The sequence below is a fragment of the Burkholderia sp. NRF60-BP8 genome, assembly GCF_001522585.2.
Classification (GTDB): domain Bacteria; phylum Pseudomonadota; class Gammaproteobacteria; order Burkholderiales; family Burkholderiaceae; genus Burkholderia.
Genome location: NZ_CP013373.1, coordinates 1817986 through 1875656, shown reverse-complemented (window position 1 = coordinate 1875656; position 57671 = coordinate 1817986). Strand labels below are relative to the sequence as shown.

The window sequence follows — 57671 nt, the reverse complement described above, 5'->3', positions numbered from 1 at the left end:
TCGGACGGACGTGGCGGGGCGTCGCACGCCCGTCCGATCGAAGGAATGCGCTACTGGGTCGAGGATGCACCGTCGGGCGTGGCGGCGGCGCGCGCGTCCCTGCCGGCTGCGCCGGCGGTTTTACGGGACCCGTCGCCGTTGCCCGCCGGCGGCGTGCCCATCGCCTGGTAGAGCCGCGCGGTATCCGCGAACCGTGCGCCGGTCGCGCGAATCTCGTCGAGCCGCGCATTGCGGTACTGCAACTCGCTCGCGCGCGCGGCCGATGGCGGCAGCGCGCCGAGCCGCACGCGGGCGGCCGCGTCGTCGTAGGCGCCCCGCGCGGACAGCGCGGCGCGCGACGACGCATCGAGCGCCTGCGCGTCGTGCTCGAGCGCCGCGAGCGAATCGGCGACGTTCTGGAACGCGCCGAGCACCGCCTGCTTGTACTGGTCGACCGCGGCCTCGTAGGTCGCCTTCGCTGCGCGACGCTGGGCGAGCAGCGCGCCGCCGTGGAAGATCGGCTGGCTCAGCGATGCGCCGACGTTCCAGATCGCGCCGGCGCCCGACAGCATCGTCGGCCAGCTGAAGCCGCCTTTGCCCATCGCCGCCGACAGCGACAGTTGCGGAAACATCTGCGCGGTCGCGAGGCCCACTTCGGCGGCGGCGGCCTTCAGCCCCGCGTCCGCGGCCTGGATGTCCGGGCGGCTTTGCAGCAGGTCCGACGGCACGACGACGGGCACCTGCTCGGGCAGGTGCAGATCGGCGAGCGCGAGATCGGCCGGCGGCCGGTCGGGCGTGCGGCCGACCAGCACCGCGAGCGCATGGCGCGCCGAGTCGCGCTGCTGGCGCAGCGCGGGCAGGCTCGCCGCGAACGTGTCGGCGCTTTGCCGGGCCGTCAGCGCGTCGCTGCGCGATGCCGAACCGAGCGCATGGCGGCGCTCGGCGTCGTGCGCCTGGTCGTTCGCGAGCGCGACGAGCCGTTCGGTCGTCTCGATCTGTGCATCGAGCACCGCCACGGTGATCGACGCGGTCACGATGTTCGCGGCCAGCGCGCGCCGCGCGGATTCGAGCTGGAACGCGCTGACGTCGACGCGTTTCGCGAGCGCGCGGTTCGCGAAGCGCGACACGCCGAACAGGTCGACCGTATAGCTCGCCTGCAGTTGCCCGACGAACGTGTCGTACAACAGCGTCGGCGCGCCGAGCGCGGGAATCGGTACGCCGAGCGCGCGCTGGCGCGCGGCCTGGCCGACCGCGTCGATCGACGGCAGCATCGAACTGCCGATCTGCCCGCGCAACTGTTCGCGCGCGGCATCCAGCGAATGCGACGCCGCACTCAGCGTCGGGTTGTTGCGCAGCCCTTCGTCGACGAGCGCGTTCAGCGCATCGGAACGGTACTGCTTCCACCAGTCCGGCACCGGCCGCGCGCCGACCTCGAACTGCTGCGCGACACCGTGCGCGGACACGGTCTGCTCGACTTGCGGCGCCGCGCCGTAGTGCGCGGGCGACGGCATCGCGGGCGGCTCGCCGCTCGGCGCGAACCACGCGCAGCCCGCGAGCGGGCCGGCGACGCTCGCCAGCGCGAGCGCCCGCACGGCTTTGGTTTTCAGGGTCATCGATCGATCCATGGTCAGGCTCCCGACGGCGCGGCCGGCGTGCTGCCGCTTGGCGGCGGGCCGTCGTGCGGGTCGCGTTCGTCGCGCTTCACGCGGAACCACGTCGCGTACAGCGCGGGCAGGTAGAACAGCGTCAGCACGGTCGCGCTCGTGATGCCGCCCATCAGCGCGGTCGCCATCGGCCCGAAGAAGTTCGAGCGCAACAGCGGAATCAGCGCGAGCACGGCGGCCGCGGCCGTCAGCGTGATCGGCCGGAAACGCCGCACGGTCGCGCCGATGATCGCGTCGACGCGGCCGTGACCGACCGCGATGTCCTGCTCGATCTGATCGACGAGGATCACCGAGTTGCGCATGATGATCCCGAACATCGCGATCACGCCGAGCATCGCGACGAAGCCGAACGGCTGGCCGAACAGCAGCAGCGTCGCGACCACGCCGATCAGCCCGAGCGGCGCGGTCAGCACGACCATCAGCATGCGCGAGAAGCTCTGCAGCTGGATCATCAGCAGCGTGAACACGGCGATCGCCATCAGCGGCATCTGCGCGTTGATCGACGTCTGCGCCTTCGCGCTTTCCTCGACCGAACCGCCGATGTCGACCCGATAGCCGACCGGCAACTGCGCGCGCAGCGCGTTCAGCTTCGCGTCGACCGCGTGCGTGACGTCGATGCCCTGTGCGCCGGCGCGCACGTCCGACTGCACGGTGATGGTCGGCTGGCGGTCGCGCTCCCACACGACGCCGTATTCGAGCGTCGGCGTGAAGCGGCCGAGCGAGCCGAGCGGCACGGGGCCGTTCGGCGTCGGCAGCGCGAGGCCCGCGAGTTTTGCCGGATCGACGCGATCGGCCTGCGGCGCGCGCAGGTCGACGGCGATCAGCTTGTCGCGCTCGCGATACTGCGTGACGGTCGTGCCGGACAGCGTCATCGCGAGGAAGCTCGACACGTCCTGCGACGTGACGTTCAGCTCGCGCGCCTTCTTCTGGTCGAGCTCGAAGCGTACCGAGCGTTCGGCCGGCTCGTCCCAGTCGAACTGCACGTTGACCGTGCGCGCATCGCCGCGCATCGTCGCCGCGACCTTCTCGGCGATCGAGCGGACCGTCGCGATGCTGTCGCCGCTCACGCGGAACTGCACCGGATAGCCGACCGGCGGCCCGTTCTCGAGCCGCGACAGCCGCCAGCGCACGGCCGGGAAGCGGTCGCGCAGCGTGGTTTCGAGCCAGGTCGCGAGCTTCTCGCGATCCTCGACCGATTTCGCGGTGATCACGAACTGCGCGAAGTTCGGCAGTTGCAGTTGCTGGTCGAGCGGCAGGTAGAAGCGCGGCGCGCCGCTGCCGACGAAGTTCACCGAATGATCGATCTCGGGGCGCTTGTCGAGCACTTTCTCGAGACGCTCGGTCTCGCGCAGCGTCGCCGCGAACGACGCGCCTTCGGGCAGCCGCAGGTCGACCAGCAGCTCGGGCCGGTCGGAGCTCGGGAAGAACTGCTGCGGCACCAGCGAGAAGCCCATCATCGCCACGACGAAGAGGGCGCCCGTGATCAGCAGCACGACGAAGCGCCGCTCGATGCACCAGTCGATCCAGCCGCGCAGCCGCCGGTAGAAGCGGGTGTCGTAGATGTCGTGCTCGTGATCGTCGGGCAGGTGCGCCTCGTGCGCGTGCCGCTTGCGCTCGGGCAGCATGTGGAAGCCCAGCAGCGGGATCAGCACGACGGCCGCGAACCACGACGCGATCAGCGCGATCGCCGACACCTCGAAGATCGAGCGCGTGTATTCGCCGGTGCTCGATTTCGCGAGCGCGATCGGCAGGAAGCCCGATACCGTGACGAGCGTGCCCGTCAGCATCGGGAACGCGGTGCTGGTGTACGCGAACGCGGCGGCGCGCGCGCGGCTGTAGCCCTGTTCGAGCTTCACGGCCATCATCTCGACCGCGATGATCGCGTCGTCGACGAGCAGCCCGAGCGCGAGCACGAGCGTGCCGAGCGACACCTTGTGCAGCCCGATGTCGAACAGGTACATGAACAGCGCGGTGACGGCGAGCACGACCGGGATCGAGATCACGACGACCATCCCGGTGCGCAGCCCGAGCGACACGAGGCTCACGACCAGCACGATCGCGACCGCTTCGGCGACGGCTTCGAGGAAGTCGTCGACCGAATGCGAGACCGCGTGCGGCATGCTCGACACCTCGACGAGCTTCAGCCCCGCAGGCAGTTGCGCCTGCAACTGCTTCGATTCGGCGTCGAGCGCCTTGCCGAGCCGGATCACGTCGCCGCCCGGCTGCATCGTGACGCCGATGCCGAGCACGGCCTTGCCGTTGCTGCGCATCTGCGTGACGGTCGGATCGTCGTAGCCGCGCCGGACCGTGGCGAGATCGCCGAGCCGGAACGTGCGGCCGTTGATGCGGATCAGCGTATCGGCGATCGCGCCGACGTTGTCGAACTGGCCGCTCGGCCGCACGAACACGCGATCGTCGGCGGTCGTCAGCACGCCGGCCGACGACACGTCGTTCTGCGCGTTGATCGCCTGCCCGAGCTGCTGCGGCGAGATGCCGAGGCGCGTGAGCTGCGCGTTGTTCACCTCGATGAAGATCCGCTGGTCGGGGTCGCCGAAATAGTCGACCTTGCCGACGCCTGGCACGCGCAGCAGCACGGTGCGCAACTGGTCCGCGTAGTCGTGCAGTTGCGCGGGCGTGAAGCCGTCGCCCTCGAGCGTCCAGATGTTGGTGTAGACGTCGCCGAATTCGTCGTTGAAGAACGGGCCCTGCACGCCGGGCGGCAACGTATAGCCGATGTCGCCCACTTTCTTGCGGATCTGGTACCAGGTCTCGGGCACGTCCTTCACCGGCGCCGAATCCTTCATCGTGAAGAAGATCAGCGATTCGCCGGGGCGCGAATAGCTGCGCAGGAAGTCGATGGCCGGCGTTTCCTGCAGCTTGCGGCCGATCCGGTCGGTCACCTGTTCCTGTACCTGCCGCGCGCTCGCGCCAGGCCAGAACGTGCGGATCACCATCACGCGGAACGTGAACGGCGGGTCTTCGGATTGCGCGAGCCGCGTGTACGCGAGGATGCCCGCGAGCGTCGCGAGCGCGATCAGGTAGACGACCAGCGCCTGGTGGCGCAGCGCCCATGCGGACAGGTTGAACCGGCCTTCTTCGTGGGAGACGCTCACGATGCGAAGTCCTCCGGATGCAGCGGCGCGATCGCGCGCACCTTCTCGCCCGCGCTGACCGTATGCACGCCCTGCAGCACGACGCGCTCGCCCGGTTGCAGCCCGTGCGACACGGTGACGGTGCGCTCGTTGAAGCGCGCGACGTCGACGCGGCGCAACTCGAGCGTGTCGTCCTTCGCGCGCACGACCCAGACGGCCGGATGCGCGCCGTCGTGGAACAGCGCGGTCGCAGGCAGCGTGATTGGCTGCGTATCGGCGGCGGCCGGTGCGCCGTCGAACGCGACGTCCGCGGTCATCCCGAGCCGGATCGCCGGATCGGGCGCGCCGAGCGTGAGTTTCACGCGATAGGTGCGGCTTTGCGGATCGGCGGCCGGCGCGATTTCGCGGACTTTCGCGGCGAACCGGCGACCCGGCAGCGCCGGCAGCGTGACGGTGGCCGCGTGACCGGGCGCGAGCGACGCGAGCGCGGCCTCGGGCACGTCGCTGACCACGTCGACGTCGCCCGACCACGCGAGCTGGTAGACCGGCTGGCCGGCCGACACGTTCTGGCCGGTATCGGCCTGTTCGGCGGTGATGGCGCCCGCATGATCGGCGACGAGCGTCGCGTAGCGCAGCTGGTTCTTCGCGAGCGCGAGCTGCTGCTGCGCCTGGTCGCGTTGCGCGAGCGCCGACGTGTAGCTGTTCTGGGTCTGTTCGAGCTGCGCGGTCGCGATCAGGTTTTCGCGGGCCTGCGCGCGATCGCGATCGAGCTGCTGCTTCGCGAACGCGAGGGTGTGCGTCGCGGCATCGAGTTGCGCCTGCGCGCTTGCGGCGTTCTTCTCGACGTCGGACGGATCGAGCAGCGCAACGACCTGGCCGACCTTCACCGTATCGCCGAGCCGCACCCGGCGCTCGATGATCTTGCCGGCGATGCGGAACGACAGTGGGGTGGCGTAGCGCGGCTGGATGTCGCCGGGCAGCGTGCGCGCGGCCGCGAGGGTGTCGGCCCGTGCGGGCAGCGCGACGACGGGGCGCGGGGCGGGCGGTGCGGATTCTTTCGGATGACAGGCGGCAAGGACGAGCGCGGCGCCGATCAGCAGCGCGGCGCGGGAACCGGAGCGATTCACGAAACCCCCAGGTGAGGTGGAGCGGTACGAAGCCGGCAAGCGCGGCGGGCGCTTGCCCCGAGCGGCGCCGGCACCGGCGCACGCGGACAGACGAACGACATCTTCGGAAACTGTGGCGAATTCTAATACACACCTGTATTTGAATGCAAAGATGAATCTGAAAGGGAGGAGATGCTAGACTGCGCGTCATGAAACCACAGCGCTTAACTCGCGAGCAGAGCAGGGACCAGACGCGCGAACGTCTGCTGAAAGCCGCGCATCGAATTTTTCTGAAGAAAGGCTATGTGGCCGCGAGCGTCGAGGACATCGCGGCGGCGGCCGGCTATACGCGCGGTGCGTTCTACTCGAATTTCCGCAGCAAGTCCGACCTGTTGCTGGAATTGCTGGAGCGTAATCACGACGAGGTGCGCGCCGACTTCGAGGCGATTTTCGAAGGGGGCGGCACGCGCGAGCAGATGGAATCGATGGCGCTCGCGTATTACCGGACGCTGTTTCGCGACGACGAATACTCGCTGCTGTGGGGCGAGGCGAAACTGCAGGCCGCGCGCGACGCGAAGTTCCGCGTGCGCTTCAACCAGTTCCTGCACGGCAAGCGCGTGCAGATGGCCGAATTCATCCAGCGCTTCGCCGAGCGGTCGGGCACGCCGCTGCTGCTGCCGGCCGACACGCTCGCGTTCGGGCTGATGTGCCTGTGCGACGGCGTGCAGTCGTACTACACGGCCGATCCGCAGCACGTGTCGGTCGACGCGGCGGAAGCGGTGCTCGCAGGGTTCTTCGCGCGGGTCGTGCTGGGGCGCGCGCCGGACTGACGGCCGCACGTCCGTTGCCGGAGCGCGCTATGCGCGGCATCCGGCGGTCAGCGCGCGGCGGTGTACGGCACGCGCGGCCTCCGGTCAGCGTTCGCCGGTCATCCGCCGGTATGCGTCGAGCAGCGACGTCTTGTAGACGACGCCCGCGAGCGTCGGCTCGGCTTCGCTCTCGATCACCGGCAGCCGTTCGCCCTGGAACGCCATGAAGCGCTCGAGCGCGGTCGCGAGCGGCATGTCGGGCGTGAGCAGCGGAAACGGCGTATGCGCGTAGTGCGCGGCCGTCTTGTCGGTCGTGTCGCGCTTGTCGAGCAGGTCCGACGTGATGTCCTTCAGCGCGACCGCGCCGCGAAAGCGCCCGGCGTCGTCGGTCACGTACAGATACTTCACCGGATATTCGAGAAACACGCGCGTCATGTCGGCGACGCTCGCGGTGAGCGGCACGACTGTCTGCGCGGGCTGGATCAGCTCGCGCATCTGCGTGGTGCGCAGGCGCTGCCGCTCCTGCGCGTCCTGGTAGTGGTGCAGCGTGATCTCGTACATCGACGTCGTGCCCGTCGCGCGTGCGACGAAATACGCGAACACGCACGACACCAGCAGCGGCAGCACGACCTGATAGCTCAGCGTCATCTCGAAGATCATCAGGATCGCCATCAGCGGCGCTTGCGTGGCGCCCGCCATGAACGCGCCCATCCCGACGATCGCGTACGCGAAATACGCGGACGTATGGCCCGGCCACAGCGCGTCCATCGCAAGCCCGAACAGCGAGCCGAACACGGCGCCGACGAACAGCGTCGGCGTGAACACGCCGCCGATCGCGCCCGAGCCGGCCGTCGCGGCGGTCGCGATCACCTTGAACACGAGGACCGCGACGAGCGCCTGCCAGGTCCACGGCGAATGGAGGATGTGGTTCACGACGCTGTAGCCGTTGCCCCACACGTCCGGAATCCACACCGAGATCACGCCGACGACGAGGCCGCCGAGCGCGAGCCGCACGGGCAGCGGCACGGGCAGCCGCTTGAACTGCGTCTTCGACGCGTCGAGCAGGTGCAGGAACTGCGGCGCCAGCACGCCGCACAGCGTGCCGAGCACGACGAACAGCAGCACCTCGGGGCCCGTCACGGCCGGAAACACCGGCATCTCGTACGGCGGCCGGTAGCCGGCGAATTCGCGCATCACGATGTTCGCGACGACCGACGCGACGACCATCGGCCCGAAGCTCTCCATCGCGATCGTGCCGAGCACGATCTCCGATACGAAAAAGGCGCCGGCGATCGGCGCGTTGTAAGCGGACGTGATGCCGGCCGCCGCGCCGCAAGCGACCAGCAGGCGCAGGCGCGGCGGGTCGAAGTGCGCGAAGCGGCCGACGAGCGACGCCGCGAGCGCGGCGAGCTGCACCATCGGGCCTTCGCGGCCGATCGAGCCGCCGCTGCCGATCGTCAGCAGCGACGACACGCTGCGCCACAGGCTCTGCCGTACCGGTACGACGCCGTTGCCGAGCGCGACCGATTCCATGTAGTCGGTGTTGGCGGCCTGACGGTCGCCGCGCGTCGCGAGCAGCAGCACGCAGCCGGCGAGGAAGCCGCCCGCGGCCGGCATCCAGAACCGCACGTACCACGGCAGGCGCTTCGCCATCTGCACGAAGCTGCCGCTCTGCCCCGAGATCAGGTGCTGCATCAGGTCGATGCCTTCGCGGAACGCCATCGTGGCAAAGGCGCCGCCGACGCCGACGATGGCCGACCAGATCAGCATCGTATGGGCGTCCGACAGGCGGAACAGCGTTTGGGCGCGAGTGCGCAGCTTCAGCAGAAACGAGAGCACGGCTGAAAGGGGACGATGGAAAACGACGCGAAGCATAGCACTGCGCCGCGCCCGCGGGATCTTCCCGTCGGGCGCGGCGCGCGAACCGTCACGGACGTGCGGCTCAGCCAAGCCAGTGCTGCACGGCCCAGGTGATCCCGTAGCCGCCGGCGATCAGCCACACGTACAGGATCAGGCCGGTCATCAGCGCACGCGGGCCGGCTGCGCGGATCTGCGCGACACGCGTCTCGATGCCGAGTGCGGTCATGGCCATCGTCAGCGCGAAGGTGTCGAGCACGTTCAGCGTATGCGTGACGTCCGCAGGCAGCACGTTCAGCGAATTGACGATCACGAAGCCGAGGAAGCCGAGCGCGAACCAGGGAACCGCCACCTTGCGCCGGGCTTGCGCGCCGCCGGCCGCGTGGCGAGCCGAGCGCGCCGAACGGGCGAGCCACCAGCCGAGCGCGAGCAGCACCGGCACCAGCAGCATCACGCGCGTCATCTTCACGATCGTCGCGACGTGCGCGACCTGCGGGCTGATGTCGCTCGCCGCGCCGACCACCTGCGCGACTTCGTGGATCGTGCCGCCGAAGAACAGGCCAAGGCCGGCCGGATCGAGGTTCAGCCACCCGGCGTGATAGGCGACCGGGTACAGGAACATCGACAGCGTGCCGAACAGCACGACGCTACCCACGGCCATCGCGCTCTGGTGCGGCTTCGACTGCAGCGTCGACTCGAACGCGAGCACGGCGGCCGCACCGCAGATCGCGCTGCCGGCGGCGGTCAGCAGCGCGGCGTCGCGATCGAGCTTCATCAGCTTCATGCCGACCCAGGTGCCGATCGCGAGCGTGCTGACGACGATCAGCACCGACACCGCGAGGCCCGGCAGCCCGACCTGCGCGATTTCCTGCAGGCTCACGCGCAACCCGAAGAACGCGACCGCGATGCGCAGCAGCTTGCGCGCGGAGAAATCGACACCGGCCGCCCAGCTGGCCGGCATGCCGTCGCGCAGCCCGTTGCCGTACGCCGCCCCGGCGACGATGCCGACGATCAGCGGCGACAGGCCGAGCCCCTCGATCGCGGGAAGCTCGGCGAGGCTCGTGACGGCGGCGGCGAACAGCGCGACGAACAGCACGCCGTTCAACTGGCCGCGCACCGACGGCGCGGCATGGCTGAGAGGGGGAGTCGGGGCAGTGGACATGGAGGCACCGTAATGGAGCGTGTGGCGATGGTGTAATCCTAATTTCGTTATATCGATATGAAAAATTGTGATTTGTGACGTAAACTATCCGGGAAGCCGATAATTCATCGTCATGACCCCGGATCAACTGATAACGTTCGCCGCCGTCGCCGAGCATCTGAACATCAGCCGCGCCGCCGTGGCGCTGCATCTGTCGCAGCCGGCCGTGTCGGGCCAGTTGCGGCTGCTGCAGGACGAGTTCGGCGAGCCGCTGTACCAGCGCGACGGCCGCGGCATCCGCCTGACACCGGTCGGCGAGCAACTTGCGCAATACGCGAGGGCGCAGCGCGACACGTTCGCGCAGGCGCGTGCGTTTCGAGACGCGATACGCGGGCTGGAGGCCGGCACGCTGCGCATCGGCGCGAGCACGACGCCCGCGAGCTATCTGCTGCCGTACCTGATCGCGGCGTTCCAGCCGCGCGCGCCGCGTGTGTCGATCCAGACGATGAGCGGCAATACGGCCGACGTGGTCGCGGCGCTGCCGTCGCTCGACATCGCGCTGATCGAAGGGCCGCCCGGCGAGACGTTGCCGCCGGGCACGGCCGTGCACGCGTGGCACGAGGACGAGATCGTCGCGATCGTGCCGGCCGGCCATCCGCTCGCGGCGCCCGGCCACGACGCGGGCGTGACGCTCGACGCGCTCGCCGCCCATCCGCTCGTGCTGCGCGAGGCGGGTTCCGCCGTGCGGCAACTCGTCGAGCGCGCGTTCGCGCAGGGCGGCGCGCCGATGCGCGTCGCGTTCGAGATCGCGGGGGTCGAGGCGGTGAAGGAGGCCGTGCGCGCAGGAATGGGCGTCGGGTTCGTGTCCGCGATGTCGCTGCGTCACGAGGATGCCGCGCTCGTGCCGCGCTCGCTGGCGCCCGCGCCGCTCACGCGGCATTTCTCCATTCTCGTGCCGCATGGCGGCGCACCATCGCGGGTCGCCGCGCAATTCCTCGAAATGAGCCTCGCGCAGGACCTCGCGTAGGCGCTCGCCGCCGCGCCGGGAACATGCGTTGCATACGGTTGCGCGCGTATTCGTGCGACGACACGGCCTTAGGGATTTCCTCTATGGCGTGGGTCCGACGCGAGGCGCACCATCCGTCTCAAGCAAATGGAACCGGTTCCATTCCGGTTGAAAAAGGGCAACATGGCAGACATCGTGATCGTGGCGAGCGCATTCGGGATGGACCGGGTGCGCCAGGAGGGCCACAGTGCATTCATCGCCACCGTGGCGGCATCCGGGGCGGCCGGTTTCGAGGTGCGGCGCGAGTTGTTCGCGTCGGACCACGACACGGCGCCCGGCGCGCTGGCCGCGCTCGGTGCGCAGATCGCCGGCCACGGGCTGTGGTCGGTCTATTCGACCCCGGACTCGCTGTACACGGAAACGGGGGCGCTCGATGCCGACGCCTTGCGCGATGCGCTCGCGCAAGCCGACGCGCTCGGCGCGCGCTTCGTGAAATTCCAGCTCGGCGGCTTTGCCGGCGACGCGCACGCGGCCGAGATCGTCGCGCTGTCGCGCGGCGCGCGGGCGCGCGTGGTGGTCGAGAACGGCCAGCTCGAGGTCGGCGGCGCGTTCGCGCAGTTCCGCGGGCTGTTCGACGCGCTGTCGGACGCCGGCATGCCCGATGCGCTCGGCATGACGTTCGACATCGGCAACTGGCAGTGGCGCGGCGAAGCGCCGCTCGACTGCGCGCAGGTGCTCGCGCCGCATGTGGAATACATTCACTGCAAGACCATCGAAGGCGAGGGCGCGCGTCGTTTCGCCGCCGCGCCGGCGCCGAACGACCCGCTCGTGACCGGCGTACTCGCCGCGCTGCCGCAGCACGCGCCGCGCGGCATCGAGTTCCCGTTCGACGCGGCCGATCTGGCCGGCGATGCCTGCCGGCGCGTCGCATGGCTTGCGACCGCGTGACGGCGGAAGGATCCAGAGGAGTTCAGTCATGAAAACAGCACTCGATGTCGTGACCTACGGCGAAGCGATGGCGATGTTCGTCGCGACGGAGCCGGGCCATCTCGCGCACGCCGGGCAATTCGCGAAGCGGATCGCGGGCGCCGATCTCAACGTCGCGATCGGCCTGTCGCGGCTCGGCTTCCGGGTCGGCTGGATGAGCCGGGTCGGCCGCGATTCGTTCGGCCGCTACGTGCTCGACACGCTGGCGCGCGAGGGAATCGACGCGTCGTGCGTAACCGTCGATCCGCGCTACCCGACCGGCTTCCAGCTGAAGTCGCGCAACGACGACGGCAGCGATCCGACCGTCGAATATTTCCGCAAGGGCTCGGCGGCGAGCCACCTGTCGTGCGACGACTACGTGGCCGACTACGTGCTCGGCGCGCGCCATCTGCACCTGACGGGCGTCGCGCCGGCGATTTCGGCGACGTCGTGCGAACTCGCATTCCGGCTCGCGCGCGAGATGCGCGCGGCCGGCAAGACGATCTCGTTCGACCCGAACCTGCGCCCGACGCTGTGGCCGTCCGCCGACGTGATGGCGAAGACGCTGAATGCCCTCGCGACGCTCGCCGACTGGGTGCTGCCGGGCCTGGCCGAAGGTCGGCAATTGACCGGGCACGAGACGCCGGCCGACATCGCGGGCTTCTATCTCGCGCGGGGCGCGCGCGGCGTCGTGATCAAGCTCGGCGAGCAAGGCGCGTATTTCCGCACGGCCGACGGCCGCGAAGGCACGGTCGCCGGCGAGCGCGTCGAGCGTGTGGTCGACACGGTCGGCGCCGGCGACGGCTTCGCGGTCGGTGTGGTCAGCGCGCTGCTCGAAGGCCGGAGCGTCGAGCAGGCGGTCGCGCGCGGCAACCGGATCGGTGCGCTCGCGATCCAGGTGATCGGCGATTCGGAAGGGTTGCCGACGCGCGATGCGCTCGACCGTCTCGAAAGTGTCGACAATCGCGCCGATCGCTTAGAGGAAACCGTCACCGCGCAATGAGAGGCCGGACACGGCACAATCCGCGGATCCATTTCGTGCGCGACGCACGGTAGTTTTGTTCGAGGCCGGGCGGGCGCTGGCGCCCACTGCGGTCCCTATACGGAGACACTCTCATGGCAGCCAATCTCGCAGCCCGTCGGTGGTGGACGATCATGCCGATCGTCTTCATCACGTACAGCCTCGCTTACCTCGATCGCGCGAACTACGGGTTCGCGGCAGCGGCCGGCATCAACCAGGACCTCGGGATCAGCAAGGGCCTGTCGTCGCTGATCGGCGCGCTGTTCTTCCTCGGCTACTTCTTCTTCCAGATCCCCGGCGCGATCTACGCGGAACGCCGCAGCGTGAAGAAGCTCGTGTTCGTCAGTCTCGTGCTGTGGGGCGGCTGCGCGGCCCTGACCGGCGTGGTCAGCAACATCCCGTCGCTGATGGCGATCCGCTTCGTGCTGGGCGTCGTCGAGGCGGCCGTGATGCCGGCGATGCTGATCTACATCAGCAACTGGTTCACGAAGAACGAGCGCTCGCGCGCGAATACGTTTCTGATCCTCGGCAATCCGGTCACCGTGCTGTGGATGTCGATCGTGTCCGGTTATCTCGTGCATGAATTCGGCTGGCGCCACATGTTCATCGCCGAAGGCGTCCCGGCCGTCATCTGGGCCGTGTGCTGGTGGTGCCTCGTGCAGGACAAGCCGGCCGATTCGCCGTGGCTCAGCGCGCAGGAAAAGCGCGACCTCGACGCCGCGCTCGCGGCCGAGCAGGCGGCGATCAAGCCGGTCCGCAACTATGGCGAGGCATTCCGCTCGCCGGCCGTGATCAAGCTGTGCGCGCAGTATTTCTGCTGGAGCATCGGCGTGTACGGCTTCGTGCTGTGGCTGCCGTCGATCGTGAAGAACGGTTCCGATCTCGGGATGGTCGCGACCGGCTGGCTGTCCGCGCTGCCGTACCTCGCGGCGACGATCGCGATGCTCGCCGCGTCGTGGGCGTCCGACAAGGTCGGTTCGCGCCGCGGCTTCGTTTGGCCGTTCCTGCTGGTCGGCGCGGCCGCGTTCGCCGCGTCGTACGCGCTCGGCTCGTCGCATTTCTGGATCTCGTATGCGCTGCTGGTCGTCGCGGGCGCCGCGATGTACGCACCGTACGGCCCGTTCTTCGCGATCGTGCCGGAACTGCTGCCGAAGAACGTCGCCGGCGGCGCGATGGCGCTGATCAACAGCATGGGCGCGCTCGGTTCGTTCGTCGGCTCGTATTTCGTCGGCTACCTGAACGGCGCGACCGGGTCGCCCGTCGCGTCGTACGCCTTCATGAGCGCCGCGCTCGTCGCCGCGGTGATCCTCACGCTGTCCGTCAAACCCCAGGCGCGCGATGCGCATCCGCTCGCGGCGCCGCTGCAAGGAAAATGAAACGATGAAGCCCCGTATCGTCGCGTACAAGCCGCTGCCCGATGACGTTCTCGCGTACCTGCGCGAGCATGCGGAGGTGGTGCAGGCCGACGGCGCCGACGCGCTTGCCGCTGCGCTCGGCGACGCGGACGGCGCGATCGGCGCGAGCCTGAAGGTCACGCCGCAGATGCTCGACCGCGCGCCGCGGCTGAAGGCGTGGTCGACGATCTCGGTCGGCTACGACAACTTCGACGTCGCCGATCTCACGCGGCGCGGCATCGTGCTCGCGCATACGCCGGACGTGCTGACCGAGTCGACGGCCGACACGGTGTTTTCGCTGATCCTGGCCTCCGCACGGCGCGTGGTCGAACTGGCCGAATGGGTGAAGGCCGGCCACTGGCATCGCAGCATCGGCCCGGACCTGTACGGCACCGACGTGCAGGGCAAGACGCTCGGCATCGTCGGGCTCGGGCGGATCGGCGGCGCGGTCGCGCGGCGCGCGGCGCTCGGCTTCCGGATGCAGGTGCTGTACGCGAACCGGTCCGCGCATGCCGAGGCCGAGACGCAGTACGGCGCCCGGCGCGTGACGCTCGACGCGCTGCTCGCGCAGTCGGATTTCGTGTGCTTGCAGGTGCCGTTATCGCCCGACACGCGCCACCTGATCGGCGCACCCGAATTCGCGAAGATGAAGCGCAGTGCGATCCTGATCAACGCGTCGCGCGGGCCCGTCGTCGACGAAGCCGCGCTGGTCGACGCGCTGCGCGCGGGCACGATCCGGGGCGCGGGGCTCGACGTGTTCGAGAAGGAGCCGCTGCCGGCGGATTCGCCGCTGCTGCAGATGAAGAACGTCGTCGCGCTGCCGCATATCGGCTCGGCGACGCACGAGACGCGCCATGCGATGGCGCGCTGCGCCGCGGAAAACCTGGTCGGCGCGCTGGCCGGCACGCTGCGCACGAATCTCGTCAATCCGGATGCGCTGGCGCACGCCTGAGCCGCCTCCGGCAACCGGCTGGCGCGGCGCCGGCGCCGTTAGAGTCGATGATCTTGGTGCCGGCGGGCCGGCTGCGTTATGATCGCCCGCTCTCGTCGCATCGACGGTCGGCCGCGCGGCCGGCCGCATCGGGCGACGGGCATCCGCGCCAGCTCCGGTGCGGCCGACTGCCGTAGCACGCGACCGGCGGGCGCTGCGCGAGCGCGAAGCACCGGGCCGGCGCAGGCGCCGACGCGCCAGGACAGGGGAGGCCGCCGATTGGCTTACGTTTCCAACAACAATGGTCCGTCTGCTCACGAAGCGGCGCGGATCGTACGTCGCGAGGCACGACAGTGACCGATTCGCAACCTTCCACGACGCGTCCGGCGACGATCAGCGACGTCGCGCGCGAGGCCGGTACGGGTAAGACCAGCGTTTCGCGCTACCTGAACGGCGAGACGCACGTGCTGTCCGTCGATCTGCGCCAGCGGATCGAAGCGGCCATCGCGCGGCTCAACTACCGGCCGAACCAGATGGCGCGCGGGCTCAAGCGCGGCCGCAACCGGCTGCTCGGCATGCTCGCGGCCGACCTGACCAATCCTTACACCGTCGAAGTGCTGCAGGGCGTCGAGGCCGCGTGCCATGCGCTCGGCTACATGCCGCTCATCTGTCACGCAGCGAACGAAGTCGAGATGGAGCGCCGTTTCCTGCAACTGCTCACGACCTACCGCGTCGAAGGGCTGATCGTCAACGCGCTCGGCGCCGACGAAGACGTGCTGCGCCCGTTGCGCGGCGCGGGCATTCCGGCCGTGCTCGTCGACCGCACGGTCGAGGGCTTCGAGGCCGACCTGATCGGCCTCGACAACGACGACGCGATCGAGACCGCGCTCGCGCACCTGGTCGAACACGGTTTCGACGCGATCCATTTCGTCGTGCAGCCGTTCGAGCGCGTCAGCTCGCGGCGCGTGCGCGAGGCCGCGTTCCGCGCGGCGCTGGCCGCGCGCGGGCTGGCGGTGCCGTCGACGGTCGTGCTCGACCTGAACGCGCCCGACGCGGCCGCGGCGGCGCTCGCCGACGTCGATGCGCGCATCGATCACGCGGCCCGGCGCGGCGTGCGCGCGGCGCTGTTCGCCGCGAATGCGCCGGTCGCGCTGGCGATCGCGCGCCACCTGCGCGCGCGCTTCGGCGCCGCGTGGCAGCAGCAGGCGGCGCTGCTGTCGATCGACGATCCGGAATGGGCCGAGTTGATCGGCATCACGACGATCCGTCAGCCCACCTACGAAATCGGCTACAAGGCCGTCGAATTCGTGCACGAGCGGATCGACGGCGCGGCGGGCGACGTGCGCGTCGCGATGCTGCCCGGCGAGCTGATTGCGCGCGCGTCGACCGCAAGCTGAGTATCATTCGGGGCACGCGGCGCATCGGGTGCGCTGCCTCGAACCAAGGAAATACATGACTGTCGCTCCCGTCACGCTGGCGGCGCTGATCGCCGCCACGCTGATCATCGCGCTGCTGCCGCTCGTCCTCTACCGCATCCTGCGCAAGCCGCTTGCGCTCAATCGCCGTGACACGATCGTCGGCGTCGCCGTCTTCACGCTGTTTGCCATGATCCTCGAGCGCGCGTTCCACGGGCTCGTGCTGAGCCACACGCCCGAGGACGGCTGGCTCACGCAGCCGCTCGCGTTCGTCGCGTACGGCGCGCTTGCGACCGCCGTATTCGAGGAAGTCGGCCGCTATCTCGGGATGCGCGTGCTGAACCGTCGCTATGGCGCATCGGCCGGCGACGCTCGCGGCATCGGCTACGGGATCGGTCACGGCGGCGCCGAAGCGTGGTTCGTCGGCGTGCTGGTGTGGGGCCAGTGGTCGTATCTCGCGTGGCTCGCGAGCCGCGGCCAGCTCGAGACGCAGTTGTCCGACCTGCCGGTCGACACCGTCGTGCGGCTGCACATGATGCTCGCGACGCTGTCGGTCCAGTCGATCCTGCTGTTGCTGCTCGAACGCTGCGCGGCGTTCGCGGTGCAACTGGCGCTGTCGGTGCTGGTGTGGCGCGGCGTGCGGGCCGGCCGGATGGCCGTGTTGCCGCTCGCGATCGTGCTGCATGCGCTCGCGGCGACGCCGACGCTGCTGTACCAGGTGCGCGTGCTGCCGGCCGCATGGGTCGAGGCCGCGTATTTCGTGCTGGCCGCGATCCTGGCGGTCGTGCTGGCGAAGGCGTGCCGGCCGTCGCGTGCGGCGGCCTGACGGGAGAGACGGCATGGACGACTATCTGATCGAATGCCCGAGCGCCGAATTCGACGCGCTCGCACGCGTGATCTGCGATCTGTTTCCGGAGCAGACGCGCTTCGCCGAAAGCAGCGATGCGCGCGGGCGCTTCCTGTCCGTGCACTGGCTGGCGATGCGTTTCGGCGCGACGCCGAAGCGGATGACGCTCGACATCCGGATCGTGCCGGCCGCGCTCGCGCGCTACCTGGCGCTCAAGCCGATGCAGCGCGCGCGCAGCCATGCGGTGCTGCATGCGTATACGGAAGCGATGCTCGGATCGCTCGAAGAGCGACACGCGGCCGGCGAGGCCGTCGAGCGCGACGCGGAACTCGAACTCGACGAAGACTTTGCGTGAGCAGTGGCGCCGGCCTTGGGCCGACGCGGTGCATTACGCGGGTGAATTACGCGTCGCGATAGACCTGCGCGAAGCGCTGCGCCTGCACGACGCCGTAGTCGCCCGGCGCGTATTGCATCACCCAGTCGCCGGCGACGCCGCGCAGCGTGTCGCCGTTCTCCGAGCGGGCGATCGTGAACGGCTCGTCCATCCGGCGTGCGAGCACGACGGCCGGCCGGTTGCGGTAAGCGCCCGGCGCACCGTGCGCGAGCGCCGGATCGGCGGGCAGGTATTTGGCGTCGAAGCGCGCGCGCGACACGACCCAGCGGTCGCCGGTCGAGCCGGTGATCAGTGCGTCGCCCACAGCATAACGGTTCGGGCCTTCGAGGCTCATCAGTTCGCCGTCGGCCTGCGCGAACGACACGGCGACGGTTTCGTCCTTGACGACGCGACGGGCCTGCGGATCGGTACGCAGATCGAGTTGCTTGAGTTCGAGCATGGCGGAGAGGGGCGGGAAAGCGGGAAAAGCCGGGAGCTTATCCCGAATTCGGCGCGCCGTGTGGCGCGCCGATGCCGCCAGCGGCGCGGCGCCGTTCGGCCCGGACGGGCGGCACGGCGCCGGCGGGGAGGGCGTCAGGGCTGCGCGGGAGCGCTCGCGGCCGGCGCGGCGGCCGCGTTGCCTTCCTTGCCCTTCGTCCTGCCCTTGCCGCGGTGCTCGCCGCCGTGGTGCAGCCAGTTGCGGAAGGTCGTGTCGGCCAGCGCCTTCTGCTCGGCCGGGAAGCTCTCGTAGAGCGGCGCGAAGGCGTCGGCGAGCTTCTTCGCGCCGTCGGCGTTCGCCTGCGACAGTTCCGCGTACTGCTTCATGTCGTCGAGCGCGGACACGTCGTGCTTGGCGATCCGTTCGCCGTAGAGACGGCCCATCGTTGCGCCGTTGTCGCGCATCGTATCGGCGAACGTCTTCCATTGCGGCTCCTGCGCCGACGTGATCTTCAACTGGTCGTGCAGGTACTTGATGCGCTGCTCGATGCGCGCTTCGTGGCGTGCCGCGCGCTGTTCGGCGCTCGGGGCCGACGCCGCGGCCGTCGTGGCCGGCGCCTGGGCGGGCGCTTGCGGCTGCGCTGGGGTTTGCGCGAACGCGCTGGCTGCAACGACGAGCGTAGCGAGGGTGAGCGAGATTTTCTTCATGGTTGGCTCTCCGGGGTGGTGTCTGGCGAGCGGGCGCGGCGGCCAACGCCGCCGGCGCGCATCTCGCGTCGCCCGCTATTAGTAGCACGTTGCATGCAGTGCGGCAGCGAATGCGACACTTGCTTACATCCGATACGAATCGAAATCGAAAGATTCGAATCCGGTCATGCCGGTTGGGCGCGCCGGCGTTCGGCGCTATCATCGCGTCACTTTCCACTCCGCCGGCATCTGCGTACCGGCCCAGCGTCATGCGCCCACCCCGCCTCGATCAACTTGACGATCTCGACCGGCAACTCGTCGCGCTGCTGCAAGCCGATGCGCGCGCCAGCGTCGCGGATCTCGCGCGTCAGCTCGACGTGGCGCGCACGACGGTCGTCGCACGCATCGCGCGTCTCGAACGCACCAACGTGATCGCCGGATACAGCGTGCGACTGGGGCAGGACGTGCTCGACGCCAGCATCTATGCGTACGTCGGCATCATCCTTACGCCGAAGTTCGGCAAGGACGTATTGCGCAAGCTCGACCGGATGCCGGAAGTCCAGCTGCTGTGCGCGGTGAGCGGCGAGTACGACTACGTCGCGTGGCTGCGCGCCGATTCGCCCGAACGGCTCAACGATCTGCTCGACCAGATCGGCACGCTCGAAGGCGTCGAGCGCACGACGACGTCGATCATCCTGTCGCGCAAGATCGATCGCGGCACGATCGGCGGCTGACCGGTCGCATGCCGCGCCGCGCATGACCGCGCGAGCGTGGTGCGGATGGCGTGGCGTCGCGGGCGCCAGGCGCGACGTCGGGTGCATGCTCGCGCGCATTCGTCATGGCTTTCGCTATACGTCGTGATCGGCGCGGGGTATCCGCCGTCGTCGACATCCTCCTTTCGCGCACGTCGCGCGTCTCTCCGAATCTCCTTTCGTATGCCGCTTCGACCGGCGTGCCTCATCCCGCGCATGGGCGGTTCGTGTGCCGCGCCGCGCCGTGCGTCCTCGTCTTCGTCGTTGCCATGCGCGACCACCAACGACCGGTTTGCGACAGCCCGTTTACGCGATTTTTAGATGGGCATGTCATTTAGGCGAAACGTATCGTCATAACGTCGAAATTATCGGTCGTTTCGCATCATTCTTCGTCTTGGAACTGATTTTGAGCGTCCCTACACTGTGTGCATGGCTCGACGCCGTCCACAACACCACACCCATCATCAGGAGATAAGCGCATGAAAATCGCCATCGTCGGCGCAGGTCTGATCGGCCACACCATTGCTCACATGCTGCGTGAAACGGGCGACTACGAAGTCGTCGCGTTCGACCGCGACGCGGATGCGCTCGCGAAGCTGTCGCGCGAAGGCATTGCGACGCAGCGGGTCGATTCGGCCGATGCGAATGCGATTCGCGAAGCAGTGAAGGGCTTCGATGCGCTCGTCAACGCGCTGCCGTACTATCTCGCGGTCAACGTGGCCGCCGCCGCGAAGGCTGCCGGCGTTCACTACTTCGATCTGACCGAGGACGTGCGCGCCACGCACGCGATCCGCGAACTGGCCGACGGCTCCGATCGCGCGTTCATGCCGCAGTGCGGCCTCGCGCCGGGCTTCATCGGCATCGCCGCGCACGAGCTCGTGAACGGTTTCAGCGAAGTGCGCGACGTGAAGATGCGCGTCGGCGCGCTGCCCGAATATCCGACCAACGCGCTGAAGTACAACCTCACGTGGAGCGTCGATGGTCTGATCAACGAATACTGTCAGCCGTGCGAAGCGATCCGCGACGGCCGCAAGCAATGGGTGCAGCCGCTCGAAGGCCTCGAACACTTCTCGCTCGACGGCACCGAATACGAAGCGTTCAACACGTCGGGCGGCCTCGGCACGCTGTGCGAAACGCTGTCGGGCAAGGTCGAGACGCTCGACTACAAGTCGGTGCGCTATCCGGGCCACCGCGAGCTCGTGCAGTTCCTGCTGGAAGACCTGCGCCTGTCGACCGACCGCGACACGCTGAAGTCGATCATGCGCCGCGCGGTGCCGTCGACGAAGCAGGACGTCGTGCTCGTGTTCGTCACGGTGACGGGCGTGAAGGACGGCCAGCTGGTGCAGGACGTGTTCACGCGCAAGATCTTCGCGAAGGACGTGTGCGGGATGCACATGAGCGCGATCCAGATCACGACGGCCGGCGCGATGTGCGCGGTGCTGGATCTGTTCCGCGAAAAGAAGCTGCCGCAGAGCGGTTTCATCCCGCAGGAAAAGGTGTCGCTGAAGGCGTTCCTGTCGAACCGCTTCGGCAAGCTGTACGACGGCGGCACGATGGAGCGCGTGCACGCGGTCGCCTGACCGCGGTTGCCGGACCATTCGCCAGCGTCTGACTCTGGCACGAGGGCCGTACGACGCCGGGAGCGCAGCAGCGCTTTCGGCGTTGTTTTTTGAGGAAGCAGGAAGGGCGCCTGGCGGCGCCGATCAGGCGGGCAGCGGCGGGACGATCGTCGCCGGTTGCGGCGGCGGCACGATGCGGTACAGCAGCGCGTCGATGTCCGCGTCGGACGGCGCGGTGTTGTCGAACATCACGATGCCGTCGCATTCGTGGCCGGTCGGCACGAAGCGGCGCTGCCGGTATTCGTCCCAGTGCGCGAGCTTGTACGCGTCGTTCGGATTGGCGCGCGCGACGATCCGCTGATGCGCGACGTCTTCCGACGTGTGAACCCAGACGACCGTCAGCGCGACCTCGGGCGCGATGCCGAGCCACGTGCGATCGAGGATGCGCCGGTCGCGCACCTCGCGCGACAGCGGGCCGACGACGAGCGCACCGATGCCGAGCGCGAGATTTTCACGGGCCGTGTCGAGCAGGCCCTGGTATTCGGGATCGCGAAGATGTTTGAGGTAGAGCGGGCTGTCGCGGTCGTTCGGATCGTCCGTGAGCGCGCCCATCGCGGCCGCGCTGTAGCGGCCGTACAGCGTATCCTTGTCGAGCAGGCAGAACGCCTCGCCGGTCGCGCGCATCAGCGGCCCGATGAGCCGCTTCGCGAGCGTGGTCTTGCCGGTGCCGGCGTGACCGCAGAAGAACACGAGATGCGTCACGAATACCGGCTCCCCGCTTTCCGGCGCGACGTGTCGCCGCGCTCTTCGCCGCGCGAGAACACTTCCGCTTCCAGCCACATCGCGTTGATGATGCCGAAGCCGAGTGCCACGCCGATGCCGAGTATCCACGAGAAATACCACATAGGTCTGTCTCCTTGACGGTGGGGCCGCGCGGCCGTTGTGCATCGCGCAACGCAGGCCCGGCGGGCCTGTCGATGTGCCGCGATGCGCGTGCTGCGGCGCACGCAGCCCGATCATGACCAATATCGGCGTGCCGCGCAAGCCGGGCCGTCCGTGCGGCAAACCGGTAAACTGATGGGCAAACCGCAACATCGTGGGACAACATGCTGATCAACTGTGCTGCTTACCAGGACGGCCGCAAGCTGGCCGATATCGACATCGCCGCCATCAGCGATTACGTGTCGAAGCCCGAATGCTTCGTGTGGGTCGCGCTGAAGGATCCGACGCCCGAGGAAATCGATCTGATGGGCGAGGAGTTCGGATTGCACGAGCTGGCGCTGGAGGATGCCCGCAAGGGTCATCAGCGACCGAAGATCGAGGAATACGGCGATTCGCTGTTCGCGGTGCTGCATACGGTCGAACTCGATGAGGACGACGAATTCAAGGTCGGCGAACTGAACGTGTTCGTCGGCCCGAATTACGTGCTGTCGATCCGCAATCACACCGAGCAGGATTTCCGCGACGTGCGCAAGCGCTGCGAGCGCGAACCGCATCTGCTGCGCGAGGGGTCGGCGTTCGTGTTCTACGCGTTGATGGACCAGGTCGTCGACCGGTATTTCCCGATCCTCGAAACGCTCGGCACCGAGCTCGAGGAACTCGAGGATCGCATCTTCGCGAAGGCGACGCCCGCGTCGTCGCGCGCGATCATCGAAGATCTCTATTCGCTGAAACGCCGGCTCGTGCTGCTGTACCAACACACGGCGCCGCTGATGGAGCCGCTCGCGAAGCTCACCGGCGGGCGCATTCCGGAAGTCTGCAGCGGGATGTCGGCCTACTTCCGCGACGTGTACGACCATCTGCAGCGAATCGTGAAGACGATCGAAGGGCGCCGCGAGATGGTCGTCACCGCGATCCAGGTCAACCTCGGGATGATTTCGCTCGCGGAGAACGAGGTGACCAAGCGGCTCGGCTCGTTCGCCGCGCTGTTCGCGATACCGACGATGATCGCCGGCATCTACGGGATGAACTTCGCGAACATGCCCGAGCTGCACCTGAAATACGGGTTCTACGGCTGTATCGCGGTGATGGCCGTCGCCGATCTCGCGTTGTGGTGGCGCTTCAAGCGGGCAGGATGGTTGTAGCCCGATTTCACGCGGGACGCGGCGCGTGCTTGCCGACCACGACGCGCCACGGCCGCACGCGCCACGATTTCACGAGGCCGTTCTGCACGTACGGATCGGCGCGCGCGAACGATTCGGCCGCTTCCGGCGAATCGCCTTCGAACACGAGCACGGCCTGGTCGGCCGGATCCGCCAGCGCGCCCGCGAGCACGAGTTCGCCGCGCTGGGTCGCGGCCTGCGCGAGCGCGAGATGCTCGGCACGGAACGCGTCGCGCCGCGACAGGTAATCGTCGACGAGTTCGTAGATCAACTGGTAATGCATGATCGCTCCAGGAGTCGGTTTCCGCCCGGAGGAAGGGGGCGGCCGGCTCAGTATAGGACACCGGGAAAGCTGTGGGCGACGTGGCTTGCCGGCATGACGGCGCGCATTCGCGGGTGCGTTTTTTGAACGGCGCATCCTCGGCGGTATCTCATTGTTCTTCGGAAAATGCAACTAACAGTCTAGTTTCCCGACATCAACAAATTACCGACCCGTTCGCGTCTACGTCACCTGGAATTCGTCTACAGGGACGAGGGGCTTTCCAGGCCCCGTTCTGGGTCTCGATTTCGCATGCCGGCGAGGGCAGGCGCGCGGATGAAAAATGACCGGGGCGGGCTGCCGGGGCATCTGGAGCGGCGTCGCGCGAGGGCGTTTCCCTTGGGCCGGAATGCGACCTATGCTGAACGAATCCGGAGCGAACGCCGTTCGCCCGATTCAACCAGACGAGGTGTGCCATGCCGGTCTCAGCCACCCTGCAGGATTGCCTGCGCCAGAAGTCATCGCGGTACGAAATCGTGTACCACCCCTATAGCCATACGAGCATGGGAACGGCCGCCGCCGCGCATATTCCCGGCGACCGGCTCGCGAAAACGGTGCTCCTCGAGGACGCCGAGGGCTACGTCGCCGCCGTATTGCCGACGACGCACGCCGTGCGCCTGTCGGATCTCTGGGTGAAGACGGGACGCCATCTCGTGCTCGCCCGGGAGGTCGAGTTGCGCGAGTTGTTCAAGGATTGCGACATGGGCGCGCTGCCGCCGGTCTGCATGGCGTACGGGATGAAGACGTTCCTCGAGGAACGCCTCGCGCAGCAGCCGGAAGTCTATTTTGAGGCCGGCGATCACGAAGCGCTGATACACATGATGCAGGACGAATTCCTGATGCTGATGGAGACCGCCGAGCGCGCGCATTTCTCGCACCGGATGCAGGGGATGATGCTGTCCTGAGCGATGCCGGTCGTGCGTCGACGAAGCATGCGCGGGCATTTGTCTCGCCGGTCTCGGTGAAGCGAATGTGCCGGTGCGCGCAAAGTAGCGGGCAACGAATTCACGCTGACGCAGCGGGTTCTGGCATCAAAAAAACAGATTCGGTATGCAGATCATCGTATGGATCCGATCGGTGGAGAAGGCGCGGTTATTTTGATGTGGATTCCTTATAAACAAGAGGCGAGTTCCCATCCGAACATCGCATGAACAAGCCCCGGCGCCGCATGACGATGGTCAATCGGATTTCATCCGTGCGATGTGACGAAGAAACGCATCCGGAGATGCTCATTACCGACGCGCCAATTCGGTGCTTGGCACTAAATTGGTGATTATTTTAGAGAGGCACTTGATTGGTGCGATTGCCATACAAATCAATTACTAAATCAATGGAAAATGGTCGGCCAAGTTTACTAAATCATTATTCGAGCAAACTCTCCAAACTTTGTATTCGGGTATCAAATAAAGTTTGACGCTCAAATTTTTTCCTTGCTATCTTCTGCACCCAAGACGAACGACTCGGCTGACATCAGTGCGTAACGAAGAGCCAATCGTCACGCGAGAAAAGTGCCTGTGTCGACGCAGCTGACAATTGCCTGAACGCGCTGGTTCGGGGTAGACGCCGGATAGGGTGGCTATCCCGTTGCGGTTGAAACGATTCCTTGAAATTGAATAAATCGGAATCCGAAATCGATGCTTTCGATTCGGATGGCTAATTGCATCAAAAATGAAATTTCGGGGTGAGGCGGAGACGGAACCGACCCGGTTCCTGGGCCGGCCATCATCGCGAAACTGGGCGATTCGCTTGGGGGATGGATAGTGGGCATGAAAGTCGAAGAGCATCTGGTTGCTTCGAACAGCGGACTGGCCACGCTTGGGCGTCCGCGGGAATTCGGCAAGAAGCAGCAGAACCCGGTGCGCCGTTTCGGCGGCATCGCAGTCGTCCTCCTGTTGCACGCAGTGCTGATCTACGCATTGCTCAACGGCCTCGCGACGAAAGTCGTGCAGGTGATCCAGCATCCGATCGAAACCCGCATCATCGAGCCGGTGAAGCCGCCGCCGCCCCCGCCGCTGCCGGTCGTCAAGCTTCCGCCACCAAAATTCGCGCCCCCGCCGCCGCCGTTCGTGCCGCCGCCCGAAGTGCCGGTGCAGGCGCCGCCGCAAGCGCCGATCACGCACCAGGTGGCGCCGGTGCCGTCCGCGCCGGCCGTGCAGGCGCCCGTCATCGCACCGCCCGCGCCCGCGCCCGCGAAGCCGGTCAGCCACGAGGTGGGTGTCGTCTGCCCGAATTCGGACACGATTCGCGCGTCGATGCAGTACCCGAAGGAAGCGCAGGAAAACAACATCACGGGTGAGGTGACGATCGAGTTCGTCGTGGACGCGGACGGGAACATCACGAACGAACGCGTGGCCCAGTCGGCCGACCCCGTGCTCGATCGTGCGGCCTACAACACCGTGAAGCGGTTCAAATGCGTGGCGCAAGGCCAGGCCGTAAGGGTGCAGGTGCCGTTCTCGTTCAACCTGAATTGATGCAGTGGGCGGTCCGGCAAGCGCCGGACCGGGGAAAACCGTCTTGAACTTCAATCGTAAGTTCAACGAAAGAATCGGAGTGGGGTATGACCAAGCGTTCTCTGGCCGCACTGGCGGCAAGCCTGTTGATGTCCGTCGCTGCAATCGACGGGCTCGTTGCACCGCAATTCGCTTACGCGCAAGCGAGCGGATCCACGGCGGCATCCGACGCGTCGGCACAGGCCGCGGCGCCGGCGCCGTCCGCCGCCGACTCGGCCCCGCCGCCGGCGCCGGCCGCGACCGAAGCGGTCGAGAATCCGTACGGGCTGGGGGCGCTCTGGAAGAACGGCGACTTCGTCGCGCGCTTCGTGCTGATCCTGCTCGTGATCATGTCGATGGGCAGCTGGTACATCATGGTCACGAAGTTCGTCGAGCAGTTGCGGGCGAACCGCCGCGCGAAGCTTGCGGACGCGCAACTCTGGAGCGCGCCGTCGCTGGCCGAAGGCGCGAAGCTGCTCGACGAGGCATCGCCGTTCCGCTTCATCGCCGAAACGGCGATCGAGGCGGGCGAGCATCACGACGAGGCATTGCTCGAAGCCGTGGACCGAAACACGTGGATCGACGTGTCCGTCGAGCGCTCGATCACGAACGTGTCGAACCGCATGCAGGACGGGCTCGCGTTCCTGGCGACGGTCGGATCGACCGCGCCGTTCGTCGGGCTGTTCGGCACGGTCTGGGGGATCTATCACGCGCTGACGGCGATCGGGATCGCGGGCCAGGCGTCGATCGACAAGGTCGCGGGCCCGGTGGGCGAGGCGCTGATCATGACGGCGATCGGCCTGGCGGTCGCGGTGCCTGCCGTACTCGGCTACAACTTCCTCGTCCGGCGCAACAAGTCGGTGATGGAGCGGGTCCGCAACTTCGGCGCCCAGCTGCATACCGTGCTGCTGGCCGGCAGCAAGCGTGCCGCTCGCGCGCCGTCGCCGGCTGCGTCGCTCGTGAACTGACCGGCTGACGGAGGCGCGCGATGGGCATGAACGTCGGGCAGGACGAAAGCGACGAGGTGATCGCGAACATCAACACGACGCCGCTCGTTGACGTGATGCTGGTGCTGCTGATCATTTTCCTGATCACGATTCCGGTCGTCACGCACACGATCCAGCTGCAGTTGCCGAAGGAGGTCGTGCAGCCGCTGCAGACCACACCGAAGAGCGTCGAGATCGCGGTGAATCGCGACGGCGATTTCTTCTGGGGTGAACAACGGGTGGATGCGTCGACGTTGCTCGCGAAGCTGAAGGGCGTGTCGCAGCAGCAGCCGCAGCCGAGCGTGCACGTGCGCGGCGACCAGAACACGCGCTACGAGTTCATCGGCCGCGTCGTCACGATGTGCGAGCGGGCAGGTATCGCGAAGGTGTCGTTCATTACGGAACCGCCGGCGCGGGGTGGCTAGCCTTGCACGGGAACGGCATGCGCGCCGATTCCGATTGACGGCGACGCATGGGATCAGAGCAAGCATCGACAGGAGCAGACGATGGGAATGAACATGCCTTCGGGCGGAGGCGGCGCCGAGCCGGACGTGATGGTCGACATCAACACCACGCCGCTGATCGACGTGATGCTGGTGTTGTTGATCATGCTGATCATCACGATCCCGATCCAGATGCATTCGGTGAAGATGGACCTGCCGGTGGGCAACCCGCCGCCGCCCGCCACACCGCCGGAGGTCGTGCAGATCGATATCGACTTCGACGGGACGACGACGTGGAACGGCGCGCCGGTGCCGGATCGCGCGGCACTCGAGGCGAAGCTGACGGCGGTCGCGCACGAGCCCGTGCAGGCGGAGATCCATCTGCGGGCGAACAAGCTGGCGCCGTACAAGGACGTGGCGGCCGTACTGGCGTCCGCGCAGCGCGTGGGCGCGACGAAGATCGGCCTGATCGGCAACGAGCAGTTCATGCAATGACGGGACAGGCCAACCGATGAGCCAGCGACGATGGAAACGAATGATGGCGCTGACGGCGCTGGGTGCGGCCTGCGCGCTCGGCCGGCCGGCGTGGCCGGCCGACGCATTGCGGCCGGACGTGGCGAAGCCGCTGGCGGCCGCGCAGGACCTGTATCGCGCGCACAAGTATCGCGACGCGCTCGGCAAGATCGCGCAGGCAGCCGCCGTGCCCAACCGCACGCCGTATGAAACCTACATGGTGGAAGCGACGCGCGGCGCGGCGGCGATGGCGGCCGGCGATACCGGCGTGGCCGCGCAGGCCTACGAAACCGTCCTGAACTCGGGGCGCCTGTCGGGCGAGGACGAGCAGAGGACGACGGCGGCGCTCGCGGGGATCTACTTCCAGCAGAAGAACTATCCGCAGGCGATTCGCGTCGCGCAGCGCTACTTGAAGGCGGGTGGTACGGATCCGGAAATGCACGCGCTGCTCACGCAGGCGTATTACCTGTCGAACGATTGCGGCCAGGTCGTGAGCCAGCTGAAGGCGAGCGCGGACGCACAGGTGAAGGCCGGCCACGCGCCGGACGAAGGGCAGTTGCAGATGCTGGCGGCCTGCGCGCAAAAGAGCAAGGATGCCGCTGCGTATCGCGGCGCGCTCGGCATGCTGGTGGCTTATCATCCGAGCCCCGCGTACTGGGAGGAAATGATCTCGGCGATTCGCGGCAGCCCCGGTTACCTGTCGTCGCTCGACCTCGACATCTACCGGCTGCGCAGGGCGACGGGCTCGCTGACGACGGCCGACGCCTATATGGAGATGACGCAGCTCGCGCTGGTGGCCGGCACGCCGGCCGAGGGCCGGCAGGTGATCGACCAGGGTTTCGCGTCCGGCGTGCTCGGCAAGGATGCGCAGGCGGACCGCGAGAAACGGCTGCAGGCGCTGGCCGCGAGGCGCGCACAGTCGGGCGCGGACGCGGCCGATCCGGTGGCGCCGATCGACGCCGGCATGAATCTGGTGTTCGCGGGCCACACGGCGCAGGGGCTGTCGATGATGGAGCAGGCAATCGCGAAGGGCGGGCTCGAGCATCCCGATGCGGCGCGGCTGCGGCTCGGCGAGGCGTACTACGTGGCGGGCCAGAAGGCGCATGCGGTCCAGGTGCTGCGCACGGTCAAGGGTAACGACGGATCGGGGGATCTGGCGAAGCTGTGGACGGTCGTCGCGTCGCGGTAAGGCGACGCTTGGGGGACGCAGCGGCCGAATGCGGGATGGGCGCCGTACCGCATGCACGTGCCATTGCGGACACCTGAAGGCGGAGAAGTCCGACGGGGCGAGGAAAAAAGGGGCAGCCGTGTTGATTAGTAAACCGAATGAAATGAGCACAAAGCGTGCGATCGCGAAGCGGGACTCCCGTTTCGCTTCGCGCGGGACGTGCGCGCGGCGGCGACGGGCAGCGGAGCCTCGCGCCGTGGCGGCGGCTTCATGGCATCGGGCAAGGCCTGCCGACATCAAATCGATTGCGATTGAGAGGGTCCGTTCTTCCATGGTCTTGCCTCCCGATGAATCGGTGCTCGTCGCGGTTTCGCTCGGCAACAAGATCCGCGCGCTTCGGCAGCGGCTGAAACTCACGCTCGACGAAGCGGCCACGACGGCAGGGATCTCGAAGCCATTCCTGTCGCAGGTCGAGCGTGGGCGCGCGACGCCGTCGATCACGTCGCTGGTCCGGATTGCGAAGGCGCTCGGCGTGACGATGCAGTACTTCATCGACACGCCGACCGAGGCGCGCTCGGTGTGCCGCGGCGACGCCCTGCGGTATTTCCAGTTCACGAACTCGGCGAGTTCCTTTGCCCGGCTGACGAATCTCGTGGACGGTCGCAAGCTCGACGCGATTCTCGTCAGGATACCGGCGGGGCAGTCGCCGTCGGAAGTGACGACGCATGCAGGCGAGGAGTTCCTCTATGTGATGCGCGGAAGGGTCGCGCTCACGCTGGAGGATTGCACGTTCGTGTTGAGCCCCGGCGACACCGCGCACTACGAGTCGACGCTGCCGCACGCGTGGCACAACACGGCCGATGAAGAAGCGGTGATCGTCTGGGTCGGTACGCCGCGGCTGTTCTAGCCCGTCGGGCCAGGATCATTCGAAACGGAAGGCAAGCAGCGCGCTCAGTGTAAGTAAATCAGTATTACGAATTAAACGATACGAAAGGATCGTGCGGCGTTCGAACTGCACGGCCGATTCGTTCGGGTCGCGGTGGTTGGCAGGTCGGAAATGGCGGACTCCGGCACACGGGTGCCCGGAGCGCGCGGCGGAATTCACGAGATTCGGACGCGCAGTGGGTGGGGTCGTACTGACGAGCGAGAGGAAACACGATGAAGCAAAGAGCACTAGCGTTGGCCATCAAACGAATGGTCTGGGCAGAACTGGCGCTTACCGCGACGCTGGCTGTGCCGGCTTTCGCACAGAGCCAGCCGGGCCCCGGCGCCGTCGCCGTGGCGGATGCGGTCGCGGCCAACGCGCCTGCGGCCACGACCGTCGCACAGGCCGGCGGCACCGCGAGCACGCCCGCCGCAACGGGGGCGGCCGCACCCGACGCGGCACCCGGTGCGGCCGCGACGGGCGACACGGTGCCCGCCGCCCCGGCCGCGAATGGGCAGGGCAAGGTCGCGCAGATCAAGCGTTTCGAGGTGACAGGCTCGCTGATCCGGCAATCCGACAAGACCGGCTTTCAGCAGGTCCAGACGATCACGCCGAAGGAGATCCAGGCCAGCGGCGCGGTGACGGTGACCGACTTCCTGCGCAATGCGACGGCCAACTCGGCGAACAGCTGGGGCGAGGGGCAGTCGGGCAACTTCGCGGCCGGCGCGGCCGGCATCGCGCTGCGCGGCCTGTCCGAGAAATACACGCTCGTGCTGGTCGACGGCCAGCGCGTGGCGCCGTATGCGTTCTTCTCGAACAGCGTCGATTCGTTCTTCGACCTCAACACGCTGCCGCTCAACGACATCGAGCGCATCGAAATCGTGAAGACGGGCGCGGTGTCGCAATACGGGTCGGACGCGATCGGCGGCGTCGTCAACATCATCACGAAACACGATTTCCGCGGGCTACAGCTCGACGGCAGCATCGGCAGCGCGATCAACGGCGGCAACGGCGACGGCACGACGAAGTTCGGCGTACTCGGCGGCTTTGGCGACCTGAACGCCGACCGCTTCAACGTGACGGCGGCGCTCAGCTACTACAAGTCGAACGGTTTCACGCTCGCCGATCGCGATTCGACGCGTAACCAGGACTTCACGGGCAAGCCGGGCGGCTTTTCGCTGCTCGCACCGTCCTACTGGAACATGCCCGACGGCAGTGCGCAGGCGTTGAACGGCTGCCCGTTCGGCGGGGCGGTTCGCCCGGCCGCGCCGAATTCGCTGTCGGCCGGCCTGCCGGGCACGATCTGCGCGTTCAACACGGCGGAAAGCACGTCGATCCTGCCGATGACCGAACGCCTGAACGCGAAGCTGCATGGCGACTTCAAGATCAACGACACGACGACGGCGTTCGCGGACTTCCTGGAAAGCTACAACACGACCACGACCAACGACGGCCTGTGGAACAACGTGATCGGCAACCCGCAGAGCCCGGCGCTCGTCTGGAATCCGCAGACGCAATTGTTGTCGCCGTTCAACACGGTCGTGCCGGTGACCAACCCGTACAACACGACAGGCGCGGCGACGCCGTTGACCTACGCGTTCCCGAACACGGTCGCGCAGAAGACCTGGGCGAACTACTGGCGCGCGGCGGCCGGCATCAAGGGTTCGTTCACGCTGCCGTACGGCGACTGGGACTGGGCGACGTCGGTCAGCCATTCGCAGAGCACGGTGTCGAACGTGTTCACGAATCAGCTGAACGTGAACGCGCTGAACAACATCTACCAGAACGGCACGCTGAATTTCGCGAACCCGGCCGCGACGCCGAACGCATTCAACGGCCTGTACCAGGAAGCGAACAATCTCGGCATCTCGAAGCTCGATACGATCGACGCGACGCTGTCGACGCCGGACCTGTTCCACCTGCCGACCGGCGACGTCGGCATCGGCTTCGGCGCGCAGTTCACGCACCAGAGCGAAACGCTGACGCCGGGTTCCGAGTACTTGAGCGGCGCGGTGATCACGCCCGATCTGCAGACGGTGAACGGCGCGCGCAACGTCGCGGCCGTCTATTACCAGGTCAACGTACCGATCCTGGAGAACCTGACGTTCAGCCAGGCAGGCCGCTACGACCACTACACGGACGTGGGTGGTGCGTTCTCGCCGCGCTTCGCACTGCGCTATCAGCCGATCAAGGCGCTCACGCTGTATACGTCGTACAACCGAGGGTTCCGTGCGCCGACCTTCGTCGAAGACAGCAAGTCCCAGACGCTCGGCATCCAGGTCGACCCGGCCACCGGCCAGAACTACACGTCGATCACGGTCGGCAACCCGAACCTCGCACCGGAACGCACGCGCAACTTCAACATCGGCTTCCAGGTCTCGCCGGCCCGCTACACGGATCTCGGCTTCGACTGGTACAAGATCCGCATCGACAACGTGATCGGGCAGGGCAAGCCGTCGCAGGTCGTGACGGACCCGACGACGGGCCAGTTGCTGTACAAGGTGATTCCGTACCAGAACCTCGGCTACCTCGACACGAACGGCTTCGAAGGTACGTTCCGCCAGGGGCTGCCGCTCAAGGGCTGGGGCATGCTCACGCTGTCGGGCGACTGGGCGTACGTCAACAGCTACAAGATCGGCTTCCCGGGCAGCGCACCGGTGAACGGCGCAGGCAACAACTTCACGATCACGCAGCCGTTCGGCGGCAGCTTCCCGCGCTGGCGCGGCAACACGACGCTGGACTGGAACTATCGCAAGTTCGACGCGGCGCTGACGTGGCAGTTCACGGGCCCGTACGCGCAGAACCTGATGCCGGAGCCGGCGAAGGTCGGCTCGTACAGCCAGTTCAACCTGATGGTGACGTATACGGGCTTCAAGAACTGGACGATCTACGGCGGCATCGACAACATCTTCAACCGCACGCCGCCGTACGATCCGATCTTCGCGAACGGCACGCTGAGCCAGAGCGGGTACGACACGTCGGTGTATTCGTACATCGGCCGCTTCGCGCAAGTCGGCGCGACGTACAAGTTCTGACGGCGATACGCGCAAGACCGACCAGCTTGGACGGGCCGCTCCACGTCCACTACCCCTAATTCGGAGCGGCCTTTTTTTTACCGGGCGCGATGACGGTACGGCCGAGTCCGACCGGCATCGACGACGTATGAATCGACAGGCATTGACCGCGTGCGGGCATCGGGCCGGCATGCTACCGGGTTGACTGAACATGAGACTGTTGAAATGGCGGCGGATGCCCGCGCTGATCGCGTGCGTGGCGCTGGCCGCGGTCATGCCGCCGGTCGCGCACGCGGTGCCGGCCATCGCGCAATACGACCAGCCGAAATACCCGCCGGGCTTTACGCATTTCGATTACGCGGATCCGCAGGCGCCCGACACCGGCGCGCTCAATTTCGAAAACTACGACGAAGCGCAGAGCTACGACTCGCTGAACCCGTTCCTCGTGCGCGGCTCGCCCGCGCCGGACATCAAGAACCTGATGTTCGACACGCTGATGCAGCGCAGCTGGGACGAACTCGCGTCCGAATACGCGTTGATCGCCGACGACGTCGAGGTGGCGCCGGACGGGCTGTCGGCGACGTTCCACATCAATGCGGCCGCGCGCTTCTCGAACGGCGACGCGATCACCGCGGCCGACGTCAAGTATTCGTTCGATACGCTGACGAGCCCGCAGGCGTCGCCGCTGTACAACGCGCAGTTCTCGATCATCCGGCGTGCGGTAGTCGTCGACGGTCACACGATCCGCTTCGACTTCAAGCATGCGGAGCGCGACGCCCCGCTGATCGCAGGCGACCTGCCGGTGTTCTCGCCGAAGTGGGGGCAGCGCGCGGACGGTACGCGACCGCCGTTCGACCAGATCGCGAACGTGCCGCCGATCGCGAGCGGCGCGTACCTGATCGAGCAGCGCAGGAACGACAAGCAGATCGTGTACGTGCGCAACCCGCACTACTGGGCCGCGAACCTGCCGTCGCGGCGCGGGATGTTCCGTTTCGCACGCGTGTCGTTCAAGCTGTACCTCGACCAGTACACGGCGCTCGAGGCGCTGAAGGCCGGCGACGTGGACGCGCGGATGGAATACAGCTCGACGCAGTGGGCGCGCAAGTACGTCGGCAAGAATTTTCGCAACGGACTGCTGACGAAGGGCGAATTCCCGGACGGCCCCGCACAGATGCAGGGTTTCCTGATGAACCTGCGCAAGCCGATGTTCCAGGACGTACGTGTGCGACATGCGCTCGCGCTGGCATTCGACTTCGACTGGATGAGCCGGATGATGTTCTACGGGCAGTACCGCCGCACCAACAGTTTCTGGGACGCGAGCCCGTTCGCCGCGTCCGGCATGCCGAGCGCGAAGGAGCTCGCGCTGCTCGACCCGTACCGGCCAACGCTGCCGCCGGAGGTGTTCGGCCCGATGATCAAGCAGCCGTCGACGCTGCCGCCGGGCTCGCTGCGCGCGAATCTCAGGCAAGCGCGCGACCTGCTCGCGCAGGCCGGCTGGCACTACCGCGACGGCGCGTTGCGCGACGCGAGCGGCACGCCGATGACGATCGAGATCATCGACGACCAGCCCGGCATGGATCGCCTGATCCTGCCGTACACGCAGGCGCTTGCGACGCTCGGCATCCATGCGTACCTGCACGAGATCGACAGCGCGCTCTACCAGAAGCGGCTCGACAATTTCGAGTACGACATGACGACATATATCTACTCGCCCGTGACGATCCCCGGCGCGGAGCTGACACGCCGTTTCGGCAGCGCGGCCGCGTCGCAGCCCGGCTCGGAGAACTATCCGGGCGTGAAGTCGAAGGCCGTCGACGCACTGATCCGCGCGGCGCTCGCGGCCAATACGCTCGAGGATCTCGAGACGGCCACGCACGCCCTCGACCGCGTGCTGATCAACCTGTACGTGCTGGTCCCGCAGTACTACATGCCGAACGCGCGGATCGCGTACAAGACGACGCTCGGCCATCCGGCGGTCGTGCCGGCTTCCTATCAGTACGAGGACTGGATCATCGACTACTGGTACGTGAAGCGGCCGGCCGCACGAGCGCAACCCGCTCCGGCGGCCTGACGGGGAGCAACGATGCTGGCATACATATTGAGGCGGCTGCTGCTGATGATTCCGACGCTGATCGGCGTGGTGACGATCACGTTCGCGGTCACGCAGTTCGTGCCGGGTGGCCCGGTGGAGCAAGTGCTCGCGCAGTTGCGCCACGGCAGCGCGCGGGGCGGCGAGGCGGGCGGAGGCGGGGGCGGCTACCACGGCAGCCAGGGCGTCGACCCGCAGCAGATCGAGCAGATCCGCAAGCAGTTCGGTTTCGACAAGCCGCCACTGGAGCGCTATCTGCTGATGCTGAAAAGCTATGCGACGTTCGACCTCGGCCAGTCCTACTTCGCGCACCGCAGCGTGTGGGCGGTCATCCGCTCCAAGCTGCCGGTGTCGATCACGCTCGGGCTGTGGACGGTGATCCTCACGTATCTGGTGTCGGTGCCGCTCGGCATCGCGAAGGCGGTGCGCAACGGCTCGCGGTTCGACACCGCGACGAGCGTGCTGGTGCTGACCGGCTACGCGGTGCCGGGCTTCGTGCTCGGCGTGCTGCTGCTGATGCTGTTCGGCGGCGGCACGTTCTGGCAGGTCTTTCCGATGCGCGGGCTCACGTCGGACAACTTCGACGAGCTGACGCTGGTCGGCAAGACCCTCGACTATCTGTGGCATGTCGCGTTGCCGGTGACGGCCTCGGTGGTCGGCAATTTCGCAATCGTCACGATCCTCACGAAGAACACGTTCCTCGACGAAATCGGCCGGCAATACGTGCTGACCGCGCGCGCGAAGGGCGCGCCGGAGCGCGACGTGCTGTGGAAGCACGTGCTGCGCAACGCTGCGATTCCGCTGCTCACCGGGTTGCCGGCCGCGTTCGTCGGCGCATTCCTGAACGGCAACCTGTTGATCGAGACGCTGTTCTCGCTCGACGGGATGGGGCAACTGTCGTACGACTCGGTGATCCGCCGCGACTACCCGGTCGTGCTCGGCTCGCTGTTCCTGTTCACCCTGATCGGTCTGCTGACCAAGCTTATCGCGGATATCTGCTATGTCCTCGTCGACCCCCGTATCCAGTTCAGCCGCCTGGACCACTGATCCGGCCGCCGTCGCGTGCACGGCGTCGCCGTCGCCGTGGCGACGCACGTGGCTGCGGTTTCGCGCGCAGCGGCTTGGCTACTGGAGCCTCGTGATCTTTGCCACGCTGTTCGCACTCAGCCTGCTGGCCGACGGATTGTCGAACGACCGGCCGCTGCTCGTGCGCTACGACGGACACTATTATTTTCCGATCCTGAATGATTATCCGGAAACGCAGTTCGGCGGTGATTTTCCGGCGAAGACCAACTATCTCGATCCATACATCCGCGCGAAACTCGAGTCGCATGGCAACTTCGCGATCTATCCGCCGAACCGCTACCGCTACGACACGATCGACTACTTCGCGTCGCGGCCGTATCCGGCGCCGCCGTCCGCGAGCAACTGGCTCGGCACCGACCAGTTCGGCCGCGACGTGCTCGCGCGGTTGCTGTACGGTTTTCGGCTGTCGGTGCTGATGGCGTTGGCGCTGACGGTGTCGGGCGTCGCGCTCGGCGTGCTGACGGGGGCGCTGCAGGGCTTCTACGGCGGGCGCACCGATCTCGTCGGGCAGCGCCTGATCGAGGTCTGGAGCGCGCTGCCCGACCTGTACCTGCTGATCATCTTCGCGTCGATCTTCGAGCCGTCGCTGTGGCTGCTGTTCGTCCTGCTGTCGATGTTCGGCTGGCTCGTGCTGTCCGACTACGTGCGTGCGGAGTTCCTGCGCAACCGTGCGCTCGACTACGTGAAGGCCGCGCGCACGATGGGGTTGTCGAACTGGCAGATCATGTGGCGACATGTGCTGCCGAACAGCCTGACGCCGGTGATCACGTTCCTGCCGTTCCGGATGAGCGCGGCGATCCTGTCGCTGACGAGCCTCGACTTCCTCGGCCTCGGCGTGCAGCCGCCGACGCCGAGCCTCGGCGAACTGCTGCAGGAAGGCAAGAACTACCTCGACGCGTGGTGGATCTCGATCTCCGCGTTCTCGGCGCTGGTCGTCACGCTGCTGCTGCTCACGTTCATGGGCGACGCGCTGCGCAACGCACTCGACATGCGCGCGCGCGGCTCGGCCTTCGGCGGGGAGCAACGATGACGGCCCCCTTGCTGGACATCCGGCGGTTCTCCGCGCACTTCGGCGCGAAAGCCGCCGTGCAGGATCTGAGCCTCTCGGTCGGACGCGGCGAGCGCGTCGCGCTCGTCGGCGAATCGGGCTCGGGCAAGAGCGTGACGGCACTGTCGATCCTGCGGCTCGCGCAGCAGGCGACGCTGTCGGGACAGATGCTGTTCGACGGCGAGGATCTGCTCGCCAAGACCGAGCAGCAGATGCGCGGCATCCGCGGCGCCGATATCGCGATGGTGTTCCAGGAGCCGATGACGGCGCTCAATCCGCTGTATACGATCGGCAAGCAGATCGCCGAGAGTCTGCGGTTGCACGAGGGGCTGCGGGCGGGCGAGGCGCGCGAGCGCGGCATCGCGCTGCTGCGGCGCACCGGGATTCCCGAGCCGGAACGGCGCATCGACAGCTTCCCGCACCAGTTGTCGGGTGGCCAGCGGCAACGCGCGATGATCGCGATGGCGCTCGCGTGCCGGCCGCGGCTGTTGCTCGCCGACGAGCCGACGACGGCGCTCGACGTGACGGTACGCCAGCAGATCGTCGACCTGCTGATCGAACTGCAGGAGCAGGAGGCGGCCGCGCGCGGAATGGCCGTGCTGCTGATCACGCACGACCTGAATCTCGTGCGGCGCTTCGCGCAGCGCGTGGCCGTGATGGAGCAGGGCGTGCTCGTCGAGACGAACACGACCGCCGCACTATTCGCCGCGCCGCAGCACGCGTACACGCGCCGGCTGCTGGACAGCGCGCCGCAACGCGCCGTGCAGCCGGTCGCGGCTGGCGCGCAGACGATCCTCGACGTGCAGCAACTCGCCGTCGATTACCGCATCGCTGCGAAGGGCTGGCGCGCGGTGTTCGGCAAGACGGCGTTCCGGGCCGTGCACGACGTGAAGCTGAGCCTGCGGCGCGGCGAGACGCTCGGCATCGTCGGCGAATCGGGATCGGGGAAATCGACGCTGGCGGCGGCCGTGCTCGGCCTGCAGCGGCCGGCGTCGGGCGACATCGAGATCGACGGCATGCCGCTGGCGTTGCTGCGCACGACCCGCGGCCGGCGCGCGCTGTACGGCCGCATGCAGGTCGTGTTCCAGGATCCGTTCGGCTCGCTGTCGCCGCGCATGACGGTCGAGCAGATCGTCGGCGAGGGGCTTGCCGTGCACCGGCCGACGGCGGCCGGCGCCGCGCGGCGCGCGCGGATCGCGGCCCTGCTGCAGGAGGTCGGCCTGCCGGCCGAAGCGATGCTGCGCTATCCGCACGAATTTTCCGGCGGCCAGCGCCAGCGCATCGCGATCGCACGCGCGCTGGCGGTCGAGCCGGAACTGCTGGTGCTGGACGAGCCGACGAGCGCGCTCGACGTGTCGATTCAGAAGCAGGTCCTGAATCTGCTGACGAATCTGCAAAAGAAGTACGCACTGAGCTACCTGTTCATCACGCACGATCTCGCGGTGATGCGCGCGATGGCTCACCGGGTCATCGTGATGAAGGCGGGACGCGTGGTCGAGGAGGGCGATACGCTCGACGTGTTGCACGCGCCGTCCCACCCGTATACGCAGGCGCTGCTCGCGTCGTCGATGCTCGCGCCGGAACCGGGGCCGCAGCAGAGGGAAGGGGGCGCGGATGATTGACGTGAAGCGGGCGCGGGGCGCCCGTGCCGTTCGCTGAGGCGCCGCGATGCCGTCGTTCTTCATCGACCGCCCGGTGTTCGCGTGGATCGTCGCGCTCGCGATCGTCGTCGCGGGCATGCTCGCCATTCCGCAATTGCCGATCGCGCAGTATCCGCGTCTTGCGCCACCGCGCGTCGTGATCACCGCGACCTATCCCGGCGCGTCGACCGAGACCGTCGACGGCGACGTCGGCAGCATCATCGAGGAAAGCCTCGACGGCGCCGACGGGCTGCAGTACTACGAGACGAGCAGCGACGGTCACGGCAACCTCGAGATCGACGTGACGTTCGCGCCCGGCACCAATCCGGACATCGCGCTCGTCGACGTCAACAACCGGCTGAAGCAGGTCGAGCCGCGGCTGCCGCAACAGGTCGTGCAGCAGGGCATCGGCGTGTTCAAGGCCGCCAACACGTTCCTGATGCTCGTCACGCTGACGTCGACCGACGGCACGCGCGACTCCGCGCAGCTCGGCGACTATCTGAACCGCTACGTGCTGCGCGAACTGAAACGTGCGCCGGGCGTCGGCGCGGCCGAGCTATGGGACGCCGACGAGGCGCTGCGGGTCTGGCTCGATCCGAACAAGTTGCGCGAATACGACCTCGGCGCCGACGACGTGATCGCGGCGATCGGCGTGCAGAACGCGACGGTGACGGCCGGCGCGATCGGCGATGCGCCGTTCGTGCACGGCCAGCAGCTCACCGCGACGATCGTCGTCAAGGGGCAGTTGACGTCGCCGGAGGAGTTCGGTCGGATCGTGCTGAAGTCGAAGCAGGACGGTTCGGTGGTGCGCGTCGCCGACGTCGCCCGCGTCGAAATCGGCCGCGACGACTATTCGTTCTATTCGCGGCTGAACGGCCGTCCGGCGGCCACCGTCGGCATCCAGCTCGGCCCGCGCGGCAACGCGCTCGAAACGTCCGACGCGATCCGCGCGCGGCTTGCCGAGCTGTCGAAGACGCTGCCGCCGGGCGTCGCGGTCGAGATTCCGTTCGACGGCGCGCATTTCGTCAAGATCGCCATCCGCGAAGTCGTGCTGACGCTCGCCGAGGCCGTCGTGCTGGTGTTCTGCGTGATGTGGCTGTTCCTGCGCGAGCTGCGCTACACGCTCGTGCCGACGGTGGTGATTCCCGTCACGCTGATGGGCGCGTTCGTCGCGATGTGGGCGTTCGGGCTGTCGATCAACGTGTTCACGATGTTCGGCCTCGTGCTGGCGATCGGCATCCTCGTCGACGATGCGATCGTCGTGGTCGAGAGCGTGCATCGCGTGATGGAGGAGGGGGTGTCGCCGCGCGATGCGACGCGCCGCGCGATGAAGCGGATCGGTGGGGCGATCGTCGGCGTGACGGCAGTGCTGACCGCCGTGTTCGTGCCGATGGCGTTCTTCCCGGGCAGCGTCGGCGGCATCTACCGGCAGTTTGCGGTGTCGATGATCGCGTCGATGCTCGTGTCGTCGTTCATGGCACTGTCGCTCACGCCGGCGCTGTGCGCGAACCTGCTGAAACCGGTCGGCCGTCACGAAGGCGGCGGCCGCGTGCCGCGACGCAACCTCGGCGCGCGCCTGGCCGACCGCTTCGGTGTCGGATTCGCGCGCGCGGAGGCCGGCTATCGGCGCCTGACCGTGGCCGCGGTACGCCGCACGGGCGCGGTCGCGGGCATCTACGTCGCACTCGTGGCCGTGTGCGGGCTGCTGTCCTGGATGATGCCGGGCGGTTTTCTGCCGACCGAGGACCAAGGGCAACTGCAGGTGATGATCCAGTTGCCGGCTGGCGCCACGCAGGCGCGCACGGCCGCGGTCGTCCAGCGCGTCGAGGCGATCCTGCGGGCGGAGGCGGCCGTCGCGAACGTGACGAGCGTGATCGGCTGGAGTTTCGCGGGGAGCGGGCAGAACGTCGGGATGGCATTCGTCGAGCTGAAGGACTGGTCGCAGCGCGACGTCGATGCGATGACGTTGCGCGATCGGCTCAACCGGCGTTTCGACGCGATTCTCGACGGCGACGTACAGGCGACGCTGCCGCCGTCCGTGCCCGGCCTCGGTCACGCGGACGGCTTCACGTTCCGTCTCGAGGATCGTGGCGGGGTCGGGCTCGACGCGCTGAAGGCCGCTCGCGAGCAACTGGCCGCGCGCGCGAAGGCGGACCCGGCACTCGCGTCCGTGCATTTCGAGGACTTGCCGGATGCGCCGCGCATCGAGCTCGACGTCGATCGCGCGAAGGCGTATGCGCTTGGCGTGCCGTTCGAGCGCATCGCGGGGCTGCTCGGCGGCACGTTCGGCTCGAACTACGTCAACGATTTTCCGGCGTCGGGCCGGATGCGCCGCGTGATCATCGAGGCCGATCCGGGCGCGCGCGCGACCGACGCGCAACTGATGGCGCTGACGGTGCCGAACCGGACGGGGGACATGGTGCCGCTGTCGGCTATTGCCGCGCCGCACTGGACGGTCGGGCCCGTGATGCTGAATCGCTACGACGGCTACCCGTCGCTCGACGTCAGCGGCCGGGCGGCGACCCACACCAGTTCGGGCGCGGCGATGGCGGAGATGGAGCGGCTGGCCGCCATGCTGCCGGCCGGGATCGGTTACGACTGGGTCAACGCGGCGCGCGAGGAGCGGATCGCCGAGCGGCAGACGCCGCTGCTGGTCGGGTTGTCGGTGCTCGCGGTATTCATGGCGCTCGCCGCGCTGTACGAAAGCTGGACGATTCCACTGTCGGTGCTGACGATCGTGCCGCTCGGCGTCGTGGGCGCGTTGGCGGCGGCGCTCGCGCGCGGGATGCCGAACGACGTGTACTTCAAGGTCGGGATGATCACGGTGATCGGGTTGTCGGCGAAGAATGCGATTCTGATCGTGCAGTTCGCACGCGAACTCGTCGCGCGCGGCGTGCCGCTGCGGCTGGCGGTGGTGGAGGCGGCGGCCGCGCGGTTTCGGCCAATCGTGATGACGTCGATGGCGTTTCTGCTCGGCGTCGTGCCGTTGGTGCTGGCGACCGGTGCGGGCGCGGAAAGCCGGCGTTCGATCGGGACCGGCGCGTTCGGGGGCGTGCTGGCGGCGACGATGTTCGGGCTGGTGTTCGCGCCGGTGGCGTTTCGGGTCGTCGTGTCCATCAGCCGGCGCGGGCGACATGCGGCGGTGACGAAGCGCATGGAAACGGCCGGGAATCTGGAGGTCGACTGATGTGCGCGACGCTACGCACGTGCTCGAAGGGTCTCTATATCAGGAATCCTATCTGTTTATCGAAGCACACCGTCCAGGGCCGACCGGGAAATCCCATTCTCGAGGGGTGCCCGTCTCAGCTAAACAAAATAGTTTGGACCGGCGAGCGCCTGCAGTGTGCTCCATTGCGGCGCATTCGAGAGCGCGTGAAAAAGCAGACGAACAAGGAAGAAAGGCGGCGGTTGCAGTTGATGAACCATATCGGTTTTTATTCGGCACCAACCGAGTGCATCCACTGCACCTAAACAAAGTTATGTGTCATCAAATATTTTTTGACGCGTCGATTCTGTCCTGCTATGTTCGCGTCCACGTAAAGATTGGTAGTGAACGGTAATGGGGATTCCGTGCATTAAGACTTTCAAAGCGAATACGTAAAGCAGTCCTTCAGCGGACGACTGCCTTTCCTGGCAGCGCATACGCTCTGGTTGATGAAGCGCCATGGTGCGAATGTGCCAAGTGCCGTTTGCGGTGCGGCTTGCATGCGGCCGTTCGATGCATGGATATATCGATTTGTATAATTAGCGATGCTAATTTTATATGAATGTCGTTTCTTTTAATTAGGTTTAATTGTTGTTGTAAACACAAGAAATAAAGTTGAAAGAAGCGGGCGGTCGGACGGAATGGTTGTGAGCACAAGATGACGAATCAGGAATGCGGGGCAACGCTATTTAAAGGCCGGCGAATCTCCGTTCATACAAAAAGGTCAGGCCTTGCGACGACAGAGGGGTGTTATGAAACCAACGGCTTTGGGATCGGCAATACGCAGCATCGCATGGGCTGAAGTCGCGTTGACGGCGGCTTTGGGTACCTCCGCTTACGCGCAGACGACGCCTGTCGACGGGGGCGTCGCCGCCGGGCAAACCGGCAGCACTGCCGCTGAGGCGCCCGCGCCGGCATCGGGCGCCGCCGCGGGCGGGCAGACCGTGAAAAAGCTCGACAAGTTCGAGGTGACGGGCTCGCTGATCCGTACGTCCGACAAGGTCGGCCACACCGAAGTGCAGGTCATCACCGCGAAGGAAATCCAGCAAAGCGGATACACGACGGTCGCCGATTTCCTGCGTTCGACCTCGGCCAATTCCGCCAGCAGCTGGGGCCAGACGACGATGAACAGCTCGGCCCCCGGCGGCGCCGGCATGGCGTTGCGCGGGCTCAGCGAGAAATACACGCTCGTGCTCGTCGATGGCCAGCGCGTCGCGAACTATGCGCAGTCGGTGAACTTCACCGACACGTTCTTCGACGTCAACGCGATTCCGCTGAACATGGTGGAGCGCGTCGAGATCGTCAAGACCGGCGCGGTGTCCGTCTACGGGTCGGACGCGATCGCGGGCGTCGTCAACATCATCACGAAGAAGAACTTTCAGGGCCTGCAGATCGACGGCCAACTCGGCAAGGCTCAGCATCCGGGCGACGGGCAGGGCAACTTCAGCGTACTGGCCGGCTTCGGCGATCTGAATTCGGATCGCTTCAACGTCACCGCGGCCGCCAGCTATTACCGCGATTCGGGCTCGACGCTCGGCGATCGCGACATGACGTCGGCGCAAGACTTCACGCAATATCCCGGCGGCCTGGCCGCGCCGCTCGGGCCGAACCAGCAGTCGTACTGGTCGCTGGCGGATGGCTCGAAGGTGCCGCTTTCGCCGTGCCCGCCGGGCAGCAAGACGAGCGCGACCAATTGCACGTACAACCCGGCCGCCTCGACATCGCTCGTTCCGTCCACGACGCGCCTGAACGCGAAGGTGCGCGCCACCTTCAAGATCGACGACAACACGCAGGCCTATGCGGGCTTCTGGGTGAGCCGCGATGAAACCGTCCAGTCGCAGGGGCCGGCCTCGATCTCTAGCACGACGAACGTCTACAACCCGTCGACCGGATCCGTTTCGCCGTTGCCGCGCACCGTACCGGTGAGCAACCCCTATAACCCGTTCGGCGTGCCGACGGCGATCAACCTGACCTTCCCGGCCAACGTCGTGGGGGCGGATACGATATCGACGTTCTGGATGGCGAATACCGGCGTCAAAGGCTCGTTCGACGCGGGCAGGTTCGGCGCGTGGGACTGGTCGGCCGATTACGGCCACTCGCAGAGCACGGTCGATACGACGTACAGCAACCGGATCAACGTCGCGGGCCTCGAGAACATGCTCGCCAACGGCACCTACAACTTCTCGAACCCGGGCTCCACGCCGAACGGCCTGAAGGGTGTTTTCACGGACGACGATCAGCAGGCCATCTCGAAGGTCGACAGCGTGACGGCCAAGGCTTCGACGTCGAATCTGTTCACGCTGCCCGGGGGACCCGTCGGTCTGGGCCTGGGCACCGAGTTCCGCCACGAATCGTCGACGATCAACCCGCAGACGCTCGCGTCGCAAGGCGTATCCGCGCCCGCGAACGTGCAGACGGTGGAAGGTTCGCGCAACGTCGCCGCCGCGTTCTACCAGGTCGACATTCCGATCCTGCGCAACCTGACGTTCACGCAGGCGGGCCGCTACGATCACTACAGCGACTTCGGCGGGGCGTTTTCGCCGAGCTTTGCGCTGCGTTTCCAGCCCGTGCAAATGCTGACGACGTATGCATCGTATAGTCGCGGCTTCCGCGCGCCGACCCTCGTCGAAAACTCGCAGGCCGTTTATCTCTCTCACCAGAACCTCGTCGATCCGAACGATCCGAGCGGTGTGCCGACGAAGCACTTCACGACGGAGCAAGTCGCGGGCAATCCGAATCTTCAGCCCGAGCACACGAAGAACTACAACATCGGCTTCCAGCTTTCGCCCGACGCGATGACCGATATCGGCGCGGCGTTCTACAAGGTCCGCATCGACGGCGTCATCGGCACCGACGATCCGAACGCGGTGCTCGTCGCCAACGATCCCTCCCGCGTCGTGCGCAACGCCGACGGGTCGGTGCGTTACCTCGTTCAGCATTTCGTGAACCTCGGCGCGCTCGACACCGATGGTTTCGATCTGAACTTCCGCAAGGCGCTGCGCACCAAGTACGGCACGTTCACGCTCTCGGGCGACTGGGCCTATGTGTGGCACTTCAAGCTGCACAGCCCCGGAACCGCGCCGCAGGACTTCGCCGGCAACAACCTTGCGCTGCTGCAGCCGTTCGGCGCGAGCAACCCGCGCTGGAAGGGCAATACGAGCCTGAGCTGGGACTACCGGCAACTGACCACCACGCTGACCTGGCAATACACGGGGCCCTATACGAACGCCGTGGCCGCCGAATTCGGCGACGGCGGCACGGGCTCGGTGGCGTCGTACAGCCAGTTCAACCTGATGTTCAACTACCGCGGCTTCAAGCATTGGACGATTTACGGCGGTATCACGAACCTCTTCGACAAGAAGCCGCCGTTCGACGTCGAGTGGCAAGCCGTGCCCGACATCACGGGCTATGACCAGTCGCTCTACACGGACCTTGGCCGTTTCTTCCAGGTCGGCGCGACGTACCGGTTCTGACGGCGAGGAAGCCGCCAGGCGGCAACCGGTCCCGGCGCGCGGCGCGCGCCGGGACGACGAAGGATGGGCACGGACCGGATCGGCTACATCGCGCAGAAATACAGTGGTCGAGATGCAGGTTCGATCCGCGCTTGAGGCGCACCTCGTAGGCGTCTTCGTGGTCTTCCTTCCGGACTGGCAGCCAGCCTCAAGTGCGGAGATGTAAGGTTTCGCGGCCAGCGTGCCGTGTCACGGAATGCCGCGCTGGCGCTCGGCGCGTCGTGGCTGATCGACGATTTCGAGGCGCGATCGAGCCGCCGGGGCGCATAAATCCGGTCGCGCCGGCCGGGTCATATGCCGACGCGTTGTTTCGTCGGGTTTACGCGCCAAACCGCATCATTTTCTCACCATATGAAATCGCCGAAACCCCGCGCCAGCGGGCGTTTACGCCGATCCCGGCCGGTGCATCAAAAACGATCCATTTAGCGAAGCGCGGGGAGGGGGATGCGATTTTCCGGGTGCGGGGTCGGGTGTTCGTGAGTCGGCCCCGCTGGCAAACCCGAGTCATTCGCGCGATTTCAGCCCTCTGGCGGGCTGGCAGCGCCATCGTAATCCTGCGTGCCTCGACGCGTCAGACAGGGCTAGCGGCCCGCGATCGCGTCGGTGGGAATCAAACGGCGATAGCACAATTTGCTATCATTCGATATCAAGTGATATCAAATTGTGCTATCACGAGTCTATGAAGACGAAACACGCCCGCACGCTGAGCGCGATCTACACGAAGCCGACCCTGGGCGGCATCGTGTTCGCGGATATCGAAGCATTGGTTGTCGCGTTGGGCGGCAGCATTCACGAAGGCGCCGGGTCGCGCATTGCCTTCGAGCTGAACGGGACGCGCCGATACCTGCACCGCCCGCATCCGGGCAAAGAGGCGAAGCGCTATCAGGTAGCGGATGTGCGCGAGTGGTTCAATGAAATGGGGATAAAGCCATGACCAACGCAATGACGTACAAGGGCTATTACGCCCGCGTCGACTTCGACGGCCGCGACAATATTTTTGTCGGGCATGTGCTCGGCGTCGATGACAAGATCAGCTTTCACGGCGAGACGGTCGCCGAACTGACGGACGACTTTCACGCGGCCGTCGACCATTACCTCGACGAGTGCGCACGCACGGGCCGAGCGCCGCAAAAGCCGGCGTCGGGAAAGCTGATGTTGCGCATCAATCCGGAAACGCACGCGGCCGTCGGTGTCGCGGCGGCCGTTGCAGGCAAGAGCGTAAATCAGTGGTCGGAAGAGGTGCTCGGGCGCGCTGCGCGCGAAGTGTTAGAACGCGCCGCACACGTTTGATCGAGGTCCGAAATATGACCAAAGATGTTCAATCGCGATGGTTGGTTTGGCCAAAACGGGCGCTATACACGGCGACAAATGCCGGCCTCTTTTTCGTGGGAGCCGCTAACCTCGGCGATCTGGTCGGCACGCTCGACGAAGCGAAGAAAATGCAGAACGAGCGCGCGCATCACGGCGTTCGGGCTCGGCGGCCACGCGACCAAAGACGCTGAAAAGTACGTTCGCGCCATGAACACGATGGGCGTCAGCACGTCCGACAACATGACGTTGATGCGCGACGCGTGGTCGATCTTCGCCGACGAGCATCACGCTCAAATGGTCATGCCGACGCTGTCGAAGATGAAGTTTGCTAGCGATTCAATTTGACATAATCAACATTATCGTCGGTTTTGGTTGTAGCAGCCATATCCTAATGTCGTGTTCTGGCTATTTACAGATGTCGTGTTTTTGACTGCTGGCATGCTGGACGGCTCGTTGAGTAAGCCCGGGAGCCGACCATGCAGCCAGCCGGATTGGTGACACTGACGATGCGAGAGCTTGATCGACTCAAGGTAATCCAGGCCGTGGTGGACACGGGCTTGAAGCCTGGGCGTGCGGCTGAACGGCTGGGCCTGAGCGTGCGCCAGGTGGAACGGCTGATCATCCGATATCGAGAGCAAGGAGCCAGCGGCGTAGCTTCGGGCCGTCGCGGCCGGCCGGGCAACCGCAAGCTCGACGCCGGGCTGGCGTTACGTGCCCTGACCGTTATTCGCGAGCGCTACGCTGATTTCGGGCCGACGCTGGCGTGCGAGAAGCTCTGGGAGTGCCACGGCATTCGGCTGGCCAAGGAGACGGTCAGGAGGCTGATGACGGACGCGGGCTTGTGGATTCCACGTCGACAGCATCCGCTGAAGGTTTATCAGTTGACCGTCTGGCTGAAATCACTTTTAAATAGCCGGCAGGCGGACATCTGAATCCTGGTATGACACGCGTTGTCAAACCCGGATTCAGGCGATGCGAAACACGGAGTTGAATCGTAGTCCAAATTGTTTCAGTGTCGACCATCCTCTGCGCGATCGCGTCGCGCTCGACCGCACGCACGCAGGCGGCCGCCGCACCCTTCGCCGCACCGATACGCCGGATGTCCAGCGTCGGTGAATCGATCGGCCTCGTATCCCGGGCCGTCGAGATCCCCCTGAACCGTCCATTCACCCTGCAACTACCACTACTGCCAGTACCTGCGCTGTCCGTGGCCCCTTAATCTTGTCGTCACCACTGGCGCGCCGTCGAAGGCCGCGCCGCTTCGACCGGGGACACGAAAGATGCCATTTGACTGGACGCAGGAGCAGCACGCGACGCGTACGCGGTTTCGCCATATCGGCGCGGGGATCGCCGCCGCCGTCGCACATGACGGCAACGCGCCCGCCCGATTCGACGAAGCCGGCTGGACGCGGCTCGGGCACGAAGGATTGTGGGACATGATCGTGCCGGAGACGTATGGAGGCGACGGTCACGGCTGGTGGCATTTTTCCGCGGCGCTGGAAGGGCTTGCATCGTCGATCCGCCGTCCGGCGCTGCTGCTGTCGGTGATCGCGCAGGCCGGCATGGTGCGCGCGCTCGAGCGACATGGCACGGCGGCGCAGCAGGACCGCTATTTCGGCGCGATCCTGCGCGGCGAACTGAGCGCGACCGCGATTGCCGAGCCGGGCACCGGCACCGACGTGCGCAGTATCGCGACGACGCTCGTCGAGCACGGCGACGGCTATCGGCTGACCGGCAGCAAATTCAATATCGCGCATGCACCGCTTGCGCGTTTCATCCTCGTCGTCACGCGCATCGAAACGCCGGGTCGGCGCAACACCGCGCTCGTGATCGTCGATCGCGACCAGCCGGGCATGACGGTGGCCGCGCCCGACCGCAAGCTCGGCCTCGACGACCTGCCCACCGGCGCGCTGCATTTCGACGACTGTCCGATCATGCGCGGCCAACTGCTCGGCGAACCGGGTGCCGGGCTCGGCAACCTGATCGACATCATCTCGCTCGGCCGTCTCTATTACGGCCTCGTCGCCGCCCAGGTGACGGCGCCCTATCTGCGCGATGCGATCGGCTATTGCCGCGAGCGACGCAGCTTCGACAGCACGATCGACACGCATCAGTACGTGCAGCGCCGCCTCGTGGACCTGCAGATCGGTATCGAGCGCGGCACGTGGCTCGCGCGCGGCGCGCTCGCGCAGTTGCTGACGGACCATCCGCAAGCGTTGATGACGTGCTCGATCGCGAAGCTGGTCGGCGCTCAGGATCTCGTCGACAGCGCGCTCGGCCTCGTGCGGCTGTACGGCAGCCTCGGCTACCAGGCCGGGCCGGTGGCCGCGTTCGCCTCGGACGCGCTGGGCTTCATGAGCGTCGGCGGCACCGAGGAAATGCATCGCAAGAACATCTTCAACCAGATGATGCGCGCTGGCTGATCGCCCGCGCCATCGCCACGCGTACCACGCGCCCTACAGGAAACCACGCATGACACCGACGAACCGACGCCCTTCCCGCCTGCGCCGCTCCTGGCTGTTTCTCGCCGGCGCCGATCACGATGCGCTCGTTGACGGCACCGCGAGCGGTGCGGACGTCCTGATCCAGGAACTGGAAACCTTTACTCCTCCCGACCGGCGCCCGGCCGCGCGCGAACTGAGCGAGCGGGTGCTCGCGGGCTGGCGCGATGCCGGCGTGCTGGCGTCCGTGCGCGTGAATCCGCTCGACGCGGGCGGCATCGACGACCTGCGCGCCGCGATGCGCGGGCGCCCGGACATCGTGATGATGTCGTACGTCGCGACGCCCGAGCAGGTCGTCGCGCTCGACGAAGCCGTCACACGTTTCGAGCGCGAGTACGGCATCGCGCCGGGCTCGACCGAGCTCGTGCCGAACGTCGAGACGACGCTCGGTCTCGTGAACACGATGGCGATCGCGCGCTCGAGCCCGCGTGTATCGGCCGTGCTCGTCGCGACCGAGGACATGGTGGCCGACATGGGCGCCGAGCGCACCCGTGCGGGTCGCGAGCTCGACTACGTGCGCTCGCGCTTTCGCGTCGAATGCGCGGCGGTCGGCGTGACCGCGATCGACTGCCCGTACAGCTATGCCGACAACGAAGGTGCTGAACTCGACATGCGCGTGTCGCGTGGCCTCGGCTATCAGGCGAAAGCGATCGTCAACGCGCAGTTCGTGCCGGTCGTCAATCGCGTACTGACGCCGACGGCCGACGAAGTCGCCCTCGCCCGCCGCGTGATCGACGCGTTCGACCACGCGCGGCGCGCCTCCGGCGGCCGTCGCGTTGCCGCCGCCGTCGTCGACGGCTTCCTCGCGGAAGTCCCCGACTATCTCGCCGCGCATCGGTTGATCGCCCGCGCGACGCAATTCGGCATCGCATGAGTGTCGCCATGGATACGATCGCAACGCGCCTGAAGGCGCTGAAAACGCTCGCCCACGCTGCGCCGCACGTGGCGACCGACAACTGGGCCGGCACGCCGCACGCGCAGTTCGAACGCTGGCTCGACGAGGCCGTGACCGCCGGCGCACTGGAACCGCAAGTAACGACGCTGTCGACGGTCCACCCGGACGGACGGCCCGATGCGCGGTCCGTCGTGCTGCTGAATGTGGACGCTCGCGGCTGGCATTTCGCGGCGAACGCGCGCAGTCCCAAGGGGCGCCAGCTCGCGAACCGGCCGTTCGCGGCGCTGACTTTCTACTGGCCGGTGATCGCGAGCCAGATCCGGCTGAGCGGCCCGGTCGAGCGGTTGCCGGCCGCCGAAGGCCATGCCGATTTCGCGGGTCGCCCCGAGCGGTCGCGCGCGAGCATTCTGGCCGGACGGCAAAGCGAACGGCTCGACGATCCCGCCGACCTGACGCGTGCGATCGACGCGCAGCTCGAGCGTCTGGCCGCCGATCCCGCGCTCGTGTCGGAGGACTGGCACCTGTATGCGCTGGCGCCCGACGAAGTCGAGTTCTGGCGGGCCGACAGTTCGCGCCGTTTCGCGCGGCAGGCTTACCGTCGCGCCGGCGCGCGCTGGGAACGGTGTGCGCTATGGCCGTGATGTCCGCCGAACCGCCGTCGCTGCCGCGCGACGGCATGCATGACCGCCTGCACGACGACACGCGGCTCGCGCACGCGGGCCGCGACAGCGCCGCGTGGCACGGCTTCGTCAATCCGCCCGTCTACCATGCGTCGACCGTGCTCAGCCCGACGGTGTCGGATTTGCTGAACCGCACGCAGCCGTATATCTACGGCCGTCGCGGCACGCCGACGACGGAAGCGCTCGAGCGCGCGGTGACGAGCCTCGAGGGGGGAGCCGGCGCGGTGCTGTGCCCGTCGGGCCTGTCCGCGTGCACGCTCGCGCTGCTGTCGTGCCTGAAGCCTGGCGACCATCTGCTGATGACCGCATCGGTCTACGGCCCGGTGCGTCACGCATGCGAAGGCGTGCTTGCGCGGCTCGGCGTCGAGACGACGTGGTACGGCGGCAGCACGTCCGTCGCAGCCGCGTTTCGTCCGAACACGCGCGCGCTGTACGTCGAAGTGCCCGGGTCCTACACGTTCGACATGCACGACATCCCTGCCCTCGTGCGGCTCGCGCACGCACACGGCGCCCAGGTCATCGCGGACAACAGCTGGGCCACGCCGCTGTTCTTTCAGCCGCATGCGTTCGGGATCGACCTGTCGATCCAGGCCGCCACCAAGTATCTGGTCGGGCACTCGGATGCGATGCTCGGCACGGTGTCGGCCAGCGCGCGCGCGTGGCCCGCGTTGAAGCAACTGCATGGCGATCTCGGGCTGTGCGCGGGCCCCGACGACGTGTATCTCGCGCTGCGCGGGTTGCGCACCCTCGGCGTGCGGTTACGGCAGCACCAGCGCAACGCGCTCGCGGTCGCGAGCTGGCTCGACGGGCGTCCCGAGGTGCAGCGCGTGCTGTATCCGGCCTTGCCGGGCGACGACGGGCACGCGCTGTGGCGCCGCGATTTCCGTGGCGCGTCGGGGCTGTTCTCGGTCGTGCTGCAGCCGGCTCCCGCGCACGCGATCGACGCGTTGCTCGATCACCTGACGCTGTTCGGGCTCGGCTATTCGTGGGGCGGCTACGAGAGTCTCGCGCTGCCGTTCGAGCTGGATGCGCACGGCCTCGCGGCGCGCTGGCCGTCCGGCAGCCGCGGCGTGCGCCTGCACATCGGGCTCGAGGATCCGGACGACCTGATCGCCGACCTGGCGGCTGGCCTCGATCGCTACGCGGCATGCGCGTCGATCGCCGCCTGCGAGGATGCGTCGCGATGCTGACCGTCTGGGGCCGCCGCACGTCGTTCAACGTGCAGAAGGTGTTGTGGCTGATCGGCGAGCTCGGCCTGCCCTACCGGCATATTCCGGTCGGCGGCGAGCACGGCTCGCTGCAGACGCCCGCGTTCGCGGCGCTGAATCCGACCTGCCGGATTCCAGTGATCGACTGGGACGGCGACGTCGTATGGGAGTCGCACACGATCCTGCGCTATCTGGCCGCGCGGGTGCCGAACAATCCGTTTTGGTGTCGCGACACGTTCGCACGTTCGCGCGCGGAGCGCTGGATGGACTGGTCGCAGACCGCGCTCGAACCCGACGTGATGACCGGATTGTTCTGGGCACTCGTGCGAACGCCACCGGAGCGGCGCGACGATGCGATCGTGCGCGACAAGGCCGCGCGCAGCGCCATGCATTACCGGCTGCTCGACCGGCTGCTGTCGACCCAGCCGTTTCTCGGCGGCGCGACGCCGGGCTTGGCCGACATTCCGGCCGGCGCGACGCTGTTCCGCTATTTCTCGCTCGACGTCGAGCGGCCGCCGCTGCCGCACGTCGAGGCCTGGTACGCCCGCCTGTGCCGACGGCCCGCCTACCGCGAACAGGTGATGGTGTCGTTCGACGCGTTGCGCGGCCAGCCGGGCTGATCTTCTACCGACTCTTCTACCGACCACACGACATGACGCACTCCGCACTTCGTCCGATCCTGATCGTGCTGCATCGCGAACAGTCGAGCCCCGGCCGGATCGGCCGGCTGCTCGCCGCGCGCGGCCATCCGCTCGACATCCGCCGTCCGCCGCTCGGCGATCCGTTGCCGACGACGCTCGCCGACCATGCCGGCGCCGTGGTGTTCGGCGGCCCGATGAGCGCCAATGACGGCGATCGCTGGATCCGCGACGAGATCGACTGGATCGGCGTGCCGCTGCGCGAGGCGGCGCCGTTTCTCGGCGTCTGCCTCGGCGCGCAGATGATGATCCGCCATCTGGGCGGTCGCGTGAGCGCGCATCGGGACGGACGCGCGGAAATCGGCTACTGGCCGATCGCCGCGACGCCGGCCGGCCGGCGGCTCGGTTCATGGCCGTCGCACGTGTACCAGTGGCATCGCGAGGGCTTCGAGCGCGTTGCCGGGCTCGAGATTCTCGCGACGGGCGAGCATTTCGAGAACCAGGCCGTCCGTTACGGGTCGTGCGCGTACGGTGTCCAGTTCCATCCGGAAGTGAGCTATCCGATGATGCGGCGCTGGAGCACGGCCGCCGCGCACAAGCTCGCGGCGCCCGGCGCGCAGGATCTCGCGACGCAGGCGAGCGAAGGCTGCCGCCACGACCGCTCGACGGCCGCGTGGCTCAGCGCGTTTCTCGACCGTTGGCTCGACGAGACGCCGGCATCAGGTCGGCACCGTCACGTCGGAGATGCTGATCAGCCCCCACTCGACCGCGCGCAGCACGGCTTCGTGCCGACGTGACACGTTGAACTTGCGGCGAATGTTCATGAAGTGGAAGTTGATGCACGACTCGGTCACGTTCAGGATGTGGCCGATTTCCCATGAGGTCTTGCCGGCCGCATGCCAGCGCAGGCACTCGACCTCCCGCCGGCTGAGGCGCGGCACGCTGTCGGGCGGTGCGTGGCAGCGCGTGCCGGCGATCGCTTCGCATGCGATGTCGCGCAACAACGTAAGCGCGGCCAGATGCCGGTCGCAGCGCTCGCGCGTGGCGGCGAGATCGTCCGCGCTTGCGCACGACAGCATGCCGACCTCCCCCTTCGGGCCGCGCACGGGCAGCACGACGCCGCTGCGCATGCCGTACGCGGCCGCCGCTTCGTAGCACGGCCGTTGCCCGGGCAATCCGAACAGCGCGTCGTCCCAGACGAGCGGCAGCGCCGAACGAAAGCAATGCTGCAGCATCGGGTCGATGCGGTCGAACTGCCGCTGCCGGTACAGCGCCGTCCAGCCCGGCACGCCGCTGCTCCACTTGCGCGCGAGATCGAACGATGCGCCGGTAAACGGCAACACGATCAGTACGACCTTGTCGAATCCCATGCCGGCGGCCGCGTCGGTCATCCGCTGCCATGACGCGTCCGTGTCGCCGGGTACCAACCATTTCAGACAATCCAGTCCTTTCATACAAGCCACCCCGTTTATTCGTTGAAATCTTCAATCAGGCGGACTTGCGCAACCGGTTCGAGGCGTTGCGCGCGAACGGGCCGCGCTAGACCGCCTCGGTCAGTCGTCGCCGACCCGCCTGCTTCGCGTCATCCAGCGAAGCCGCGACGTCGAACGGAATCCCGAACGCCTTTTCGATGCCGGACGCGTTGGCGATGGCCGCTTCACGCTCGTTCGGGTCCGGTTCGACCGACACGAGCGCGCGGCAGACCGCGGCGAGCGCGGCGCGGTTTTGCTTGAGCCACATGCCGCGCTCCTTGCGGTCGTCGTGCGGCTCGTCGGGGCGGGCCGGCGGAAAGATCATGACAAACGGCTCGCCGTGCCGCATCAGCGCGTGCATGTCGTCGAGCCAGCGTTGTGCGTAGCCGCGGGATGCGATTGCATCGTTGCGCACGACGACGAGCGGAAATTCCGCGACGTCGAATACGGCGAGCGTCGCCAGTGCGGGCGGCGTATTTCCGGCGTGGTGGGTAGGCATCGGGTCAATCTCCATCGAATTGAACAGCATGGGTCGGAACGGGCCGCGCAGCACTCGCTTCATCGTTTGGCGGCGGCGCCGGGGCCGAACGGCGGGCGGGCGAGCCACACCACCGCGATCACGGCGAGATACACGCAACCGAGCGCGAACGACACGTCGTTGAACGAAATCTGGTACGCCTGCGCATCGACCAGGTTGCCGAGCAGCGCCGCCGCGCGTTGCGGATCGCCGCCGCCGAGCTGCGCGAGCTCGGCGCGAACGGACGGATCGAACTTGCTCACGTGTTCGCTGAGCTGCGCGTGATGCAGGATCGCGCGCCGGTCCCACAGGAACGACGTGATCGACACGGCGAAGCTCGCGCCGAGCGTACGCAGGAACGTCGACAGGCCGGAGCCCGCGGCGATTTCGTCCGGCTTCAGGTCGGACAGCAGGATGCTGTTGATCGGCATGATGAACAGCGCGAGGCCGAGGCCCTGCAGCAACTGGATCAGCGCGATGTGCGTGAAGTCGACGTCGGGCACGAAGCCCGCGCGCAGGAACGACGACGTACCGAGGATCGCGAACGCGCAGCACACGAGCACGCGCATGTTGAAGCGCGGCGCGTACTTGCCCATGAACGGCGTCATCAGCACGGGGATCACGCCCATCGGCGCGACGGCCAGCCCGGCCCAGAACGCCGTATAGCCGAGCGTGCGCTGCAGCCACTGCGGCACGATCACGTTGACCGCGAAGAACGCCGAGTACGCGAGCACGAGCGTCAGCGTGCCGGCCGCGAAGTTGCGATGCGCGAACAGCCGCAGGTTCACGATCGGGTTCGGCTCGTTGAGCTCCCAGATCAGGAACAGCAGGATCCCGAACGCGGCGACCACGGACATCACGACGATGAACGTCGAGTTGAACCAGTCGGCCTCGTTACCCTTGTCGAGCACGATCTGCAGCGCGCCGACGCCGACGACGAGCGCGGCGAGACCGACATAATCGACGCGCGCGGCGACCGTCGTCTCGACGCGCGCGCGCATCTGCGCGAACACGCACATCGCGGCGAATACGCCGATCGGAAGATTGATCAGGAACGCCCAGCGCCACGAGTAATGTTCCGTCACCCAGCCGCCGAACACGGGGCCGGCGATCGGCGCGACGACGGTGACCATCGCGATCATCGACAGCGCGAAGCCGCGCCGCTGCGGCGGGTAGATCGACAGCATCAGCGCCTGGGTGGTCGGGATCATCGGGCCGGCCACGAGGCCCTGCAGCGCGCGGAACGCGACGAGCTGCGGCAGGTTCTGCGCGAGGCCGCACAGCAGCGACGCGAACGTGAACGCCAGCGTCGCCCACACGAACAACCGCACTTGTCCGACGCGCTTGACGAGAAACCCGGTCAACGGCAAGGCGATCGCATTGCTGACCGAGAACGTCGTGACGACCCATGCGCTCTGCGTCGTGCTGACGCCGAAGTTGCCGGCGATCGTCGGCAGCGAGACGTTCGCGACGGTGCCGTCGAGCACCTGCATGAACACCGCGAGCGCGAGGCCGAACGTCGTCAGCGCGACGCTCGACGGACGAAAGCCGGCGTCCGCGGCCGGCATCGGGCCGCTCATCGCACACGCTCCGCACGCACCGCCGCCGGCAGGTTCGCATGCACGATGTCCGCGATCAGGCTGTCGGCGCGCGCGAGCTCGCCGCGGTACACGTCGGTCCGAAACACCGGCGAATCCTGCTCGCGACGCGACAGCATCGCGCCGCTACGGTCGTGCTGGTCGACGCGCGCATGCATCGACAGGCCGATGCGCAGCGGATGCGCGTCGAGTTGCGACGGATCCGTCAGTTCGATGCGCACCGGCAATCGCTGCACGATCTTGATCCAGTTGCCGGTCGCGTTCTGCGCGGGCAGCAGCGAGAACGCGCTGCCGGTGCCGACACCGAGGCTCTGCACGCGGCCCGTATACCGCACGGCGTCGCCGTACAGGTCGGCCGTCAGTTCGACCGGTTGCCCGATCCGCATGTGCTCGAGCTGTTTTTCGGTGAAGTTCGCGTCGACCCACAGCTCGCGCAGCGGTACGACCGCGAGCAGCGGCACGCCGGGCGACACGCGCTGCCCGACCTGCACCGTGCGCTTGGCGACGTAGCCGGTGACGGGCGCGACGATGTCGGTGCGCGCACGGGCAAGATAGGCGGCGCGCAACCGCGACGCCGCGGCTTGCACGTCGGGATGCGACGCGACCGCGGTGTCGTCGACGAGCGCCTTGCTCGTCTGGTGCTGTTCGCTCAAGGTCGCGAGCGCGCTTTGCGCGGCGGCGTACGCGCTTTGCGCGGACGTCAGCGTGTCGAGCGCATGGGCGAGCTCCTCGCGCGAGATCGCGCCGGAGCGGCCGAGATCCTCGCGGCGCCGGTAGTCGGCCCTTGCCTTGTCGAGCGCGGTGCGCCGCGCGTCCAGGTCGGCGCGTGCGCCGTCGATGCTGTTCGCGAGCCCGCGCTCGTTGCTGTACAGGCCGCGCACCTTGCGCACGGTGGCCGCGAGATCGGCCTGCGCGGCCGCGAGCGCGATCTGCGCGTCGCTCGCGTCGAGACGGACGAGCGGCGTGCCGGCACGGACGAGGTCGCCGTCGTCCGCGTCGATCGACACGACGGTGCCCGTCACCTGCGGCGTCAGATCGACGACGTTGCCTTGCGCGTACGCGTTGTCGGTGGACTCGTACCAGCGGCCGACGATTCCGTACCAGATACCCCACCCGGCGATGCCGACCGCGAACGCGGCGACGAGCGCACGTACGAGATGCTTGCGTCTGGCGGGCGGCGGCGTGGCCGGTGCGGCGCCGCCCGGCGCCGGTTGCGTGCGGGCGTCCGCCCCACCTGGCGCGCGTGGCGCACCGGTGTGGTCGGCCGACGGGTGC

48 protein-coding genes and 2 pseudogenes (1 of these 50 running past the window's edge) are annotated in these 57671 nt (G+C 67.1%); 36 read left to right on the top strand and 14 right to left on the bottom strand.

Features of this window, described 5'->3' with window-relative positions; all coding sequences use genetic code 11:
* Nucleotides 1-50: 50 nt before the first annotated feature.
* Genes WS54_RS22060 through WS54_RS22050 form a run of 3 tightly spaced genes read right to left on the bottom strand, consistent with a single transcriptional unit; the run spans nucleotide 51 to nucleotide 5862 of the window.
* Nucleotides 51-1604 carry an efflux transporter outer membrane subunit gene (locus WS54_RS22060; protein ID WP_059785889.1) on the bottom strand — a complete coding sequence of 518 codons (1554 nt, stop codon included), beginning with the start codon at nucleotides 1602-1604 and terminating at the stop codon, nucleotides 51-53.
* A gap of 2 nt (nucleotides 1605-1606) precedes the next feature.
* The gene (locus tag WS54_RS22055; RefSeq protein WP_059785886.1) at nucleotides 1607-4756 is read right to left on the bottom strand and encodes an efflux RND transporter permease subunit; all 3150 of its coding nucleotides are present in this window, start codon (nucleotides 4754-4756) and stop codon (nucleotides 1607-1609) included.
* Complete coding sequence (locus WS54_RS22050; RefSeq protein ID WP_059785883.1) at nucleotides 4753-5862, bottom strand: efflux RND transporter periplasmic adaptor subunit; 1110 nt, start codon at nucleotides 5860-5862, stop codon at nucleotides 4753-4755. Before WS54_RS22050 ends, WS54_RS22055 begins: the two co-directional genes overlap by 4 nt.
* A gap of 188 nt (nucleotides 5863-6050) precedes the next feature.
* Between WS54_RS22050 and WS54_RS22045 the strand changes: the two genes are divergently transcribed.
* The gene (locus WS54_RS22045) at nucleotides 6051-6671 is read left to right on the top strand and encodes a TetR/AcrR family transcriptional regulator (protein ID WP_034207384.1); all 621 of its coding nucleotides are present in this window, start codon (nucleotides 6051-6053) and stop codon (nucleotides 6669-6671) included.
* Nucleotides 6672-6755: 84 nt separating this feature from the next.
* Here WS54_RS22045 and WS54_RS22040 read toward each other — a convergent pair whose 3' ends face one another.
* Nucleotides 6756-8489, bottom strand: coding sequence for a ClcB-like voltage-gated chloride channel protein (locus WS54_RS22040; protein WP_218929454.1), 1734 nt, complete (start codon nucleotides 8487-8489; stop codon nucleotides 6756-6758).
* A 103-nt stretch (nucleotides 8490-8592) separates the two neighbouring features.
* The gene (locus tag WS54_RS22030; RefSeq protein ID WP_059785878.1) at nucleotides 8593-9669 is read right to left on the bottom strand and encodes a YeiH family protein; all 1077 of its coding nucleotides are present in this window, start codon (nucleotides 9667-9669) and stop codon (nucleotides 8593-8595) included.
* 112 nt (nucleotides 9670-9781) lie between these two features.
* Between WS54_RS22030 and WS54_RS22025 the strand changes: the two genes are divergently transcribed.
* The 8 genes from WS54_RS22025 to WS54_RS21990 all read left to right on the top strand — a co-directional run bounded on the left by WS54_RS22025 (nucleotide 9782) and on the right by WS54_RS21990 (nucleotide 17583).
* Entirely contained in the window at nucleotides 9782-10675 is an 894-nt protein-coding gene (locus WS54_RS22025) for a LysR family transcriptional regulator (RefSeq protein WP_034207381.1), read from the top strand.
* A 162-nt stretch (nucleotides 10676-10837) separates the two neighbouring features.
* Nucleotides 10838-11602 (top strand): TIM barrel protein, encoded by a 765-nt coding sequence (locus WS54_RS22020; RefSeq protein ID WP_059785875.1) that lies wholly within the window; start codon nucleotides 10838-10840, stop codon nucleotides 11600-11602.
* 28 nt (nucleotides 11603-11630) lie between these two features.
* Nucleotides 11631-12623 carry a sugar kinase gene (locus tag WS54_RS22015; protein ID WP_034207379.1) on the top strand — a complete coding sequence of 331 codons (993 nt, stop codon included), beginning with the start codon at nucleotides 11631-11633 and terminating at the stop codon, nucleotides 12621-12623.
* A gap of 113 nt (nucleotides 12624-12736) precedes the next feature.
* Nucleotides 12737-14017 (top strand): MFS transporter, encoded by a 1281-nt coding sequence (locus WS54_RS22010; RefSeq protein WP_034207378.1) that lies wholly within the window; start codon nucleotides 12737-12739, stop codon nucleotides 14015-14017.
* A gap of 4 nt (nucleotides 14018-14021) precedes the next feature.
* Nucleotides 14022-14987 (top strand): NAD(P)-dependent oxidoreductase, encoded by a 966-nt coding sequence (locus tag WS54_RS22005; RefSeq protein ID WP_034207377.1) that lies wholly within the window; start codon nucleotides 14022-14024, stop codon nucleotides 14985-14987.
* 332 nt (nucleotides 14988-15319) lie between these two features.
* A complete protein-coding gene (locus WS54_RS22000; protein ID WP_034207376.1) occupies nucleotides 15320-16363 on the top strand; it encodes a LacI family DNA-binding transcriptional regulator in 1044 nt (347 codons plus the stop codon).
* A gap of 55 nt (nucleotides 16364-16418) precedes the next feature.
* Entirely contained in the window at nucleotides 16419-17207 is a 789-nt protein-coding gene (locus WS54_RS21995) for a YhfC family intramembrane metalloprotease (protein WP_034207375.1), read from the top strand.
* Between the two features lie 13 nt (nucleotides 17208-17220).
* The gene (locus WS54_RS21990; protein WP_034207374.1) at nucleotides 17221-17583 is read left to right on the top strand and encodes a DUF3022 domain-containing protein; all 363 of its coding nucleotides are present in this window, start codon (nucleotides 17221-17223) and stop codon (nucleotides 17581-17583) included.
* 46 nt (nucleotides 17584-17629) lie between these two features.
* Here WS54_RS21990 and WS54_RS21985 read toward each other — a convergent pair whose 3' ends face one another.
* Both WS54_RS21985 and WS54_RS21980 read right to left on the bottom strand, forming a co-directional pair.
* Nucleotides 17630-18061 (bottom strand): PGDYG domain-containing protein, encoded by a 432-nt coding sequence (locus WS54_RS21985; protein WP_034207373.1) that lies wholly within the window; start codon nucleotides 18059-18061, stop codon nucleotides 17630-17632.
* A 134-nt stretch (nucleotides 18062-18195) separates the two neighbouring features.
* On the bottom strand, nucleotides 18196-18747 hold the full coding sequence (locus WS54_RS21980) for a Spy/CpxP family protein refolding chaperone (protein ID WP_034207372.1): 552 nt from the start codon (nucleotides 18745-18747) through the stop codon (nucleotides 18196-18198).
* Nucleotides 18748-18995: 248 nt separating this feature from the next.
* Here WS54_RS21980 and WS54_RS21975 point away from each other — a divergent pair, with 248 nt between their 5' ends.
* Nucleotides 18996-19460 (top strand): Lrp/AsnC family transcriptional regulator, encoded by a 465-nt coding sequence (locus WS54_RS21975; protein WP_006481526.1) that lies wholly within the window; start codon nucleotides 18996-18998, stop codon nucleotides 19458-19460.
* A gap of 497 nt (nucleotides 19461-19957) precedes the next feature.
* Complete coding sequence (locus WS54_RS21970) at nucleotides 19958-21058, top strand: saccharopine dehydrogenase family protein (RefSeq protein ID WP_006481527.1); 1101 nt, start codon at nucleotides 19958-19960, stop codon at nucleotides 21056-21058.
* 123 nt (nucleotides 21059-21181) lie between these two features.
* On the opposite strand, the gene WS54_RS21965 is transcribed toward WS54_RS21970, so the two are convergent.
* Together WS54_RS21965 and cydX are read right to left on the bottom strand one after the other, a co-directional pair.
* Nucleotides 21182-21799, bottom strand: coding sequence for an AAA family ATPase (locus WS54_RS21965; protein WP_034207371.1), 618 nt, complete (start codon nucleotides 21797-21799; stop codon nucleotides 21182-21184).
* Nucleotides 21796-21942, bottom strand: a complete 147-nt coding sequence (gene cydX / locus WS54_RS21960) for a cytochrome bd-I oxidase subunit CydX (RefSeq protein ID WP_034207370.1) — start codon at nucleotides 21940-21942, stop codon at nucleotides 21796-21798. Before cydX ends, WS54_RS21965 begins: the two co-directional genes overlap by 4 nt.
* A 201-nt stretch (nucleotides 21943-22143) precedes the next feature.
* Here cydX and corA point away from each other — a divergent pair, with 201 nt between their 5' ends.
* Nucleotides 22144-23121: a magnesium/cobalt transporter CorA gene (gene corA / locus WS54_RS21955; protein ID WP_059785872.1), complete on the top strand. Its 978-nt coding sequence runs from the start codon at nucleotides 22144-22146 to the stop codon at nucleotides 23119-23121.
* Between the two features lie 7 nt (nucleotides 23122-23128).
* Here the strand turns inward: corA and WS54_RS21950 are convergent, their stop codons facing one another.
* Nucleotides 23129-23422 carry a YciI-like protein gene (locus tag WS54_RS21950; RefSeq protein WP_034207368.1) on the bottom strand — a complete coding sequence of 98 codons (294 nt, stop codon included), beginning with the start codon at nucleotides 23420-23422 and terminating at the stop codon, nucleotides 23129-23131.
* 452 nt (nucleotides 23423-23874) lie between these two features.
* Here WS54_RS21950 and WS54_RS21945 point away from each other — a divergent pair, with 452 nt between their 5' ends.
* The 24 genes and pseudogenes from WS54_RS21945 (at nucleotide 23875) to WS54_RS21830 (ending at nucleotide 53606) form a co-directional block, all read left to right on the top strand.
* Nucleotides 23875-24363, top strand: coding sequence for an aminoacyl-tRNA deacylase (locus tag WS54_RS21945; RefSeq protein ID WP_059785869.1), 489 nt, complete (start codon nucleotides 23875-23877; stop codon nucleotides 24361-24363).
* An 861-nt stretch (nucleotides 24364-25224) separates the two neighbouring features.
* The gene (locus WS54_RS21940) at nucleotides 25225-25929 is read left to right on the top strand and encodes an energy transducer TonB (protein WP_059785865.1); all 705 of its coding nucleotides are present in this window, start codon (nucleotides 25225-25227) and stop codon (nucleotides 25927-25929) included.
* A gap of 86 nt (nucleotides 25930-26015) precedes the next feature.
* On the top strand, nucleotides 26016-26915 hold the full coding sequence (locus tag WS54_RS21935; RefSeq protein WP_034207365.1) for a MotA/TolQ/ExbB proton channel family protein: 900 nt from the start codon (nucleotides 26016-26018) through the stop codon (nucleotides 26913-26915).
* A 20-nt stretch (nucleotides 26916-26935) separates the two neighbouring features.
* Nucleotides 26936-27358, top strand: coding sequence for an ExbD/TolR family protein (locus WS54_RS21930; protein WP_034207364.1), 423 nt, complete (start codon nucleotides 26936-26938; stop codon nucleotides 27356-27358).
* A gap of 81 nt (nucleotides 27359-27439) precedes the next feature.
* Complete coding sequence (locus WS54_RS21925) at nucleotides 27440-27871, top strand: ExbD/TolR family protein (protein ID WP_059785861.1); 432 nt, start codon at nucleotides 27440-27442, stop codon at nucleotides 27869-27871.
* A gap of 16 nt (nucleotides 27872-27887) precedes the next feature.
* Complete coding sequence (locus WS54_RS21920) at nucleotides 27888-29078, top strand: tetratricopeptide repeat protein (protein ID WP_059785858.1); 1191 nt, start codon at nucleotides 27888-27890, stop codon at nucleotides 29076-29078.
* A 310-nt stretch (nucleotides 29079-29388) separates the two neighbouring features.
* The gene (locus WS54_RS21915) at nucleotides 29389-29964 is read left to right on the top strand and encodes a helix-turn-helix domain-containing protein (RefSeq protein ID WP_034207361.1); all 576 of its coding nucleotides are present in this window, start codon (nucleotides 29389-29391) and stop codon (nucleotides 29962-29964) included.
* 251 nt (nucleotides 29965-30215) lie between these two features.
* Complete coding sequence (locus WS54_RS21910; RefSeq protein WP_059785855.1) at nucleotides 30216-33017, top strand: TonB-dependent receptor; 2802 nt, start codon at nucleotides 30216-30218, stop codon at nucleotides 33015-33017.
* A 190-nt stretch (nucleotides 33018-33207) separates the two neighbouring features.
* Nucleotides 33208-35067 (top strand): extracellular solute-binding protein, encoded by a 1860-nt coding sequence (locus WS54_RS21905; RefSeq protein ID WP_059785852.1) that lies wholly within the window; start codon nucleotides 33208-33210, stop codon nucleotides 35065-35067.
* 12 nt (nucleotides 35068-35079) lie between these two features.
* Nucleotides 35080-36132, top strand: coding sequence for a microcin C ABC transporter permease YejB (locus tag WS54_RS21900; RefSeq protein WP_059785850.1), 1053 nt, complete (start codon nucleotides 35080-35082; stop codon nucleotides 36130-36132).
* Entirely contained in the window at nucleotides 36086-37201 is a 1116-nt protein-coding gene (locus WS54_RS21895) for an ABC transporter permease (RefSeq protein ID WP_059785847.1), read from the top strand. Before WS54_RS21900 ends, WS54_RS21895 begins: the two co-directional genes overlap by 47 nt.
* Complete coding sequence (locus WS54_RS21890) at nucleotides 37198-38841, top strand: ABC transporter ATP-binding protein (protein ID WP_059785846.1); 1644 nt, start codon at nucleotides 37198-37200, stop codon at nucleotides 38839-38841. Before WS54_RS21895 ends, WS54_RS21890 begins: the two co-directional genes overlap by 4 nt.
* Before the next feature lie 46 nt (nucleotides 38842-38887).
* Nucleotides 38888-42046: a multidrug efflux RND transporter permease subunit gene (locus WS54_RS21885; RefSeq protein ID WP_059785843.1), complete on the top strand. Its 3159-nt coding sequence runs from the start codon at nucleotides 38888-38890 to the stop codon at nucleotides 42044-42046.
* Nucleotides 42047-42816: 770 nt separating this feature from the next.
* Nucleotides 42817-45537 (top strand): TonB-dependent receptor plug domain-containing protein, encoded by a 2721-nt coding sequence (locus WS54_RS21880; RefSeq protein ID WP_059785840.1) that lies wholly within the window; start codon nucleotides 42817-42819, stop codon nucleotides 45535-45537.
* A 718-nt stretch (nucleotides 45538-46255) separates the two neighbouring features.
* On the top strand, nucleotides 46256-46510 hold the full coding sequence (locus WS54_RS21875) for a type II toxin-antitoxin system HicA family toxin (RefSeq protein ID WP_059785835.1): 255 nt from the start codon (nucleotides 46256-46258) through the stop codon (nucleotides 46508-46510).
* Nucleotides 46507-46866, top strand: coding sequence for a type II toxin-antitoxin system HicB family antitoxin (locus WS54_RS21870; RefSeq protein WP_034207352.1), 360 nt, complete (start codon nucleotides 46507-46509; stop codon nucleotides 46864-46866). The genes WS54_RS21875 and WS54_RS21870 overlap by 4 nt, the downstream gene beginning before the upstream one ends.
* 98 nt (nucleotides 46867-46964) lie before the next feature.
* Nucleotides 46965-47229: pseudogene (locus WS54_RS21865) on the top strand (hypothetical protein); the annotation flags it as partial.
* A 134-nt stretch (nucleotides 47230-47363) separates the two neighbouring features.
* Nucleotides 47364-47768 (top strand): annotated as a pseudogene (locus WS54_RS21860) (helix-turn-helix domain-containing protein); the annotation flags it as partial.
* A 399-nt stretch (nucleotides 47769-48167) separates the two neighbouring features.
* Nucleotides 48168-49310, top strand: coding sequence for an acyl-CoA dehydrogenase family protein (locus WS54_RS21855; protein ID WP_059785828.1), 1143 nt, complete (start codon nucleotides 48168-48170; stop codon nucleotides 49308-49310).
* Between the two features lie 49 nt (nucleotides 49311-49359).
* A complete protein-coding gene (locus tag WS54_RS21850) occupies nucleotides 49360-50262 on the top strand; it encodes an HpcH/HpaI aldolase/citrate lyase family protein (RefSeq protein ID WP_059785824.1) in 903 nt (300 codons plus the stop codon).
* Between the two features lie 8 nt (nucleotides 50263-50270).
* Nucleotides 50271-50924, top strand: coding sequence for a pyridoxine/pyridoxamine 5'-phosphate oxidase (locus tag WS54_RS21845; RefSeq protein WP_034207347.1), 654 nt, complete (start codon nucleotides 50271-50273; stop codon nucleotides 50922-50924).
* Nucleotides 50924-52153 (top strand): cystathionine beta-lyase, encoded by a 1230-nt coding sequence (metC, locus tag WS54_RS21840; protein WP_059785991.1) that lies wholly within the window; start codon nucleotides 50924-50926, stop codon nucleotides 52151-52153. The genes WS54_RS21845 and metC overlap by 1 nt, the downstream gene beginning before the upstream one ends.
* Nucleotides 52147-52791, top strand: coding sequence for a glutathione S-transferase family protein (locus WS54_RS21835; RefSeq protein ID WP_082725191.1), 645 nt, complete (start codon nucleotides 52147-52149; stop codon nucleotides 52789-52791). The genes metC and WS54_RS21835 overlap by 7 nt, the downstream gene beginning before the upstream one ends.
* A gap of 32 nt (nucleotides 52792-52823) precedes the next feature.
* Nucleotides 52824-53606, top strand: coding sequence for a glutamine amidotransferase (locus tag WS54_RS21830; protein ID WP_082725188.1), 783 nt, complete (start codon nucleotides 52824-52826; stop codon nucleotides 53604-53606).
* Here WS54_RS21830 and WS54_RS21825 read toward each other — a convergent pair.
* The 4 genes from WS54_RS21825 to WS54_RS21810 all read right to left on the bottom strand — a co-directional run.
* A complete protein-coding gene (locus tag WS54_RS21825) occupies nucleotides 53529-54263 on the bottom strand; it encodes an autoinducer binding domain-containing protein (RefSeq protein WP_060260633.1) in 735 nt (244 codons plus the stop codon). The two genes, WS54_RS21830 and WS54_RS21825, sit on opposite strands and share 78 nt — an antisense overlap.
* An 85-nt stretch (nucleotides 54264-54348) precedes the next feature.
* Nucleotides 54349-54834 carry a hypothetical protein gene (locus WS54_RS21820; protein WP_230624922.1) on the bottom strand — a complete coding sequence of 162 codons (486 nt, stop codon included), beginning with the start codon at nucleotides 54832-54834 and terminating at the stop codon, nucleotides 54349-54351.
* A 5-nt stretch (nucleotides 54835-54839) separates the two neighbouring features.
* Entirely contained in the window at nucleotides 54840-56378 is a 1539-nt protein-coding gene (locus tag WS54_RS21815) for a DHA2 family efflux MFS transporter permease subunit (RefSeq protein ID WP_059785818.1), read from the bottom strand.
* Nucleotides 56375-57671 carry the 3' portion of an efflux RND transporter periplasmic adaptor subunit gene (locus WS54_RS21810; RefSeq protein ID WP_059785815.1) on the bottom strand. Its footprint extends 68 nt past the window's final position, so only the last 1297 of its 1365 coding nucleotides appear in the window; its start codon lies off the right edge, out of view — the gene reads right to left on this strand; its stop codon occupies nucleotides 56375-56377. The genes WS54_RS21815 and WS54_RS21810 overlap by 4 nt, the downstream gene beginning before the upstream one ends.

What these genes read in the sequence shown, in the direction of transcription:
- WS54_RS22060 (WP_059785889.1), bottom strand. Translation starts at nt 1,604, where the DNA reads ATGGATCGATCGATGACCCTGAAAACCAAAGCCGTGCGGGCGCTCGCG.
- WS54_RS22045 (WP_034207384.1), top strand. Translation starts at nt 6,051, where the DNA reads ATGAAACCACAGCGCTTAACTCGCGAGCAGAGCAGGGACCAGACGCGC.
- WS54_RS22030 (WP_059785878.1), bottom strand. Translation starts at nt 9,669, where the DNA reads ATGTCCACTGCCCCGACTCCCCCTCTCAGCCATGCCGCGCCGTCGGTG.
- WS54_RS22025 (WP_034207381.1), top strand. Translation starts at nt 9,782, where the DNA reads ATGACCCCGGATCAACTGATAACGTTCGCCGCCGTCGCCGAGCATCTG.
- WS54_RS22020 (WP_059785875.1), top strand. Translation starts at nt 10,838, where the DNA reads ATGGCAGACATCGTGATCGTGGCGAGCGCATTCGGGATGGACCGGGTG.
- WS54_RS22015 (WP_034207379.1), top strand. Translation starts at nt 11,631, where the DNA reads ATGAAAACAGCACTCGATGTCGTGACCTACGGCGAAGCGATGGCGATG.
- WS54_RS22010 (WP_034207378.1), top strand. Translation starts at nt 12,737, where the DNA reads ATGGCAGCCAATCTCGCAGCCCGTCGGTGGTGGACGATCATGCCGATC.
- WS54_RS22005 (WP_034207377.1), top strand. Translation starts at nt 14,022, where the DNA reads ATGAAGCCCCGTATCGTCGCGTACAAGCCGCTGCCCGATGACGTTCTC.
- WS54_RS21995 (WP_034207375.1), top strand. Translation starts at nt 16,419, where the DNA reads ATGACTGTCGCTCCCGTCACGCTGGCGGCGCTGATCGCCGCCACGCTG.
- WS54_RS21990 (WP_034207374.1), top strand. Translation starts at nt 17,221, where the DNA reads ATGGACGACTATCTGATCGAATGCCCGAGCGCCGAATTCGACGCGCTC.
- WS54_RS21985 (WP_034207373.1), bottom strand. Translation starts at nt 18,061, where the DNA reads ATGCTCGAACTCAAGCAACTCGATCTGCGTACCGATCCGCAGGCCCGT.
- WS54_RS21980 (WP_034207372.1), bottom strand. Translation starts at nt 18,747, where the DNA reads ATGAAGAAAATCTCGCTCACCCTCGCTACGCTCGTCGTTGCAGCCAGC.
- WS54_RS21975 (WP_006481526.1), top strand. Translation starts at nt 18,996, where the DNA reads ATGCGCCCACCCCGCCTCGATCAACTTGACGATCTCGACCGGCAACTC.
- WS54_RS21970 (WP_006481527.1), top strand. Translation starts at nt 19,958, where the DNA reads ATGAAAATCGCCATCGTCGGCGCAGGTCTGATCGGCCACACCATTGCT.
- cydX (WP_034207370.1), bottom strand. Translation starts at nt 21,942, where the DNA reads ATGTGGTATTTCTCGTGGATACTCGGCATCGGCGTGGCACTCGGCTTC.
- corA (WP_059785872.1), top strand. Translation starts at nt 22,144, where the DNA reads ATGCTGATCAACTGTGCTGCTTACCAGGACGGCCGCAAGCTGGCCGAT.
- WS54_RS21950 (WP_034207368.1), bottom strand. Translation starts at nt 23,422, where the DNA reads ATGCATTACCAGTTGATCTACGAACTCGTCGACGATTACCTGTCGCGG.
- WS54_RS21945 (WP_059785869.1), top strand. Translation starts at nt 23,875, where the DNA reads ATGCCGGTCTCAGCCACCCTGCAGGATTGCCTGCGCCAGAAGTCATCG.
- WS54_RS21940 (WP_059785865.1), top strand. Translation starts at nt 25,225, where the DNA reads ATGAAAGTCGAAGAGCATCTGGTTGCTTCGAACAGCGGACTGGCCACG.
- WS54_RS21935 (WP_034207365.1), top strand. Translation starts at nt 26,016, where the DNA reads ATGACCAAGCGTTCTCTGGCCGCACTGGCGGCAAGCCTGTTGATGTCC.
- WS54_RS21930 (WP_034207364.1), top strand. Translation starts at nt 26,936, where the DNA reads ATGGGCATGAACGTCGGGCAGGACGAAAGCGACGAGGTGATCGCGAAC.
- WS54_RS21925 (WP_059785861.1), top strand. Translation starts at nt 27,440, where the DNA reads ATGGGAATGAACATGCCTTCGGGCGGAGGCGGCGCCGAGCCGGACGTG.
- WS54_RS21920 (WP_059785858.1), top strand. Translation starts at nt 27,888, where the DNA reads ATGAGCCAGCGACGATGGAAACGAATGATGGCGCTGACGGCGCTGGGT.
- WS54_RS21915 (WP_034207361.1), top strand. Translation starts at nt 29,389, where the DNA reads ATGGTCTTGCCTCCCGATGAATCGGTGCTCGTCGCGGTTTCGCTCGGC.
- WS54_RS21910 (WP_059785855.1), top strand. Translation starts at nt 30,216, where the DNA reads ATGAAGCAAAGAGCACTAGCGTTGGCCATCAAACGAATGGTCTGGGCA.
- WS54_RS21905 (WP_059785852.1), top strand. Translation starts at nt 33,208, where the DNA reads ATGAGACTGTTGAAATGGCGGCGGATGCCCGCGCTGATCGCGTGCGTG.
- WS54_RS21900 (WP_059785850.1), top strand. Translation starts at nt 35,080, where the DNA reads ATGCTGGCATACATATTGAGGCGGCTGCTGCTGATGATTCCGACGCTG.
- WS54_RS21895 (WP_059785847.1), top strand. Translation starts at nt 36,086, where the DNA reads ATGTCCTCGTCGACCCCCGTATCCAGTTCAGCCGCCTGGACCACTGAT.
- WS54_RS21890 (WP_059785846.1), top strand. Translation starts at nt 37,198, where the DNA reads ATGACGGCCCCCTTGCTGGACATCCGGCGGTTCTCCGCGCACTTCGGC.
- WS54_RS21885 (WP_059785843.1), top strand. Translation starts at nt 38,888, where the DNA reads ATGCCGTCGTTCTTCATCGACCGCCCGGTGTTCGCGTGGATCGTCGCG.
- WS54_RS21880 (WP_059785840.1), top strand. Translation starts at nt 42,817, where the DNA reads ATGAAACCAACGGCTTTGGGATCGGCAATACGCAGCATCGCATGGGCT.
- WS54_RS21875 (WP_059785835.1), top strand. Translation starts at nt 46,256, where the DNA reads ATGAAGACGAAACACGCCCGCACGCTGAGCGCGATCTACACGAAGCCG.
- WS54_RS21870 (WP_034207352.1), top strand. Translation starts at nt 46,507, where the DNA reads ATGACCAACGCAATGACGTACAAGGGCTATTACGCCCGCGTCGACTTC.
- WS54_RS21855 (WP_059785828.1), top strand. Translation starts at nt 48,168, where the DNA reads ATGCCATTTGACTGGACGCAGGAGCAGCACGCGACGCGTACGCGGTTT.
- WS54_RS21850 (WP_059785824.1), top strand. Translation starts at nt 49,360, where the DNA reads ATGACACCGACGAACCGACGCCCTTCCCGCCTGCGCCGCTCCTGGCTG.
- WS54_RS21845 (WP_034207347.1), top strand. Translation starts at nt 50,271, where the DNA reads ATGGATACGATCGCAACGCGCCTGAAGGCGCTGAAAACGCTCGCCCAC.
- metC (WP_059785991.1), top strand. Translation starts at nt 50,924, where the DNA reads ATGTCCGCCGAACCGCCGTCGCTGCCGCGCGACGGCATGCATGACCGC.
- WS54_RS21835 (WP_082725191.1), top strand. Translation starts at nt 52,147, where the DNA reads ATGCTGACCGTCTGGGGCCGCCGCACGTCGTTCAACGTGCAGAAGGTG.
- WS54_RS21830 (WP_082725188.1), top strand. Translation starts at nt 52,824, where the DNA reads ATGACGCACTCCGCACTTCGTCCGATCCTGATCGTGCTGCATCGCGAA.
- WS54_RS21825 (WP_060260633.1), bottom strand. Translation starts at nt 54,263, where the DNA reads ATGAAAGGACTGGATTGTCTGAAATGGTTGGTACCCGGCGACACGGAC.
- WS54_RS21815 (WP_059785818.1), bottom strand. Translation starts at nt 56,378, where the DNA reads ATGAGCGGCCCGATGCCGGCCGCGGACGCCGGCTTTCGTCCGTCGAGC.